60 protein-coding genes, 2 pseudogenes and 1 riboswitch (1 of these 63 only partly in view) are annotated in these 57,671 nt (G+C 46.9%); of the genes and pseudogenes, 47 read left to right on the top strand and 15 right to left on the bottom strand.

Translation table 11 applies throughout. The annotated features are described in order from the left end of the window. Both ACH59B_RS20350 and mqnE read right to left on the bottom strand, forming a co-directional pair. Window positions 1-580 carry the 5' portion of an NAD(P)/FAD-dependent oxidoreductase gene (locus ACH59B_RS20350; protein ID WP_016820011.1) on the bottom strand. It extends 488 nt beyond the left edge of the window, so the window shows 580 of its 1,068 coding nt (coding positions 1-580); it begins with the start codon at window positions 578-580; its stop codon lies off the left edge, out of view. A 202-nt stretch (window positions 581-782) separates the two neighbouring features. Further along, window positions 783-1,889, bottom strand: coding sequence for an aminofutalosine synthase MqnE (gene mqnE / locus ACH59B_RS20345; RefSeq protein ID WP_016820012.1), 1,107 nt, complete (start codon window positions 1,887-1,889; stop codon window positions 783-785). 371 nt (window positions 1,890-2,260) lie between these two features. Between mqnE and ACH59B_RS20340 the strand changes: the two genes are divergently transcribed. From ACH59B_RS20340 to ACH59B_RS20315, 6 genes are all read left to right on the top strand, one after another. After that, window positions 2,261-2,620: an iron-sulfur cluster assembly accessory protein gene (locus tag ACH59B_RS20340; RefSeq protein ID WP_016820013.1), complete on the top strand. Its 360-nt coding sequence runs from the start codon at window positions 2,261-2,263 to the stop codon at window positions 2,618-2,620. A 224-nt stretch (window positions 2,621-2,844) separates the two neighbouring features. Beyond that, window positions 2,845-3,879, top strand: a complete 1,035-nt coding sequence (locus tag ACH59B_RS20335; protein ID WP_404302505.1) for a tyrosine-type recombinase/integrase — start codon at window positions 2,845-2,847, stop codon at window positions 3,877-3,879. 135 nt (window positions 3,880-4,014) lie between these two features. Beyond that, on the top strand, window positions 4,015-4,086 hold the full coding sequence (locus ACH59B_RS20330; RefSeq protein WP_404304004.1) for a putative holin-like toxin: 72 nt from the start codon (window positions 4,015-4,017) through the stop codon (window positions 4,084-4,086). A 355-nt stretch (window positions 4,087-4,441) separates the two neighbouring features. Next, window positions 4,442-5,392, top strand: a complete 951-nt coding sequence (locus ACH59B_RS20325) for a tyrosine-type recombinase/integrase (protein ID WP_404302503.1) — start codon at window positions 4,442-4,444, stop codon at window positions 5,390-5,392. Window positions 5,393-5,407: 15 nt separating this feature from the next. After that, on the top strand, window positions 5,408-5,668 hold the full coding sequence (locus ACH59B_RS20320; RefSeq protein ID WP_404302501.1) for a type II toxin-antitoxin system HicB family antitoxin: 261 nt from the start codon (window positions 5,408-5,410) through the stop codon (window positions 5,666-5,668). A gap of 119 nt (window positions 5,669-5,787) precedes the next feature. Further along, the gene (locus ACH59B_RS20315; protein ID WP_404302499.1) at window positions 5,788-6,315 is read left to right on the top strand and encodes a DUF4352 domain-containing protein; all 528 of its coding nucleotides are present in this window, start codon (window positions 5,788-5,790) and stop codon (window positions 6,313-6,315) included. Window positions 6,316-6,436: 121 nt separating this feature from the next. Here ACH59B_RS20315 and ACH59B_RS20310 read toward each other — a convergent pair whose 3' ends face one another. Together ACH59B_RS20310 and ACH59B_RS20305 are read right to left on the bottom strand one after the other, a co-directional pair. Continuing rightward, a complete protein-coding gene (locus tag ACH59B_RS20310; RefSeq protein WP_149034894.1) occupies window positions 6,437-6,646 on the bottom strand; it encodes a hypothetical protein in 210 nt (69 codons plus the stop codon). Window positions 6,647-6,811: 165 nt separating this feature from the next. After that, window positions 6,812-7,093, bottom strand: a complete 282-nt coding sequence (locus ACH59B_RS20305) for a helix-turn-helix domain-containing protein (protein ID WP_404302497.1) — start codon at window positions 7,091-7,093, stop codon at window positions 6,812-6,814. 188 nt (window positions 7,094-7,281) lie between these two features. Here ACH59B_RS20305 and ACH59B_RS20300 point away from each other — a divergent pair, with 188 nt between their 5' ends. Then, window positions 7,282-7,770: a hypothetical protein gene (locus ACH59B_RS20300; protein ID WP_404302495.1), complete on the top strand. Its 489-nt coding sequence runs from the start codon at window positions 7,282-7,284 to the stop codon at window positions 7,768-7,770. 221 nt (window positions 7,771-7,991) lie between these two features. On the opposite strand, the gene ACH59B_RS20295 is transcribed toward ACH59B_RS20300, so the two are convergent. After that, on the bottom strand, window positions 7,992-8,165 hold the full coding sequence (locus tag ACH59B_RS20295) for a hypothetical protein (protein WP_404302493.1): 174 nt from the start codon (window positions 8,163-8,165) through the stop codon (window positions 7,992-7,994). A gap of 451 nt (window positions 8,166-8,616) precedes the next feature. Between ACH59B_RS20295 and ACH59B_RS20290 the strand changes: the two genes are divergently transcribed. From ACH59B_RS20290 to ACH59B_RS20220, 15 genes and pseudogenes are all read left to right on the top strand, one after another. Next, a complete protein-coding gene (locus ACH59B_RS20290) occupies window positions 8,617-9,027 on the top strand; it encodes a hypothetical protein (protein WP_404302491.1) in 411 nt (136 codons plus the stop codon). After that, window positions 9,002-9,436: a hypothetical protein gene (locus tag ACH59B_RS20285; RefSeq protein WP_149034889.1), complete on the top strand. Its 435-nt coding sequence runs from the start codon at window positions 9,002-9,004 to the stop codon at window positions 9,434-9,436. Before ACH59B_RS20290 ends, ACH59B_RS20285 begins: the two co-directional genes overlap by 26 nt. Window positions 9,437-9,719: 283 nt before the next feature. Further along, window positions 9,720-10,610, top strand: coding sequence for a hypothetical protein (locus ACH59B_RS20280; RefSeq protein ID WP_404302489.1), 891 nt, complete (start codon window positions 9,720-9,722; stop codon window positions 10,608-10,610). A gap of 194 nt (window positions 10,611-10,804) precedes the next feature. Next, complete coding sequence (locus ACH59B_RS20275) at window positions 10,805-11,056, top strand: hypothetical protein (protein WP_311079754.1); 252 nt, start codon at window positions 10,805-10,807, stop codon at window positions 11,054-11,056. Continuing rightward, complete coding sequence (locus tag ACH59B_RS20270; RefSeq protein ID WP_404302486.1) at window positions 11,053-11,412, top strand: hypothetical protein; 360 nt, start codon at window positions 11,053-11,055, stop codon at window positions 11,410-11,412. The genes ACH59B_RS20275 and ACH59B_RS20270 overlap by 4 nt, the downstream gene beginning before the upstream one ends. Before the next feature lie 110 nt (window positions 11,413-11,522). Further along, window positions 11,523-11,975 (top strand): hypothetical protein, encoded by a 453-nt coding sequence (locus ACH59B_RS20265; RefSeq protein WP_058830662.1) that lies wholly within the window; start codon window positions 11,523-11,525, stop codon window positions 11,973-11,975. 165 nt (window positions 11,976-12,140) lie between these two features. After that, the gene (locus ACH59B_RS20260; protein WP_149036161.1) at window positions 12,141-13,088 is read left to right on the top strand and encodes a DUF5309 family protein; all 948 of its coding nucleotides are present in this window, start codon (window positions 12,141-12,143) and stop codon (window positions 13,086-13,088) included. A 74-nt stretch (window positions 13,089-13,162) separates the two neighbouring features. Then, window positions 13,163-13,540 (top strand): hypothetical protein, encoded by a 378-nt coding sequence (locus ACH59B_RS20255; protein WP_404302484.1) that lies wholly within the window; start codon window positions 13,163-13,165, stop codon window positions 13,538-13,540. Between the two features lie 171 nt (window positions 13,541-13,711). Further along, the gene (locus ACH59B_RS20250; RefSeq protein ID WP_404302482.1) at window positions 13,712-14,056 is read left to right on the top strand and encodes a hypothetical protein; all 345 of its coding nucleotides are present in this window, start codon (window positions 13,712-13,714) and stop codon (window positions 14,054-14,056) included. A gap of 71 nt (window positions 14,057-14,127) precedes the next feature. Next, entirely contained in the window at window positions 14,128-15,918 is a 1,791-nt protein-coding gene (locus ACH59B_RS20245) for a phage tail tape measure protein (RefSeq protein ID WP_404302480.1), read from the top strand. 205 nt (window positions 15,919-16,123) lie between these two features. Then, window positions 16,124-16,247: pseudogene (locus ACH59B_RS20240) on the top strand (tail fiber protein); the annotation flags it as partial. An 866-nt stretch (window positions 16,248-17,113) separates the two neighbouring features. Further along, a complete protein-coding gene (locus ACH59B_RS20235) occupies window positions 17,114-17,383 on the top strand; it encodes a hypothetical protein (RefSeq protein ID WP_149034881.1) in 270 nt (89 codons plus the stop codon). 94 nt (window positions 17,384-17,477) lie between these two features. After that, entirely contained in the window at window positions 17,478-17,780 is a 303-nt protein-coding gene (locus tag ACH59B_RS20230) for a phBC6A51 family helix-turn-helix protein (protein WP_149034880.1), read from the top strand. A gap of 942 nt (window positions 17,781-18,722) precedes the next feature. Beyond that, window positions 18,723-18,821: pseudogene (locus ACH59B_RS20225) on the top strand (iron-sulfur cluster assembly accessory protein); the annotation flags it as partial. A gap of 249 nt (window positions 18,822-19,070) precedes the next feature. Next, window positions 19,071-19,847, top strand: coding sequence for an S-layer homology domain-containing protein (locus tag ACH59B_RS20220; protein WP_103042571.1), 777 nt, complete (start codon window positions 19,071-19,073; stop codon window positions 19,845-19,847). 347 nt (window positions 19,848-20,194) lie between these two features. On the opposite strand, the gene ACH59B_RS20215 is transcribed toward ACH59B_RS20220, so the two are convergent. Then, a complete protein-coding gene (locus ACH59B_RS20215) occupies window positions 20,195-21,073 on the bottom strand; it encodes a LysR family transcriptional regulator (RefSeq protein WP_017427288.1) in 879 nt (292 codons plus the stop codon). Between the two features lie 148 nt (window positions 21,074-21,221). Between ACH59B_RS20215 and ACH59B_RS20210 the strand changes: the two genes are divergently transcribed. The 5 genes from ACH59B_RS20210 to ACH59B_RS20190 all read left to right on the top strand — a co-directional run bounded on the left by ACH59B_RS20210 (window position 21,222) and on the right by ACH59B_RS20190 (window position 24,201). Further along, window positions 21,222-22,151 carry a DMT family transporter gene (locus ACH59B_RS20210; RefSeq protein ID WP_117289226.1) on the top strand — a complete coding sequence of 310 codons (930 nt, stop codon included), beginning with the start codon at window positions 21,222-21,224 and terminating at the stop codon, window positions 22,149-22,151. Between the two features lie 85 nt (window positions 22,152-22,236). After that, complete coding sequence (locus tag ACH59B_RS20205; protein WP_025365760.1) at window positions 22,237-22,851, top strand: hypothetical protein; 615 nt, start codon at window positions 22,237-22,239, stop codon at window positions 22,849-22,851. An 80-nt stretch (window positions 22,852-22,931) separates the two neighbouring features. Further along, complete coding sequence (locus ACH59B_RS20200) at window positions 22,932-23,258, top strand: hypothetical protein (RefSeq protein WP_242211298.1); 327 nt, start codon at window positions 22,932-22,934, stop codon at window positions 23,256-23,258. Window positions 23,259-23,276: 18 nt separating this feature from the next. Further along, window positions 23,277-23,567: a hypothetical protein gene (locus ACH59B_RS20195; protein WP_019688524.1), complete on the top strand. Its 291-nt coding sequence runs from the start codon at window positions 23,277-23,279 to the stop codon at window positions 23,565-23,567. 313 nt (window positions 23,568-23,880) lie between these two features. Then, window positions 23,881-24,201 carry a hypothetical protein gene (locus ACH59B_RS20190; RefSeq protein WP_013372898.1) on the top strand — a complete coding sequence of 107 codons (321 nt, stop codon included), beginning with the start codon at window positions 23,881-23,883 and terminating at the stop codon, window positions 24,199-24,201. A gap of 149 nt (window positions 24,202-24,350) precedes the next feature. Here the strand turns inward: ACH59B_RS20190 and ACH59B_RS20185 are convergent, their stop codons facing one another. From ACH59B_RS20185 to ACH59B_RS20175, 3 genes are all read right to left on the bottom strand, one after another. Next, on the bottom strand, window positions 24,351-25,208 hold the full coding sequence (locus ACH59B_RS20185; protein ID WP_242211297.1) for a 1,4-dihydroxy-6-naphthoate synthase: 858 nt from the start codon (window positions 25,206-25,208) through the stop codon (window positions 24,351-24,353). After that, on the bottom strand, window positions 25,209-25,868 hold the full coding sequence (locus ACH59B_RS20180; protein ID WP_242211470.1) for a futalosine hydrolase: 660 nt from the start codon (window positions 25,866-25,868) through the stop codon (window positions 25,209-25,211). A 202-nt stretch (window positions 25,869-26,070) separates the two neighbouring features. After that, window positions 26,071-26,316 carry a hypothetical protein gene (locus tag ACH59B_RS20175; RefSeq protein ID WP_016820022.1) on the bottom strand — a complete coding sequence of 82 codons (246 nt, stop codon included), beginning with the start codon at window positions 26,314-26,316 and terminating at the stop codon, window positions 26,071-26,073. 296 nt (window positions 26,317-26,612) lie between these two features. Between ACH59B_RS20175 and ppk1 the strand changes: the two genes are divergently transcribed. Continuing rightward, on the top strand, window positions 26,613-28,721 hold the full coding sequence (ppk1, locus tag ACH59B_RS20170; protein ID WP_016820023.1) for a polyphosphate kinase 1: 2,109 nt from the start codon (window positions 26,613-26,615) through the stop codon (window positions 28,719-28,721). On the opposite strand, the gene ACH59B_RS20165 is transcribed toward ppk1, so the two are convergent. Then, window positions 28,681-30,216 (bottom strand): Ppx/GppA phosphatase family protein, encoded by a 1,536-nt coding sequence (locus tag ACH59B_RS20165; RefSeq protein ID WP_025365758.1) that lies wholly within the window; start codon window positions 30,214-30,216, stop codon window positions 28,681-28,683. The two genes, ppk1 and ACH59B_RS20165, sit on opposite strands and share 41 nt — an antisense overlap. A 219-nt stretch (window positions 30,217-30,435) precedes the next feature. Here ACH59B_RS20165 and ACH59B_RS20160 point away from each other — a divergent pair, with 219 nt between their 5' ends. Beyond that, a complete protein-coding gene (locus tag ACH59B_RS20160) occupies window positions 30,436-31,092 on the top strand; it encodes a YheC/YheD family protein (RefSeq protein ID WP_017427293.1) in 657 nt (218 codons plus the stop codon). Window positions 31,093-31,374: 282 nt separating this feature from the next. Further along, window positions 31,375-31,518: a sporulation histidine kinase inhibitor Sda gene (locus ACH59B_RS20155; RefSeq protein WP_007431918.1), complete on the top strand. Its 144-nt coding sequence runs from the start codon at window positions 31,375-31,377 to the stop codon at window positions 31,516-31,518. 159 nt (window positions 31,519-31,677) lie between these two features. Here the strand turns inward: ACH59B_RS20155 and ACH59B_RS20150 are convergent, their stop codons facing one another. Next, window positions 31,678-32,682 (bottom strand): NAD(P)/FAD-dependent oxidoreductase, encoded by a 1,005-nt coding sequence (locus tag ACH59B_RS20150; protein ID WP_016820026.1) that lies wholly within the window; start codon window positions 32,680-32,682, stop codon window positions 31,678-31,680. 236 nt (window positions 32,683-32,918) lie between these two features. On the opposite strand from ACH59B_RS20150, the gene ACH59B_RS20145 reads away from it, so the two are divergent. From ACH59B_RS20145 to ACH59B_RS20130, 4 genes are all read left to right on the top strand, one after another. Next, window positions 32,919-34,109: an NAD(P)/FAD-dependent oxidoreductase gene (locus ACH59B_RS20145; protein WP_025365756.1), complete on the top strand. Its 1,191-nt coding sequence runs from the start codon at window positions 32,919-32,921 to the stop codon at window positions 34,107-34,109. Between the two features lie 136 nt (window positions 34,110-34,245). Further along, complete coding sequence (locus ACH59B_RS20140) at window positions 34,246-34,752, top strand: MarR family winged helix-turn-helix transcriptional regulator (protein WP_031462160.1); 507 nt, start codon at window positions 34,246-34,248, stop codon at window positions 34,750-34,752. Window positions 34,753-34,866: 114 nt separating this feature from the next. After that, entirely contained in the window at window positions 34,867-36,204 is a 1,338-nt protein-coding gene (locus tag ACH59B_RS20135; RefSeq protein ID WP_025365755.1) for an HlyD family secretion protein, read from the top strand. Beyond that, window positions 36,201-37,367 (top strand): ABC transporter permease, encoded by a 1,167-nt coding sequence (locus ACH59B_RS20130; RefSeq protein ID WP_031462159.1) that lies wholly within the window; start codon window positions 36,201-36,203, stop codon window positions 37,365-37,367. The genes ACH59B_RS20135 and ACH59B_RS20130 overlap by 4 nt, the downstream gene beginning before the upstream one ends. A gap of 189 nt (window positions 37,368-37,556) precedes the next feature. Here ACH59B_RS20130 and hemQ read toward each other — a convergent pair whose 3' ends face one another. After that, entirely contained in the window at window positions 37,557-38,336 is a 780-nt protein-coding gene (gene hemQ / locus ACH59B_RS20125) for a hydrogen peroxide-dependent heme synthase (RefSeq protein WP_025365753.1), read from the bottom strand. A 344-nt stretch (window positions 38,337-38,680) separates the two neighbouring features. Here hemQ and ACH59B_RS20120 point away from each other — a divergent pair, with 344 nt between their 5' ends. The 4 genes from ACH59B_RS20120 (at window position 38,681) to uvrC (ending at window position 43,949) form a co-directional block, all read left to right on the top strand. After that, window positions 38,681-40,198: a DnaD domain protein gene (locus ACH59B_RS20120; protein WP_013372881.1), complete on the top strand. Its 1,518-nt coding sequence runs from the start codon at window positions 38,681-38,683 to the stop codon at window positions 40,196-40,198. Window positions 40,199-40,296: 98 nt separating this feature from the next. Beyond that, a complete protein-coding gene (dnaI, locus tag ACH59B_RS20115; protein WP_242211296.1) occupies window positions 40,297-41,244 on the top strand; it encodes a primosomal protein DnaI in 948 nt (315 codons plus the stop codon). 125 nt (window positions 41,245-41,369) lie between these two features. Then, window positions 41,370-41,687: a thioredoxin gene (trxA, locus tag ACH59B_RS20110; RefSeq protein WP_010347861.1), complete on the top strand. Its 318-nt coding sequence runs from the start codon at window positions 41,370-41,372 to the stop codon at window positions 41,685-41,687. Between the two features lie 159 nt (window positions 41,688-41,846). Then, the gene (uvrC, locus tag ACH59B_RS20105; RefSeq protein WP_404302468.1) at window positions 41,847-43,949 is read left to right on the top strand and encodes an excinuclease ABC subunit UvrC; all 2,103 of its coding nucleotides are present in this window, start codon (window positions 41,847-41,849) and stop codon (window positions 43,947-43,949) included. On the opposite strand, the gene ACH59B_RS20100 is transcribed toward uvrC, so the two are convergent. After that, entirely contained in the window at window positions 43,918-45,648 is a 1,731-nt protein-coding gene (locus tag ACH59B_RS20100; protein WP_404302466.1) for a CPBP family intramembrane glutamic endopeptidase, read from the bottom strand. The two genes, uvrC and ACH59B_RS20100, sit on opposite strands and share 32 nt — an antisense overlap. Window positions 45,649-45,909: 261 nt before the next feature. Then, window positions 45,910-46,062: riboswitch (cyclic di-AMP (ydaO/yuaA leader) on the top strand. Between the two features lie 397 nt (window positions 46,063-46,459). Here ACH59B_RS20100 and ACH59B_RS20095 point away from each other — a divergent pair. Together ACH59B_RS20095 and ACH59B_RS20090 are read left to right on the top strand one after the other, a co-directional pair. Continuing rightward, entirely contained in the window at window positions 46,460-47,800 is a 1,341-nt protein-coding gene (locus tag ACH59B_RS20095; RefSeq protein WP_019688514.1) for a TrkH family potassium uptake protein, read from the top strand. Between the two features lie 18 nt (window positions 47,801-47,818). Beyond that, window positions 47,819-48,496 (top strand): TrkA family potassium uptake protein, encoded by a 678-nt coding sequence (locus tag ACH59B_RS20090; protein ID WP_013372875.1) that lies wholly within the window; start codon window positions 47,819-47,821, stop codon window positions 48,494-48,496. Between the two features lie 5 nt (window positions 48,497-48,501). On the opposite strand, the gene ACH59B_RS20085 is transcribed toward ACH59B_RS20090, so the two are convergent. Next, complete coding sequence (locus ACH59B_RS20085; protein WP_016820037.1) at window positions 48,502-49,407, bottom strand: LysR family transcriptional regulator; 906 nt, start codon at window positions 49,405-49,407, stop codon at window positions 48,502-48,504. A 226-nt stretch (window positions 49,408-49,633) separates the two neighbouring features. Between ACH59B_RS20085 and ACH59B_RS20080 the strand changes: the two genes are divergently transcribed. The 7 genes from ACH59B_RS20080 to ACH59B_RS20050 all read left to right on the top strand — a co-directional run bounded on the left by ACH59B_RS20080 (window position 49,634) and on the right by ACH59B_RS20050 (window position 56,435). Continuing rightward, on the top strand, window positions 49,634-50,308 hold the full coding sequence (locus ACH59B_RS20080) for a succinate dehydrogenase cytochrome b558 subunit (protein WP_016820038.1): 675 nt from the start codon (window positions 49,634-49,636) through the stop codon (window positions 50,306-50,308). Window positions 50,309-50,401: 93 nt separating this feature from the next. Next, window positions 50,402-52,147 carry a succinate dehydrogenase flavoprotein subunit gene (sdhA, locus tag ACH59B_RS20075; RefSeq protein ID WP_019688513.1) on the top strand — a complete coding sequence of 582 codons (1,746 nt, stop codon included), beginning with the start codon at window positions 50,402-50,404 and terminating at the stop codon, window positions 52,145-52,147. Window positions 52,148-52,166: 19 nt separating this feature from the next. Further along, window positions 52,167-52,934 (top strand): succinate dehydrogenase iron-sulfur subunit, encoded by a 768-nt coding sequence (sdhB, locus tag ACH59B_RS20070; RefSeq protein ID WP_013372870.1) that lies wholly within the window; start codon window positions 52,167-52,169, stop codon window positions 52,932-52,934. A gap of 170 nt (window positions 52,935-53,104) precedes the next feature. Continuing rightward, the gene (locus tag ACH59B_RS20065) at window positions 53,105-53,914 is read left to right on the top strand and encodes an aminoglycoside N(3)-acetyltransferase (RefSeq protein ID WP_257126261.1); all 810 of its coding nucleotides are present in this window, start codon (window positions 53,105-53,107) and stop codon (window positions 53,912-53,914) included. 67 nt (window positions 53,915-53,981) lie between these two features. Next, complete coding sequence (locus tag ACH59B_RS20060) at window positions 53,982-54,926, top strand: metallophosphoesterase (RefSeq protein WP_257126260.1); 945 nt, start codon at window positions 53,982-53,984, stop codon at window positions 54,924-54,926. 107 nt (window positions 54,927-55,033) lie between these two features. After that, window positions 55,034-55,774, top strand: a complete 741-nt coding sequence (locus ACH59B_RS20055; protein WP_257126259.1) for a metallophosphoesterase — start codon at window positions 55,034-55,036, stop codon at window positions 55,772-55,774. Window positions 55,775-55,826: 52 nt separating this feature from the next. Next, window positions 55,827-56,435, top strand: a complete 609-nt coding sequence (locus ACH59B_RS20050; RefSeq protein ID WP_404302461.1) for a GNAT family N-acetyltransferase — start codon at window positions 55,827-55,829, stop codon at window positions 56,433-56,435. A gap of 312 nt (window positions 56,436-56,747) precedes the next feature. On the opposite strand, the gene ACH59B_RS20045 is transcribed toward ACH59B_RS20050, so the two are convergent. Next, window positions 56,748-57,635, bottom strand: coding sequence for an NAD-dependent epimerase/dehydratase family protein (locus ACH59B_RS20045; protein WP_017427304.1), 888 nt, complete (start codon window positions 57,633-57,635; stop codon window positions 56,748-56,750). Window positions 57,636-57,671 lie beyond the last annotated feature (36 nt).

Here is a 57,671-nt window from a genome sequence, read left to right as displayed (position 1 = left end):
ACCAGGCATGTACATAAGCAGACAAACGTTGCGGAAATGCTGATAGCACCCGCTCGCCCCGATCCATAATCGTAATATTCAAATCCGCGCGGCTTTCACGTAACTCCGCAGCAATCTCGACCCCACTTAGACCGCCACCTACAATATGGACATGTCCATAAGGCTTGATTTCATTCAAGCGCAGATACGTTTGGCGGGTATGATTAAAGGATTGGATCGTACAGCTGTATTCTTCAGCTCCCGGTGTATTATGAAAACGGTCGGTACAACCTAGCGCGATGACAAGTTGGTCATAGGGCAAAGGATCACCATCTTGAAAATGAACCATTTTATTCTCAAGATCCATCGAAGTGACTTCTCCGTATTTGCGAATAAGGCGTTGTTCATCCGGAAAATGTACCCTCAAATCAAAATCAGATACGGTACCTGCCGCAAGGGCATAGTATTCTGTTTTCAGCCCCTGAAAGGGCATCCGATCCACTAAAATAACTTGAATATCGTCGGGAATGTGTTTATCCAGCAATTCTTTGGCAATGGTAAGGCCGCCATAGCCGCCCCCTAGAATAACGAAATTTTTCATCAAAATCCGCCGTCCTTTCGTTACCGTGTCCCCGGCAAATGGTCTGGTGTCTTGTCGATCTAGCACAAGTTTTGTTGTTGTAAAGCCCGGAAAGGGGCCTGCCTTTAGCAGACAGACCGACGTGTTCCGGGGCAGCTTGAGGCTGCTTGGTGTGAGTAATGGGGATAAAATGCACGCGGGAAATCTGAATCCGATGTTACACTTATTCGAAAACTTCGATTTCGTTATAGAAGGTGTCACGTTCTACAGGTATGCGTCCAGCACCTTTGACCAGCCAGATTAGCTCTTTGCGGGTCAATCCGGCAGGAGTCAACGCACCTGCGGCATGGCTGATCTGCTCGCGCACAATCGTGCCATGGACATCAGATGCGCCAAAGGTAAGAGCGACCTGCGTCAATTGCGGACCAATATTAATGAAGTAAGCTTTAACATGGTCGATATTGTCCAGCATCAAACGGCTGATCGCAATGGTTTTGAGATCCTCGTAAGCAGAGTTGCGGCGCATGATGTTGGCGTTTTTGCTTTTCGGCTGCATGGACAGTGGGATAAATACCATAAATCCATTTGTTTCATCCTGCAATTCACGAATTTGCAGCATGTGCTCAATACGATCCTGATAAGTTTCGACTGAACCGTACAGCATCGTCGTATGAGTTTTCATACCGAGATTGTGGGCCGTACGATGTACTTCAAGATAGCGGTCCACATTGGCTTTGGTAACACGCATCTTCTTCCGATATTCATCAGATAAGATTTCCGCGCCACCACCAGTCAGAGATTGAAGTCCTGCCTTTTGCAGCTCTTGAAGAACTTCTTTAACACTCAAACCGCTTATGCGTGTAAAAAAGTCAATTTCCGCTGCAGTGTATGCTTTCAGTGTAACGTTGGGATACTTTTCATTCAGTGCCTTCAATGAATCTACATAGTACTGGAAAGGCACATGATTATTATGACCGCCGACGATATGGAATTCTCTTACGCCTGGATGGATATGTTGCTCTACATAATCAATCATTTCCTGCCCAGACAACGTATAAGAGCCTTCCTCCCCCTGATCCTTGCGGAAATTGCAGAACGCGCAGCGCGCTTCGCATACATTGGTGAAGTACAGGCTCATGTTTTCGATAAAATAAACCTTTTTACCATTCTTGCGTAAATTAGCTTCGTTAGCCAACTGGCCCAGTGTGAGAATATCGTCAGTTTCATACAAATATATACCATCTTCGAGGTTCAAACGAATCCCGTTTTGTACCTTTTCTACAATTTCCGCCATTCTGCGGTCTGTAAAAGGTGTAACTAATGTGGACATGCCTATTCCTCCTTCAAGTTGCTCTGTGCGAGGCTGTCCGCCGAATTAGCGGCACAAGCGCTTGATGCGCACAGGATGTCCCGTTCCGTCGGTAAAATACGGCAGCGCGGATATACGATATGTGAAAAATGTTACAATGCCAGGCTACAATGATGGATGTCTCATAATTTCGCCTTTGAAATGACAAATTTCCGACAGTTTCTTTAACACACTCTTCACCTATTATAAACCTCACACCACTGGTGTTCAATACAAACGAGTAGAAAAAGAGGTGTTTAAGCCTGTAACGGAAGGACATTCCATGACTTGAGCACCTGCAAATAAGAGAGTATACTGAAGGGGAGCATGAAGTAAAAGAGGAGGATGGAGCTATGATTAACATCACCGATTCCGCTGCTGAACGCCTGAAAGAAATGCTGGAGCAGCAGGAAACGCCGAATATGTTTTTACGTCTGGGTGTTACGCCAGGTGGATGTACCGGATTTTCGTACGCCATGGGCTTTGACGACAACGAGACGGATCAGGATATATATATGAATGTACAGGATATGAAAGTAGTCGTGGAAAAGGATAGTATCCGCTATCTGGACGGTCTGGAAATCGACTTTGAAGAGTCTGGTATGTCCGGCGGTTTCACGATTCATAATCCGAATGCTGTAGCTACATGCGGCTGCGGTTCAAGCTTCCGTACAGCTACAGATGCAGGGAAACCAAGCGAAGAGCCTTGTTAAACCGCGCTATATCAACGTTTTGTCTTCCGATGATCTGTTCGGAGGCCGATGCGTTGGCCTAGCAGAATAGATGTTCGGGATTGCGGATTACGTCGGGAATTTGAGCGTTAACAATCCCGTATGATGAACGTTAACAACCCCAAAACATACGATTTAGGGTTGTGGATTACGACCTCTACAGCGGTATAGTTACGTACTATACTTATGTGGAGGTCTTCTTTATTATGGCGTTAAAGAAACGTGAAAGACGGGTGCCGGCTGGTGGAAGGTTAGCGCGCGAGTATCCGCAACTATCATTAGAGCAGGCGATCGACTTCGTTATAAGTACGAAGAAGTCAGAGGGCTTACGTGAACGCTCGCTCAAGGACTACGCGAAGCATTACGGATATTTTATCGCTTGGTTACGCGAGAAACATCCGGAAATTCAATATGTCGAGGATATCACGACGGAAATAATTCGGGACCATGTCGCGTATATGAAATTCGATAAGGTTCGTTATTCCGGCCACAAAAATATACCTACGGAGAACCAACCCGTTGGACTATCAGATACGACCGTTAATATCCGTCTGCGTACGTTGAAAGCGATATTTAATCAGTTGGAACGAGATGAGCTTATCGAGGTCAATCCGGTCGGTAAAGTGCGGTTATTGCGTCAGGACGTTGACCTCACGAATTGTCTGACTGACGACGAGGTAAAGACAATATTAGCGCAACCCAAACAGCGGGATTTCGTTGGGTATCGGGATTACGTGGCGATCACGCTATTACTTGACTCGGGTTGTCGCGTATCGGAAATGCTTAGTCTCCGTATATCTGACATAGACTTTCAAACACGATTTATTACGTTGAGCGGTGAAGTGAACAAGAACCGCAAGCCTCGGATGGTCCCTATATCCGCGCATGTGGCAAAATTGTTGTTACAGTTAATAGAGGAAAACCGCCAGTATTTCACAACGGATCGCATATTCATGTCTTGTTACGGCGATCCGGTAAGCGCGAACCACTTCAATAAACGACTGAAACATTATGGAGAAAAAGCGGGCATATCCGGTAAGAAGATGACAGCGCACGTTTATCGCCATACTTGGGCTCGTGCGATGATACTTAACGGGGCCGATCCATTCACCGTACAGAAGATGGGCGGATGGTCCGATATACGTACGATGCGCCGCTACATTCAGATGGATACGGGGGACATACGGCGAAGTCATGACGAGTATTCGCCAACATCACGGTTTATTAAGAAGCGAGTTTGATAACGACGCTCATCTCTTCGGAGGTGGGCGTTTTTGTTTGAGTTGTATAAAATGGTAGGCAGTAAGAGGGGAGGTGTTGTATACTTAGGCAAGCAAGGCACAGCAAAAAGCGGCCTACCATGGAGGTGACCGCTTATGACCGTATATGAAACACTGACGCTTATACTATCATTTGTATCTCTTGTCATTTTAATAATACGCAAATAATAGCCGGTATCTTTGAGCGGATCGTCGGCTATTATTCGTAGTGCTCTTTAGTTGAAACTGTAGGTCGCGCTGTGTCTTGCGGCCTTTTTCTTTTTGTAATGCGTTACATTTTTAGTTTACACAATCTCATCCCAATTGTCTAATCGATTAGATAATTAGAAAGTGCGGAGTAGACATCGTTTCGTATTCGTTGATCGGGACTGGCGTGTATTCAACGTTCAAGACGGAAGAGACAACGAAGTAAGACGAGTATATGCGGACCCATTTGCACGTTTTTTGCGTAGGGGGGTTCGCTTTTGTATCCGCTGAGTTAATGGTTTAAACTTTCTCTTAATAATAGGAGAGGAGTTTGAACATGGACTACAAAGAGAAAAGAAAGAAAATCATTGAACAAAAGCAGAACAAGGAGCTATTGGAGATGGACGAAGCTATAACTGGTTTCCTTCAGTCAAGGAAGCTCAAAAATCTGACCGAAAATACACATGATTTCTACTTTCAAACCTTGAGTAAGTTCAAAGAGTTTCTGGCCGATAACGACGTATCGCGCCCTATAGACGTAATTACGGAGGACGTATACGAATTTATACAACGTAGATTAGACATAGGTAATAAAGCGTCTACAGTCAACAAATATATAAGAGGTTTGCGCGCGTTCTTTAATCACTTGCATAGTTCGGGCTGCTTAAACGAAAATCCTATGGAACCAGTCGACAAGCTCGTTGAAGAAAAGCGCATTAACCGCACGCTAAGTCGCGAACAGGTTGTTGCGTTATTGGACGCGCCTGATAGAGGTACGATAGCCGGCTTCCGCGCCTACGTCTTCCTACTCGTTCTTTTGGATACGGGGATACGCCTGGAGGAGGCGCTGACCTTTCGTGTCCATGACGTTTACTGGCAGGAGCAGGTGATTCAAATTTACGGGAAGGGCCGCACGGAACGCGTTGTGCCATTCAGCGAAACTTTAGCGCTAAGATTACGTGAATATAAGGAGATGCGTGGGGAGCAGGAACACGATATTTTCTTCGTGAATGCGGAGGGTCAGCCGCTTAGACGACGCTATGTACAGGAGCAGATAAGCGATTACGGAAAACTGGCGAATATCAAGGGAGTTCGCGTATCATGCCACTCGCTGCGGTATACGTTTGCACGCAATTACTTAATGAACGGTGGTGATATTGTTTCGCTTATGTCGATCATGGGCCACAAGACGTTGGAGATGGTGAAACTCTACGCAGAGATGTATCAGCCGGATATCTCCGTACAGCATACGAAATATTCACCGGTAAACTCGATTCTTAACGATTAGTAGGAGGCGTCACTTATGAAAAACCGATACGTATACCCGGCCATTTTCGATTACGCGGACGACGGGATCTCCGTCAGCTTCCCGGACTTGCCAGGCGCCTACACATGCGGCGACACAGACGAAGAAGCGCTGTATATGGCGAAGGATTGCCTTGCGCTGCATCTCTACGGAATGGAAGCGGATGGTGACGATATTCCGCAAGCTTCACGCTTGGTAAGCGTCGTAACAGAGGCGAACCAGTTCGTCGTGTGGATTGACGTATGGATGCCGAAGTAATGGAGATAACAACGGACTCATTTATGCAGAGATGGGTCCGCTTTTTCGAATATCCGTAGTGACATGGGCCTAGTCCAATGGTATTATTTAGGTAAACGCGAGATGATGGAGGGGAAGATGTGGATTCGCCGACTAGAGAGGTTCCGAAGATAAAGCTACTATTGGTTCTCGGAGCGTTCATAGCATTTATAGCGCTACTGGTAGTCATTACGAAGATGAACGATTCGGGCGTAAGTAGCTCGGGTGTTGCACAGGTTGAACAACAGGAGAATAACGTGTATAAATTAGGAGAAACGGCTGAGTTGCAGAATTTTGCTATATCAATCGACCACATTACATATAAAACAGAGGGAAGTAACCATTTTTTAGAACTTAATGCTTCAGTAAAGAACACAGGAGATAAGGCTCAAAGGGTGTCTTCAAACATGTTTGCGCTTATAGATGAGATGGACAAAAACTATCAGGCGGATATAGGAAAAAGCGATATCTCAAAATTAACTGTTAATCCAGGTATTACGCAAAAGGGTAAAGTAGTATTCGAAATTCCAAAAGACGTATCCGGTTTCTTCGTTGCTGTAGGTACGGACTCGCTCGACTTAGGTGGGGCAGATTACGTATACTTCGACACACGTTCCGACCGCAAATAAGCGCCGTAACTCCGCTCTGAATACCCACGTAAGGGTAGCGTCATAAACGCCTAATTTCACGTTAAAAGCCCGTGTCCTCAACGCAGAGGATAGCGGGCTTTTTCGTTGTTATAAAGGCTTCTTATGGAGTAGTTAGAAAAACGTGATCCTTCATCTCGTAAACTGTCCCATTAACGACAATAAAGTTAGCATCTGCGTTTGGTTGTTCTATGAAACCCGAATCAATGGGATTTTGTAAATCTTCAAGTGAAAAAACATAAATAATGATATTAGCGGCATGACAGAAAGCAATGTCCTCTGGCTTTTGTAATTGCTCAGGTACTTGTTTCAAGACGGCACCTCCTATTCTTCTAACAAGAGTATACCACACTTAATGAATGTTCTGTCGCAATGTTTAACCGTATAATCACCGTGTATCAGGACGCTAAAGCCTGCGTTAAGGGGTACGTAAGGGAACGGAGGATAGGCGCTTATTTAACGCAAAAAGACCGCTAGATTAACGGTCTTCTTTTTTTGGTTCGGTACTTTCTTCGGCTCCTTGAGGTATGTATTCAAGAGATAGTAATTCAGAAATATCGTTGATTTCAAGGGCATCCGCAATTTTCACAAGTGTTTTAATATTTATTTGTTCGCGAATGTTACGTGACATTTCGGAAATAGCAGCTTGGCGGACGCCGGATAATTCTGCGAGCTGTGTTTGTGTTAACCCCCGTTGGGCCATGACCTCATTTAATCTCAAGCGGATAGTTCTCATATTTACCTCTTCCTCAAATTTCATTATCGGATATACGAATATTCGTAAATTAAGTGTTGACTCTATACTAAAAGCCGTATATACTCGAAAACAGATAAGCGAATATACGAATAATAGTATAAGAAAGTTTCATCTTTATCCCGAGCAACATCGTACTGTAACGAAGCATCAACGCAACTCATCCTATATATCCCGCTAGGAGGCGCAATCATATGTCAATAACGTTAGGTTTCATCCGTAATCGTCGCGAAAGTAACGTCATCATCACGGTCGGAAGCGGCCGCGCTCGTCAAGAACTCCGCGTTACATCGGAATTATTCTTTTCTATTATACCGCAAGCTAATCCGTATCTCTACGGTGACATTGTCCGAGCTACTCCGGCACAACTCGTTGAACTCGGCTTTGAATTAGACGCAGAAATGAAGCGCGAAGTCTTCCGTGTTGTACGCCTGCTAGTTACTCCGGCTCAAGTTCGCTACGTACTCGATCCGATCACGGGGAACTACATAGTTCGGTACGTCGGCACACGTCAGGAGCTCGTCATACAGCCGCGGGCATTCTGGAATACGACAGGGGTCAGTCGGCGATCTCCGCTCGGTAGTTTAACGTTGTCAATGGACGTTATGAAGGAACTCGGATTCATCGTCGGGAAGGGAGGCGTCCAGATTGAACGCAGTAAGCAGTTTATCAACTACGCGTAACATCGTATTATCACGTAAAAATCGCAAGCGTATCGTCGCAGTTCTTAAGTTTATATACGCGGTCGTTTTAATTGCGCGCGAGATATTGACGTAAAATACCTCCGATGAACCTAACGCTAATATGGGGAGGAGACGCGCGTGTATTATCCGGCTGTCTTTGCTGCGACATCGGCGGCTAAACGTTTCATGTCCGTACTTTCCGACGCCAATCGGAGGGATCGCTATGCGGACATCTGACCTGCGCTAACAGGTCGCTGCTTTAATGCTGAGTAGCGCCAAATGCTCGGTAAACTTCGGTCGGTAGCGAAAGGACGCGCCAACGTCCCGACTACCGGCCAGCTTCGACAATTCCTACGTCCGGATACGGCAATATCCGTCAGGCAGGCGTAGTTCACATAAATTTTTCATCCTCGGACGATCGGCCGGTAAATCCGGTTCAGGCACCGGTCGTCTGCTTGTTATATCGAGTAATACGAAGGATAAGAACATAGGTTCCGTTTTGTTGCGAAAAAAGTTATTTGTTCACGGTTTAGACACAACTTACGTGTGCGGCCGGTCCAGCTCTGGTGATTTCGCGTCCTTATATATTACGAGGAAAAGATTTCACGAGAATCTGTGCCGGAGTCAAAGTTCGCAGTAGACAATACAGTATCGGGTGTGCGAACGCTTATCGGCCAGCGTGTTATCTATACCGGAGAAAATAAATTTCCTCAAAAGTGTGTCACGAGCCGTTGAGCGTCGTTGTAGTAAGTACAAGGCGGAGAATTTTCAACGTGGGTTGCGATCCGAAAGGCAGCGGCTCCGTTGTGGGCTGCCGCTCAATTATTTTACGGAAGGAGAACGCTTATGACGATCGACACGGGGAAATTGCGGTCTCATGAACGGGACGACTGGTTCGTTAAAGTCCCGGCCATACTGTTCCGGCTGTATCCGCAACTCGAAGGTTTTAACGTGGAAACGGCGGGCTTTTACGGTTATTTACGTTCCTGGTGCCAAAACAAGCCGGACCACCGATTATACGGTAAAACGTGGCTAAATCAACGCGAAATAGAGGCGCAAACGGGGCTATCTCCGTACAAAATACGCCAGCACACGGCTACGCTTTGCCGTTACGGTTTGCTCAACGTCACAAAGTCCGATCGCATTCCGAACAAGCTCATATACGAACCGCTTGAGCCGCTGACGCACGCGGAATTTCACGAAAAATACGGTATAGGAGGAGGGACGGAGGATGAGCGACCTTCGGACGTTAGCTAAGATAGCAACTAAACAAAAAGAGACCGTCCTAGAGCGGGGACATGGCGGGTACTCGCCTTCACTCCATTCGCTCTTTCGCGTTCATTTAGTTGAAATGGGGGAGAAATACCGGAAGAACGACGCGAGAGACGCAATTCTGCTTTTGCTTTACCTTCACGCGTATGTGAACGGAACCGAGGCGAACGATTACTATATGTGGGCGTTCCCAACGGTAGAGCAAATACGTGAAGATACAGGGATACACGGTGACCGAATTAAACCGTTGTGCCTGATGCTAGAGGTAGAGGGCCTTTTGATCACGAAATTAATTCCCTGGCGTGGAAATGTTAAAAAGATTTATCTTCCGCTTTACTATCCGCGCTCAGAGGAGGCTGTAGGAGAAGCAATTCCTGTAGACGGAGTGGCTTAAATCCCGTTCATGGGAATCGTCGTACTCCGTTTATAGGAATGTAATAAGAACGAAGTAACAAGAACGAATAAATAAGAATAAACATTACGACATCATAACCTGTTTCGGGATAGAAGACCACTATCCCTCACGCGTCGTCATTCGCTTACGCTCATTCCTAGCGAAGTATCATACGCGCATTGAGATAGTCACATATAGATTTTTGCGTGAAAACTTCTACTAGGAAGAACAACAGATACGCGGACATCAAATTATTAAGTTTCCATTATAGGAGGGGGATTTATTGGAAGCAGCCAAAAAGTTAGTTGAACACAGACAAGGACCTATACTTGAGCTCATCGTCACGCCGCCATTATCGAAACTCACCGCCAAGGCAAAGGAGACCGTTCGGGCTGACGTTCTTGATGCCGTTCCGTTGATGCAGGAGTACGAAGAGGACATCGAAAATTATCTCGCCAGTATTGAGCGCCGCGAGCTCGTTGTAAGCGAGAGCAGCCTGGTTATGCGCGACGGTAGTAAGGCGGCGCGAGTCCGTTATTCTCCGTTTTGGGAAGCGCTGGATACGATGGGGCAACGGCTAGATTACGTCATTGAAAATAATAGCCGGATGTTAGAAAGAGAGGTGGCATCGGGGAGAACGCGGGCGGATTGGATCGAACTTGAGCGGGATTACGTCGGGTTTCCTCCGGTAGTTTATGAAGATGAAAGGGAACCTACATATTGCGCAGCATGGAATTGCCATAATGAGGTGCTACTGACTGGTAAACGGCCCTCAAAGTATTGTTCAGAGAAGTGCAGACACGAGCAAAAAGCCGCAGAAAGGAGGTTTAAGAGGACCGGCACATTCCTGCCGGTTAAGGCTTACGAAAAGCTGCGAATCGGATATGCACAGGCTAAGACGACGTACAAAGAGGTTTCTTGGGATGCGGTTCCTAAAACACTCGCGACGGATGGGAAGGACTACAGGGAACCGAAGAGGAGGAAACTCACCGTCGCGGAGATGACTGCGATGGAAATGCGCCGCAGATATCGAGAACATGGCGAGACTGAATACTACAATTTAAAGGATACTTGTTATTATATCGACGAGGAGGGCAACTATCATGTGGATAATCGGGAATGGCAAGAGGTAAAGAAGATACGGCGGCTATTTTCGTGGAATAATTTTATATAGGTTATGAGAGAGGTCTACGACTTCTCTCGCTGCGGCGTCCTCAACAGCGTCGCGGCCTCCTTAGATTTGGGGCAATCGGGCAGCTTCGGCAACTCGGTTGCTTTTCTTTTTAAACCAACTAAAAATTGATCATAAAGCGCAGGGCCGAGCGGCTGCTGCGCTATTTTTATGTCCGGAAGGAGGGGAGCGCAAGAGTGGACGTAATTCTACGGCACAAGTTGAGTAGGGGGTACGGAGGGGCCTGCGCCGCATTCTTTACCGTTGTTGATCCGGATACGGGCGAGATATTGGGCGAGTTTGTTCGCGATTGTTCCTATATGTCGGAAGCGGCCGCGGTCAATGAGTCGGTCGCGTTCGGAGTAAGAGAAGTGCATAAAAGATATGCAGGAATGGTATGGCTCGACGTTGAGCGGGCTGACCTACTTCGGGAGGGGTGGTTGGGGTGATATTAACGGTCTATCAGCAAGTTTTTGTTCAAGACGTAAGTACGCGGGCGCACATAACAATTATAGACGAATCCGGCGCAGTGCTTGAGCGTCGATTTGCGACATACGAAGCGTACCCGCTTTACACAATATCGCAGGAGCATCGTGAATTTGTGTTAAAGGCGCTTAGGCGCAGCTTCGATGTTGAGAAGATTGTCTATGACTGCAACGTTCAGGGCCGTAGTGAGTTTACGCCGGGTGGTCGCGGTTGGATCGTCGAGCATATCAGCCATCCTCGATTTGGTAAGTACACTCAGCCTCGCGTTATATGGCACGATCCACAACCAGACGATGAAGAAGTTGCAAGTGAAAAGTAGCGTGAAGGAGGTGAGACCGGTGATTACTCCGGCAGTAAAACGGTTGCTGATTCCTCGTGGGTTCACTTGGTTCAGACACATGAAATTTAAATGGTAAAGGAGCGGTATACGTGGAGGACGTAACAAATCCGGAGATTCCGGAAGAACAAACGCAAGAACCAACGTGGGAGGATGAACGCGCAGAGCTCACACAGCGGCTCGAAACGTTGACAACGGAGCTACACAGTCAACGTGTCAGTAACGCCTTCTATCGGAAGGCAAGAGCAGCAGGGATTGACGATCCGGACGCACTGGCGGGTATCGTAAATCTTTCCGCTGTAACGTTTGATGACGCAGGGCAAGCGCAGGGGATTGATGAAATCCTGACCGCGTTTACCTCCGCCGCTAAACCAAGGGAACCGCGTTCTATAGGAGGCCCGTTTGCACCCAATTATGGTGAGCGAGCCGAAAAGACGAGTGAACAGCGACTTGCGACAGCAGCGGAAAAGGCTAAGCGTACCGGGCGTCCAGAAGACATGGTTGAGTACATGGAACTCAAAAGTAAACTTAAATCACAAAATTAATAGGGGGAATTTATTATGACAATTTATACAACTGACTTGGTAGGTAAACGTGAATCTGTAACCGATGAAATTCTGCTACTTAACCCAACACAAACGCCGATGTTGAATTTACTCGGCTTCAGCCAGCCAGTTACATCAACTACGCACGTTTGGCTAGAAGATGCGATGTTTGCGACACGGACGACGGTCACTGCCGCCGCTACTGCGGACGCAACGGAGATCAAAGTAGCCAGCACCGAGCCATTCCGACCGCACACGATTGCGGAGGTGGGCGATGAGCTAGTACTGATCCAATCTGTGGATACCACCGCGAATAAGATTACGGTTGTCCGGGGGCATAGTGGCACAACGGCTGCTGCGATTACGAAGGACTCTCCGATTGAGTCTCTTTATGGAGACAGCCGAGAAGGTGCTGATGCACGCGACGCACGGTATAAGTCCAAAACAAAAGTAGACAACGTAACGCAGATTTTTGAGGACACGGTTAGTGTAACCGGTTCGGCGGAAGCAGTTGCGCAGTATGGCATAGGGTCAAGCGGCCTCTACGCATATGAGAAGGCGAAGAAGCAGCTTGAACTTGCGCTCCAACTTGAGAAAGCCATTATCGGCGGTCGCAAATTTGATAGCGGGGATATGCGCACAATGCGCGGCATCCGCAGCTTCATCGAGACTAACGTGACCACTGCGGGCGGACCAGTTACGAAAAAGTTGCTCGATGACGTGGCGCAACAAGTCTACAATGCGGGCGGCTTTGCGACAGGAAGCGCAGGCTATACGTTCGTTGTTCCAGCAGTCCAAAAGCGCGCAATTAGTGAACTAGCAAGTGCAAATATCAGACTGACTCAAGCGGAGAATAGTCGCGGCCAGAAGGTCGACCACCTCATCAATGACTTTGGTACGTTCCAAGTTGTGCTTAACGATAATCTGAAGCCGGACGAGATTCTGTTTATCGACGCCAATCGGATTAAGATTCGACCACTCGGCAACCGCTCCTTTGGTCATACGTATCTTGGCGTCAAAGGCGATTATCAGTCCGGTATCATCGTTGGCGAGTACACGCTAGAGTTCCAGCAAGAGAAGGCGCACGCCCGTATCAAAGGGCTGACCGCGTAAGTAAATAGCGATAACACGGGGGCCCTTCGGGGTCTCTTTTTGTTTTCCAAAAATACCATACGGAGGCTGATTATATGACAACAAGCAGACTTGAAGCGTTACTCGGAGCCACTACGGATTTACAGGAAGGCGTGTATATTCCGCGCTTGGGTACGGACTTCATCGTCAAAGCGCTGGATGAAGACACACTCGAAAAAGCTCGCGCACAGGCAACGACAGGCAAGGATGGCTCCGTCGACGAATCGCTATTTAACCGATTGCTTATCGCAAAAGCCGTAGCTGATCCGGACCTTAACGATAAGGGGTTGAGAGATCACTACGAGGCGTCCGATTCGGCTGACGTCGTTAAAAAGGCGCTACTGCCCGGTGAACAATCCCGCATCGTACAAGCGTTGTTGAAACTATCCGGATTCGTAGGAGACGCGGAGCTTATTCAAGACGCAAAAAACTAATTAAGTCAGGTGGAGAACCTGCGCTGCTGCACGAGATATTCCAGCGGCACGGTATTCCGCCTGACGAAGTCTACGCTAAAAACAGACGTCACCGGATGTTTATGTACGCGTCCATGATGCTTCAGCTCGAACGGGAAGCGAAGGCGGCGCAACAACGATAGGGGGAGTAGTATGTCGGATAATATTACAACGGGTTTTGAGCGCGTAGTCCCGATCACGGCGTTACTGGCGGAGATCATCACGTACACTCGACCAGGTAACTACGGATTCCGGACAAACCATACGGAGCAGTACGAAACGTGGACGGAGACAGCCGTACAGTTTGAGGATTCCGGGGTTCACTCGATTAAAACCGTGGGCTATCACATGCGTAGGCTTTCGGATGCGCTTGAGAAAGCGGATAACGCTGTAGATCGCGGTCGAAATGCAATGCGTCAAACGTTAACCGTACACGATGCGCTGCGAAAGTTGCTGCGTGCGATCGACCGTTATCGGGAGTGGGTGATCCGTAATTGAGCTTCGATTTAATCGGGCATTTACGCCTCAAGGACGATCTATCTAGCAAGCTTAATAGGGCAATGGGCGGCATGATGAAGTTTGGAGCCGTGGCTGCGGGATTAGGTACGGCTGTATCTGCGGTCGCAATTGCCGGGGATTCTTTGAAAAAAGCAATGGATTTTGAAAGCCAAATGTCCACGATTAAGGCGTTAACCGGTGCGACTGATACACAAATGAAGCAAATGCAGCAGCTTGCACTCCAGCAAGGGGCCGAAACTAAATATTCAGCACTGGAATCGGCAAAAGCGATCGAGGAGCTTTTGAAAGCGGGAATGACTACCGCTCAAGTACAAGCGGGTGGTCTCAACGCATCCCTTAACCTCGCAACGGCTGGCGGTCTTGAGCTTGCGGAAGCTGCGGAAACGATGGCAACGTCGATGAATGCGTTCAAGAAAGACGGACTATCTGCGGCGCAGACTGCAAACATACTCGCAGGCACCGCTAACGCTGCGGCCACCGGAGTTAGAGATATAGGGTACGGGATTGCGAGCGCTGGCGGAGTGGCGGACATGGTCGGTCTGTCATTTAAAGACTTGAATACAGCAATAGGCCTCATGTCCAATGACGGGTTGAAATCCGGGTCAGATGCAGGTACGTCTTTCAAGTCTATGCTGATGTACCTACAGCCACAGACGAAGAAGGCTACGCGCTTATTTGAAAAGCTCGGTATCGGCGTCGGCAAGGCAAATAAGTTCTTCGAAAAGGGTAAGATCAAGGACCTAGCGGGCGTTGCTGACGTTCTGCAAAAGACCCTCGGTAAAATGTCAAACCAGGACCGAACGGCTACGCTGCTTGATATGTTTGGCACTGATGGTGTGAAGGCCGCAACTACGTTGTATAAGGCGGGAGCCAAGGGCGTCAAAGAGTTTTACCGTCAAATGAGCAACGTTACCGCGCTTCAAGTAGCTAAGGAGAAAATGAATAATGCGGCGGGGAGCATCGAACAGTTCCAGGGCGCAATCGAGACGCTTCAGATATCTGCGCTGCTTCCGACGATGCCGATTATTGCTAAACTGGCAAATGCCGCATCTCAGTTTGTAACGAAGTATACTCCGCAGATTACAGCGGCGGTACAGAAGGCGGTAACGACTGCGCAATCCTATATTAAATCAAACTTCATCAACAATCCGAAGTTCAACAAGCTTCCGGACTTGGAGAGTAAAGTCACCTTTGTTTTTGATACGCTACTTGAGACGTTTAACGGATGGTGGGAAAAAAGCGGACGGGCAGGATTTGAGACAATCACGTCAAGCGTATTGGGCGTAATGATAGATGTTGTAGAAGCGTCAGCACCTCAAATCGCAAGCGCAGCATTAAGCGTAGGCCAAGCAATCGCGTACGGTGTCATGAAAGGGATTAAAGAGCACTTTAACCTCGTTCAAGCTTTGAATCCCAATAATGCTGCGAAAGAATTGATCGAACGTCAGTATTCCAGCTATGATTCCTTGAAAAACTCGGCCGTTGAGAATGCAAAGAACAATCCAGGCAAACCTCTCATTGAGGGAGGAGAGATAAAAGCACCTTCTCAAAAGACTTGGGGTCAAAAAGCATGGGATTCCGTTGCTAATGCTGGTTCCGCCATTCGTAACTTTGCGACCGGGTACGCCGGCGGACTCGACACCGTACCCTACAATAATATGCCCGCGCGTCTCCACAAGGACGAAGCGGTACTCACAAAGCACGAGGCGTCCGAATGGCGCGATCAACAACGCGGCAGGGGTGGCAACGCTCCGTCAATCGTTATCCAGAACGTCACGATCAATAGCGACATGGACGTTGAACGGTTCGCTGGTATGCTGGCGCGTAGATTAGCGACGTAATAACGGGCGGGCTGCGGCTCGCTCTTTTACTTACGAAGGGAGAAAACTTATGAAGACACCAAATCTCGGATTAAATCTAATTGATCGCACATCGCCAACAACAACGTATTTTGACTTAGAGAAATACCTGGACGCAAATTGGCGTGCTATAGACACGAAAGTAGGCGTAGCTGGCGGACTCGCGGTACTAGACGCTGACGGGAAAGTGCCTGCGGATCAGCTTAACGTAAAGGACCCGGCTGATGCAAGTACGACGGTTAAAGGTGTCGTACAACTCACGAACGCAACGAATAGTACGTCTGAAACGTTGGCGCCGACAGCCAAGGCGCTTACTACGCATGTTGCGGATGCTGTCAAACACACCACCGCTGCAGAACGAACTTTGTGGAATAGCGGAATAGTCGTTCGCGGAGCGGTTCCTGCTGATTTTAATAGCGCAACTGCAAACGGCATTTACTTGGTCAACGCTACAGATTGGTCAACGTTTATTAATTATCCTAAAAACGCGGACCAAGGAAGCGCATATACTTACGGTGTACTGGAGGTTATGACAGCCGGGAGTGGCGCGTTGAGCCAGACGTATAGGTCACACGGTCAAATGGAGGTATGGGTACGTTCAGCTTACAATAGCGGATCTGGATTTGCTTCTTGGCAGCCGTGGCAAAGGCTTCTCGGATTGTCCGATTTTAATAATTTAAAGCAATTATCCGTTGATGGAAAAGGTGTCGTTGCTGGCGCTATTAACGGAAAAGGTGGTAATGTCTCAGCCAGCAACACACACGCAGAGTTAGCTACAGCAATCACTAACCTACCCGTAAAAAGATGGGCACAAGGCACGTTTAACGGCCAATCGGTAACAGCTCCTAACTTTAGTAGTGGGGCTGTGATGACCTTAGGAGTGAACAACATGTCCTTTTCTCCAACAAGAGTGTTTATCCGCGTGAGGTTGAAAGATACTAGCAATGTCCTGTATATAGAAGGGTTTGCTACTGCCTCTATTCTGCAAACAGGGGATATATCTATGTATGGCAGATTTAACAACCGTCTTAGTCTAAGTAGTCTCACGCAACAGTCTGGAGGGTTTACATGTATGGTTGGAAGTAGCCGAATTAATGACTATGCCGGATCGACCTCTACAGCGGTAATAGAAGCTTTCGAATGGTTCGCATACGAATAAAAATATGGAGGGGTAAAGATGGATCAAATTGGATCAAGAGTGTTTTGGGACAAGGTATCGGGAAAAGTAGTTTTTGTAACACCGGAATCGGCTGGTGACGTAGCGGAAACAAGTATCGAGAATGATGTGGCTTTTTATCCGCAGTTGTGTGATTATGCTAATGATAAAATAGGCGTTATTCAACTCGAATATCAGCAGTATAAACAAGAGTTCGAGCAAGCGGTATCCTATTGGGTTAATCCGACAACACAGACGATCGAGTTTAAGCATCAAGAAGAGGACGTATGAATGTCAGAACAAAAATTAAATCTAGCACTCAAGGACGGTATCTTTGCCGTCCTTTTATTATGCTCTTTTTACATACGGAAGGAGTTGCGTTACAATGACGAATAAGAAGCGCAAAAGACGCGCACGGCCACCGCTTGACGAGCGTCATAGGCTTGCAATCGAAATGCTGGCGCGCAAGGGCGTGCATGACACAATGGATGAAATCGCGTCTCTATGTGGAGTGGATAGGCGGACATTGTACCGCTGGAGGCAGCGTGAGGATTTTAATAAAGAATACGAGAGGGTACACCGAGGGTTCATATCCGCAATACGTCGACGACATAGGAGTGCGGTAGATTGGCTCGCGCTTTCAGCGGATGAAATCACGGAGAGATGCCGAATGTTCGGCCTTATTTAAGCCGCGAGTCGGTTCGGATTCATAACGTATGCGAAATCGGGTGAAATGGCGTTATATCAGCGGTATATAAGGCTTTAGCGGCTATTTATCGTGTCCCAAAAGTGTACTTTATAGCGAATTTTCCTACACGAGCCTCCTGACGCGTGACCCCTTCGGAATTTTTCGGATACGAAAGCATTCTAATAGCTGAAGGGCCAGTTGGGGCGCGGAGTCTTGCAGTTTTATAGCTACGGAAACTTTCGGGTATAGCGTAAATCCGCCATACGTTTCGGCTGCATACGTAGTGTATAACGGACGAGAGAACCAGTGTATTTCACTGCATACGTTACCAGCGGGTAGACAGCCGTATAGGGCGCGAAGCTGCGTAGCTACGGGATTTATACGGATTATACGCTGGTAATGTATATACAGTGCATAAGGTACATTTATGCAGCGTAGTATCAACCGCGTAACGGTGCGGTCTACGGGCGCAGACATATTCGCATAATATGGATTTTGTGCATATGTACGTGAATATCCGCTGCATAAAAGGCGATCGGGTGGTACGTATGGCTGCGTGTGTCCGATCGGAATTAACGCTTATTTACGCTATCGAAAGCGAATGAATAAGCGTATTTTTGTGCGGAGATTGCGAGGGCCGTACCCCCAAGGCCCCTGCGCGCCGGCCCGGAATCTGGTGCGAAAACAATCCAGACAGTATTTTTTATCTCGGGGATAACCTAACATAACGATAAACTAAGCGCTTGTCTCTTCGGAGGCAGGCGCTTTTTCTTCGTTTATAGGCGTTGCGTTACGCCTTCCATTAGGGTAGAATACGATTAACGTGATTATACGCTGTAGAGGCGTGTGATTAACAAGTAGTCGTGCGTATCCACAATCCCGTTCAATGCTCAAAAACGTTGATCTGACGCGATTTTGGCCGAACGTGAGCCTAACGCCAGATTCACGATTCATAATCCGAATGCTGTAGCTACATGCGGCTGCGGTTCAAGCTTCCGTACAGCTACAGATGCAGGGAAACCAAGCGAAGAGCCTTGTTAATTTTTCGAGTGGTGGACTGAAATATTCCTAAAGATACACGTTTAGATTACGGATTACGGCCTTTGTGACGAATTTTACTCGTTGCGAAGGTCGTTTTTGTGTTGTTTAAAGAGGATAGTTAAGCCCGTTACAACCTGTTAAGCGATGCTCTTTTGTTTGTATTCATCTTTTGCATAGGAAATACCGATATAACTTTGAGTCTAGAGAACTATTTTCTACGTAAATTTACCTAAAGGAAGTGGAAAAAAGATGTTGAAAAAGAAATGGCTCATTACCCCTATGGTTGCGATGGTTCTGTTTTTTAGTCAATCCGTACTGGCGGCAAATACGTTTCCTGATGTGGACGGTACAAAATATGAATGGGCTGCCGAATCCATTCGTTCGATGGTCGACAAAGGTGTTGTCAGCGGCTATAAGGATGGGACATTCAAGCCAGGCAAAACCATAACAAAAGCGGAATTTGTCCATATGTTTCATAAACTTTTTCCAGAAATCAATTATTCAGCTGGTAAATCTTCAGAGTTTGTGGATGCGCGCAAGCACTGGGCGAATAAAGATTTTGCAGCCATATTCAATGGAGATTATGTTTGGCCGTTTGCTGAAAGTGTAGGGGCCGGGGCCGATTATCCAAACTATCAATTCTATGTCAAGCCCGACAAACCGCTGACCCGGTGGGATATGATGATGATTGCTTCAGTTCGAACAGACTATACTAATCAGACTCTTCATCCTGAGATTGCCGAAGTCATTTCCTCAGCTGCGCAGTACAACGATATCAAAGTTCGTAAGGCAAATTACAAAGACAATTTCTCTGCCTACTATCCGGTACTGTACATCGACCAAACGGGAGAAGAGTACTCCTATGATGGAGATTCCCAGGATCAAAAGGCAGAAGCATTCTACACCCTTACCAAGATGGGCGTCTTTACCGCTGACAATGGATACCTTCACCCAAGAACGCAGGTCACACGGGCCGAAGCTGTTACTGTTTTACAGCGTTTGTACGATGCCACAACCAAGAAGTGATTTAACAAGATTGTAAAAAGGAAGAGCGCTATCCCTAAAAAGGCTAGCGCTCTTTCACTTACGCCGTGTCACTTGATTTAATCACGAAGATTCTTGCCGTTGCAGTCTACCTGTCTTAGTCAGATTTGGTATCCAAGGCGGATTCGCGATTAATCTAATTTTACCGTGCTACAATGCCCTGAAATGATCTTCAATGCCCCATCTATATTGTTCAACACCTGTCCAAAGTGATTCACGAATATAAGCTTATTATGAATAAGCTCATCCAAGATCTTCACATCACTAGCTACATTGCTTTACGCAACTTTTCCTCTTGTTCGATGATTCGATAATTCTGCACATATGCCCTATTGCTTCAAATCAGTAAACAGCTCCTGCGCAGTACGCACAAATAACTGTACAGCAAGTGAAGCATTGTGTAGAGAGGGGATAGCGATACCGATTTGACGCGTGATCAGAGGCGTGGTTTCCTTGACGGTCAGATCATGGGGGAACGTGGATAAGGCGAGTGAAGAGACAATGCCCATACCTAGTCCTTGTCGGACCATGCTGACGAGGGTGCTGATATTGTGAGTAATGAATTGTGCCTGCAACTGACTCTGCTCACGTTCAAAACCTTCCATAATGGCGACCTCGTGTCCACCTTTACAAAAGATCATCTCCTGTTGATTCAAGTCTCGGATGGCGATTTTGTCGTGCGATTGAAAAGGGTGACCGTCAGGCAGGAGAATAACCATGTCATCCTGACATAAAGGAATTACATCTACCTCAGGGTCTGGCAACAGGATGATTCCCGCTTCAATTTCTCTGGTATGTACCCACTCCTTGACTTCATTCGTGGAACCTTCGTGTAAATCGAAAACAAGGTTCGGATAGTGCTGACGAATATGATCAATAATCGGGGGCAGAAAATAGGCCGAGGCAGAAGGAAAGGCACCAATCGTGATCGTACCCACATCTAAGCCTTTTTCAGCGGCCACCTGCTGCTGCACCTTTTCCATGCTTTGCAGCATCATGCGGAATTGCAGCAGCACCTTGTGTCCGATATCTGTCAGGAGCACGCCTTTTTTTCGATCGCGCAGCAATAGCTGGACATCGAGCTCGTTCTCGATACTGGCGATGGCATGGCTGACCGCAGGTTGCGTCATATGCAGCTCATGGGCAGTTTGGGTAAAGTTTAGTGTTTCCGCTACGCGAACAAAGATCATAATCTGAGTAATAGTCATAAGTGAAAAGTTATCTCCCTTATTGAAAACATTCATTTTATTTATTAGTGACCACAGTATAAGCTAGTAAAGCAAAACTTTGCAAACGGTGCTGTTCAGATTTTAGTCGTAAGCAATGCGCAATGAAATTCTAAGGAGAGAGACATCTATGAAAAAATTAACGCCTAAAGCTACGTTGTGGCTTGTCTTGATATTAGTGATGGTATGGGGGATCAACTGGCCGTTGACCAAGCTGGCCTTGCCAGATACGCCGCCGATATTTTTTTCGGGAATCCGCACGCTGCTGGGTGGTGTGATTCTGCTGTTGTTCGCTATGCGTAATCGGAAAACCTTACGCCTTAGACAAAATGCGTGGACATATCTTGTGCTGGCTATATTTAATATTGCAGGCTACTATGGCTTGCAGACGGTAGGACTGCGTTATTTGCCTGCAGGATTATTTTCCACTTTGGTATTCCTTCAACCGATCTTGTTGGGATTATTCTCCTGGCTGTGGTTGGGAGAGCGTATGTTTCCTCTGAAGGTCATTGGACTGGTACTCGGTTTTGGTGGAGTGATCGTGATTAGCTCAGGCGGAATGGCAGGTCATTTGTCTGTGCTGGGCATTGTGTTGGGGCTAGCCTCGGGACTGTGCTGGGCGCTCGGAACGATTTATATGAAGAAAAAAAGCAAACAACTGGACTCCATTTGGGCGGTGACGATGCAACTCATTTTGGGAGGGATCATACTCAACGGGATTGGGTTTACGACCGAGAAATGGAGCGATATCCACTGGACAGCCTCCTTTATCGCGATTCTATTGTTTATTTCAGTATTCGTGATTGCGATGGGCTGGATGATTTATTTTAAGCTAATCGACAATGGGGATGCAGGAACCGTCGGCTCATATACGTTTATGATTCCGGTGCTATCCACACTCTTTAGTATGGTCATGCTCAGAGAGTCCCTCACTTTGACATTTGTAGTGGGGTTGGTGCTGATTGCAGGTAGTGTGTATTTGGTAAATACATCTTCTCCCGGAAAGCGAGCGAACCAAAGCTCGAAGGCTAATGAAACGAATTCCTGTACAAATACTTAGAAAATATAGAATTAGGAAAAATATACTAGAATATCAGAGAGGGGAATAGTAAAATATGACTATATAAATAGAGAGGAAGTTTGGTATGGGAGAGTTAAGCGGTCATACTCAGTCTGTGGAGCCACAACCACAGCCTATTCGTAAGCTGGCAGTTGTAGCAACGGTCATTTCTGGAGTAGCTGTACTAGGCTGTATAGCCTTGGCGGTATGGAATTATAATCTGAATACGAAGGTTAGTTCTTTAACTATAGCGAATGCATCGCTAAAACAGACAACACAAGCCTTAACCAAGCAACAAAATGATACAGAGGCCCTACTTGGAAAAGTAAAATTAGCAGCCAACCTGTCATCCATAACACATGTGTTAGAGCAGACATCTGTCGTTACAGATGATTTTGTATTGGAAAAAGTGACTTTTGATGTGGCAGAGGATGGCAAGTTGAAGGGTGTGCTACTGAATGTGAACAACCAACCTAATCTCGGTTTTGGCGGTGCTTATCAAGGTTATGGCAAATATAATATGTCTTCTGCTGCATTGACGAAGAAGGCAGAGGAAGTCATCGACATAGCTATGAAAGAGTACAGTACATCTGACAAGCTTCCGGTATGGGATAAGAATACGAAGGTGGAAATGACGGTTCAAAATTATCCGCTTGGTAAGCGGGAAGGCGGCACTTTTAAGCTCACTGGTCAGCAATAGGAGGAACCTAACGTTAATCCGATGCTGGGCATTACAGATTTTTGTCTTATGGAATGTAAATTGAGCGGGGGAGCTAATAAATGGACAGATATACACCTACAGCGAGGGAACGCTGGCAGATGAAACAGAGTGAGCCGCAGCCGCAGGGCTGGGTGCTCGCTCTATTTGGTTGGATTTTTTCAAGTTTGGGGTTCGTATTTAGTTTTTTTGTCATTGGAGGCTTGTTTGGGCTTATAGGTCTTGTTTTCGGAATTTTGACTAGAAAGATGGAACAAAGAAACACGCAAGGCATCCTGATTATCGTCATCAGCTCCGTTGCCATTGGCATTGGCCTATTGATTTTTATGATTTTTTTCGCGCATGGTTTTGTAGAAGGTCTGAGAGAAGGTTATAATGAGCATTATTAGGTCAGGGAGGTAACACCATTGAGTGTCATTATTTCACAGCAAATCTCGGCAACGGGTGTGAAGGAATATACGAAGGTGATGAAAACATTTGATTCCCCTTTTACACCTTTGGTTGGACAGAAAATCAGGGATACGGCATTTGGCGATATGCAATATTATGATGTCGAGGACGTATTTATTGATCTAGCGGAGAATGAGTACTGGGTAATTCTACCTGCGATTTTGCTGCATACAGATGATATTGAGGATATACGAGATGCTGTGCGTGAGTATCGTTCACACGGTTGGGAATGTACGAAGCCTTTATAAATGCATACTGCTTAAGCATCTACACGGAGACGTCTTTCTTTTGCGAGATAGGCGTTTTCTTGTGTATTTGTGTACAAACTATTCCTAATGATTGGCATGAAAAGAAAGAAATTATGCTGAAAATGCGCAAAATGTATCATTTTTTATCATAAAACGACAAGTTGGGAAATGAAAACGGACTTAATGTGTTATACTTAGTATATCAAAGGACAAGAGTCTAAAACGACCGGTAAGGCCCTTTCTTTGAAGAGCCTCTGAATGGTTCAACGTTTATCCAAAATAAATGGTCAAAAGGAAAAGGGGAAATGCTAACGTGAGAGTGAATTTGAAATTTACGAACAAAGGGCAAGTTGCAGTTGAGAAGTTCAACAATGAGGAGCTTATCGAAATCTTTAGCCGCTACATTAAAACGTTATGCAAGAAGTATGATATCTCGGTTACGGTACCTGAGGATCTGAACGAGCAGATTTTGGAAGAGGGCACCGTGAAGGTCGTGCTGGATAAGATTAATTGTGACATGGACGCTTTTTTCAAAGAGCTGAGTCGGGATATCAAGGTGCCGCTGGTCAAACGATTGGGTACCAAACTGGATAACGTGTTTAAGACCGAGGTCGTGGAGCAAGAACAGAGCTAAGAATAAGCGAGACCCAATGAGAATTTGCATTATGAAATCATAAAACCTCCCGAATGGGGCGCATGGCTAGGCAATGTGCTCGTTCGGGAGGTTTTATATGCTTAAGCTGCTCTATTTAGGAGATAACATGCATGGCATGTCTGCACCTTTTAGCGTGTTGTTGTGGACGTAAGGCGCAGTTTGGCTAAATCAAACGGAGGCACCAGCCCTTCCTGCGCAGCGCGACCGAGTAAGGCTTCAATGGCGGCATAACCGCTGTCGCCCAAATTGGCGGTAAAATCGTTCACGTACAGGTCGATATGCGATTGGGCGACATCGGGTGATAGCTCTTGCGCATGAGACAATACATATTCACGCGAAGCTTCGGGATGTTTCCAAGCATATTCGACAGAGGCACGTATCCAGTTGGTGATCGCATCCAGATCCAGTGTACGACGGGCAATAATAGCTCCGAGCGGGATTGGCAGCCCTGTATCTTCTTCCCACCAGTTCCCTAGGTCAACTTGCTTGCTAAGTCCATAGGACGGATATGTGAAGCGTGCTTCATGAATCACCAATCCTGCATCTATCTCTCCGTCACGGACAGCAGGCATAATTTGGTCGAACGGCATCACGACGATCTCGCCGACACCTCCAGGCACATGCTTGGCCGCCCATAGACGGAACAGCAGATAAGCGGTGGAACGTTCACTTGGAACAGCTACACGCTTGCCGGATAGGGCTTCCGGACCTTCGACGGTGGAACCTTCCTTAGTCAGCACGAGCGGTCCACAGCCCCGGCCCAGTGCACCACCACAAGGCAGCAGGGCGTATTCATCCAGCACCCAAGGAAGTGCAGCGTACGAAATTTTCATGATATCAAGTCCGTCTGGTGTGATCGCCAGATTGTTGGTGATGTCGATATCGGCGAATGTAATGTCCAGCGCGGGTGCGCCCGAAATCAATCCATGCGCCAAGGCATGGAAGACAAAAGTGTCGTTAGGACAAGGTGAAAAAGCAATTTGCATCTATATAACCTCCGTTAATGTAGAAAATGCGGCTTCCAACGCTTGCAAAGCCTCTTTGATTCGCCAGGATGCACGGTCACGTGGACCAACAGCATTGGAAATCGTGCGAATCTCCATCATCGGCAGCTCGAACCTGTTGGCCGCCACGACTACTCCGTAACCCTCCATCGCTTCGGCAGCAGCGCCGGGAACGCGTTTGGCTAGGCGTTCCGCTGTAGCCGCTGTGCCGGTGGCCGTCGAGACGGTCAGGATCGGTCCGGCGACGGCCGTCTGGCCAGCGTCACGCAACGCCTGAACGAATCGCTGCGCGGTGGCAGCGTTCACGACAATGCGGCTGGAGCCAAAACCCAGCTCGTCCACGCTGCTGAAGCCCTCTGCCGTCTCTGCCCCTAAGTCGGCGGCAATAATCGCGTCAGCAACGACGACGCTCTCCAGTGCAGCGACCTTCACGAAGCCGCCTCCAATTCCAGCGCTAATGACCAGACGGTAGCCGCCAGTGGCCAGTGCCAGCGCGGTTGAAGCCGCTGCGGACGGAGCGCCTACACCGGCCAGCTCGACCACAAAGCGAGTGTCGCCTTTCAGGCCGCGCAGCACAGCCTCTCGTTCGCCTTCAACCGCGGTCATGACCAGGATGCGCCCATCTGATGTTGTATGCTCCATCGGTTGATTCCCCTTTAAATTTAGGTAATATGCTTTCTTATCATACTGCTTTTCCAAACGATGTTCAAAAAAAGTCGACAAAAAAAGCGCTCTATGGCGCTTTTTCGGAGAAAACTGCAAGATTCAACAGATATGAAAATTGGTAGATTAAACATATAACCATTCTAATCTGGAAGAACAGCGCAGACATAGCATATAATAATTATATCGGCTGATCCTTCGTGATTAGCTGAAACATGGTGATATTGCGGTCATAATGGCTTGGGGTCCCATCCTGATTGCGCACCCGAATCATCTCGCTACTGAACAATTCGATATAACCACAGCCTATCTCACAGTATACGCCCGCAGGGTCCTCTTGCCAGACCGAAACGAGGTGTTGAGACAGCGCCGCGGTAAAAAATTCGATGTTTTTTTGCAGTACGCGTGGCGTTTTCTTGGGTTCCATAATGTAAATCCTCCCTATATCATGCCATTTGAAAATCAGCAATTGAACGTGGCTACTACACATCTTAATGAACTTAATCAACTGAAAAAGGTACGGTTCGTCATTCTACTCTATGAAACAGACGTAAACACTGTACCGCTTAATGCTATTTTTGTAAAGCATCCGTTTGACCTTTTCAACATCCATTGTGTGTTTACACACATTTTACATTGCGTTTACACTTCTGTGATGCTAGTGCGTTTCATCTAATAGTACAATAAAGGGTAACTATACTGCATGAAATTGATGGAGGCCATATGTTGATAGAGAGTCAGAAGAAGGATAAAGCCGGGTCAGAACGTTACTTTAACCGAGATTTAAGCTGGATTGAATTTAATCGTCGTGTGCTCCAGGAGGCTCAGGATGCAGATACACCGTTGCTGGAGAGAGCCAAATTCTTAGCAATTGTGTCCAGCAATTTGGATGAGTTTATGGCTGTTCGTGTTGCAGAGACGCGCGAGAAGATCAAGGCGGGTTTTATGCAAAAGGATTTTACGGGTTATACCCCTTCCGGTTTGTACAAGCGCCTGATCAAGCGTACCGTCTCCATGGTATCCGAGCAATACCGGACCTATCGTGATATTTCTCGCCTATTGACGAAAAAAGGTCTTTTGCTGCTTGAATATAATGATTTAAATACGACACAGCGCAAGTCGCTGGATGCATATTTTCATGAAATTATATTTCCGGTGCTTACACCGATGGCGGTCGATCAAAGCCGTCCTTTTCCACTGGTTCATAATAAATACGTATATTTGGCAGTTGTCTTGAAACGTCCAGGAGATACGGAGGAGGATAAGCCGCTTTTTGCCATTGTGCAGGTGCCTTCCAATATTCCGCGTGTCGTTTCGGTGCCGTTACGTTCCAATAGCAAGAAGAAATCATTTATTTTAATTGAGGAACTGATTAAGCATCATATACAAACGTTGTTTTCTGGATATATCCCCGAGGCGGTTCATGCCTTTCGGGTTACGCGTAACTCTGATTTGTCCATTAATGAAGAAGAGATCGAAGATTTGCTCGAAGAGATTGAAAAAGAACTGCGTCGAAGACGGCGGGGAGCACCGGTCAGACTGGAAGTGGAAAAAGGGATTAATCCCTTTGCCCTGATGGAACTTCAACGCGAATTCAAGCTGTTCGATCATGTATTTGAGATCGACGGGCCGTTAGATCTGACGTTTTTGTCGTCTTTTGCCGATCATTTGGAGGGGTATTCGCATCTGAAATTTCCGGCAATCAAACCATTGTATCCGGAAGAACTGCCTCCGCAAGAGGATATCTTTAACGTACTTCGCAAACGGGACGTGCTCGTGTACCATCCGTATGAATCGTTCGATGCGGTAACTGATTTTATCATTGAGGCATCAGAGGACCCGGATGTAATGGCCATTAAGATGACCCTGTACCGTGTCAATGGAGAATCGAAGCTCATTCCGGCTCTGGCACGTGCAGCCGAATCGGGTAAGCAGGTGACCGTAGTGGTCGAACTGAAGGCGCGTTTTGACGAAGAACGTAATATTGCTTGGGCGCGTACGCTTGAAAAAGCTGGCTGTCATGTAGTATACGGGTTGGTCGGCTTGAAAACACACGCCAAAATTATTCTAATAGTACGTCATGAACGTAATGTGCTCAAACGGTACGTGCATGTGGGAACTGGCAACTATAATGAAAGTACGGCACGTGTATATACGGATATCGGGTTATTCACAGCGGATCCGGTGCTGGGTGAGGATGCCTCTGAGCTGTTTAATGAAATCACGGGCTTCTCGGCGCTCAAGACCCCGCAAGCTTTCACCGTAGCTCCGACGGGAATGAAAAATAAGCTGTTCGACCTGATCCGCAGGGAAGCGGAGCAAGCACTTGCAGGCAAGCCAGCCCGTATTATTGCTAAAATTAATTCTTTATCCAATCAGGAAATGATTGATGAACTATATGCGGCTTCTCAAGCAGGTGTGAAGATTGATTTAATCATTCGAGGGGTCTGCTGTTTACGCCCTGGAGTGGAGGGCTTTAGCGAGAACATTCGGGTTATCAGTATTGTCGACCGTTTCCTAGAGCATTCCAGACTGTTTTACTTTGAAAATGCAGGTCATTCGGAGCTATTCTTGTCCAGCGCGGATTGGATGACTCGCAATCTGACTCGCCGGATTGAGCTGATGTGCCCAATTTATGACGACCGAATCAAAGAAATGCTAGTGGATATTTTACGTTTATCCTTGAAGGATAATGTAAAAGCACGCCAGCTTCTGCCGAATGGCAGCTATCAATTTGTAGCCAGAAACAACGAAGAGGCTCCCATCAGGAGCCAATTCGAAGCAATGAAGGTTAAAAACTGGAAGAAGGAAGAATGGACCACGACAACGTAAGATTCCAGGCCTTTTGAAAATCTTTTGCGACAGCCACCAGCTCCCGTTGCTCCAGAATCGGTTCACTCTTGCTTTCCAGGCGAATATGCAGCGCATCGTCTCCTGTCGTGGGATGGATGCCGGAGATGATGCCGGATTCGCTACGATCCATACCGATTGCTAGCTGGAGCAGCGAGCCGAGCCGGTGTACACGTTCTTCGTCGGAAGGCTCCAAAATATCTGCATGTGTGCGCAGCAAGCGGGGGGTCCGGTTTTTGGGGTGGTAATCAGCGATCAGCGCGGCTAGCACTGTTTCCCGGTGAGATAAGCCGCCAATGCCTGCGTGCAAGATCCAGAACACGGAATGCTGGCGGAAGTGATAGTAATTCAAGGCTGCGCCTGTTTTGTAAAGAGTTGCTGCGGTCAGTAACAAGCGTTTGTCCATAGCGATTGAAGGTCCCTCAGCTAAAGTGTCATAGAGCCGGACGGCGTACTCGTTAACCCGCTTGACATGCGCTTCGCTAACCGGGACAGCAAACGACAAGATATTGCGAATGGACGCGATGAGCGGATTAGCCACCACAGGCTGTTCAGCGTTGACTAGCTCATGAAACAGGCCGTCTCGCAGACCCGCTCCACTGACCAAATACGCGGAGCCTTGAGCAGCTTCAAAAATCGTTTTCAATATAATGAGACCCGGTACGATAATGTCGGCTCTGTCTTTGGACAGGCCGGCTGTTTTTTTGCGTTTTTCATAGGGGAGATGAGGCAGACTGCTATAAAAATAATCGACATCTTCTATTGTCATTTCGTAATGGTGTGTCACAGGAAGCGAGTAATCCCGCCGTTTCTGATTGATTTTAGCCAAAGTACGGAGGGTTCCACCCAGCCCGATAAACGGCAGACCCGGATTGGAGAAGATCCAATCATGGTTTTGCAGTGAAGAACGGACAAAGCTCTCCATTTCTTCAATCTGTCCAGGAGACCATTCGCCATTCTTGACCTCACGTCCAAAGCGCCAATTCATATTGACTGCGCCAAAGGGAAATGAAACTGTATGCAGCCGTGTTCGATCCCTGAACAGCGTAATTTCGGTACTGCCGCCCCCGATGTCAATAATAATGCCGTCACTCACATTCATTGTATTCACTACGCCCAGAAAACCGGCATAGCCCTCTTGCTCCCCGCTCAGGATTTCCAATGTTAGATTTGTCTCTTCCGCAATCCATTGAACAATTTCGTCCGAATTGGCCGCATTGCGGATGGCCGCTGTTGCTGCTGCACGCATACGAACAACCCCGTGCATACGGCAAACTTCCATAAATTGGCGTAGCAATGGAGCGATGCTGCGGATTGCTTCTCGTTCCATACGGCCGTTGGCCCCAACCTTTTCGCTCAGTCGGGCAGCTTCTTTGCATTCCTGCACAATTCGATAAGCACCTGTCTCTGTCATTTCATAGATCACGAGACGTATGGAGTTTGAGCCAATGTCCATGATGCCAATTTTGCTATTCATGAGTTGACCTCCTTGTTGAAAGAAACAATTTGCAGCAAATTCAACTGCTCCGTTCTAAATGGTATTCAGATTATTGTCATTGTACCAGTGTTGTCCGGTGCATGCTACCGTTCGTCATGATCTTGTCGAAATAGACACATGATCCTGACAATCACCCAAGAATAGCACACCTCTATTGAGTATGTATAAGTATAGCTGACGGCGAAAGGAGAGAATTAGATGAGACAACTTGCAAGCAAATGGCTAAAGACGAAGGCGCTCCTCCATCATCCACATACCGCCGTTTATATACCGGAAACCTGTCTATATAGTGAAGAACAATTGCGCATAATGCTGCGGCGGCATGCTTTTGTATTTATAAAACCCGTAAGAGGAGGCGGAGGTGTCGGAGTCATGCGCGTGGCAAAGGAGGGGAACGGCTACACCTGTACGCGTATGGAACAAACATATCGGTTCAGCCATTTTAGAGCGCTTGTGGCCGGAATCAATAAGCTCCGAATCCAACGTCCGTATCTCATTCAGCAAGGTATTCAACTAGCAAGTATCCAAGGTAGACCTGTTGACTATCGAGTCAAAGTCGTAAAGGAAGGGGAAAAATGGGAGTTTCGTGCAGTGGTGGCGCGTCATGCTCGTCCCGGACTGGTCATAACGAATCTGTGCAAAGGAGGAACTTTGCTGAAGGGAACAGAGGCACTTCGAATGATATATCCGCGACGGCTAGCTAGACGAAAGCGGCGGGAGATCGTTGAACTTACACAGCACTGTATTCCTATACTTGAAAGAAGATTTCCAGGGATCGGACAACTGGGATTTGATTACGGGCTTGATTGGAATGGACGGGTATGGATTTTAGAGGTAAACACAAGACCTCAATAAATTCAGGTTTTCTTCAAAAAGTTTCCATTATAATCTATTAACAAGATGCTAAATATAATATATTTGTATAAACATAAAAAAAATTTTTTTTGCGTTTAATCGCCAAAATTCTGTGTATAAATATTGTCCACATTATCCCCTGTCACATATAAGGGTTAACGACACTTACCAACAATTTATACACAGGATTTCCACAATTGACTGTGGATAATAGAACGCTTGTTCCGTTTTTGGTATTTTGATAGAATAGATTTTGAAATAAAAGGAAAGGTTGTGTCGAGGATGGCTATGCTGACGGATGAAATGCTTTTGGATTCCTATCAGATGGCAATCGAGCTTAAACTTGAATGTGACTTCATTGCACTGTTGCTGGCTGAAATTCACAAAAGAAATCTAGAGATGAATACAGCCGTAGTCCTTCATTAGACCGGACAAGCTCTCGTACTGCGACTGTAAAGTCATTCAGGGTTCGGATGACTTTACGGACAATCACTGCAACGAATAGGCACACCGTGAAAAAGGGTATTTCACTCCAAAGGTTCAAATCTGGAGTAAAATACCCTTTTTTGTCATAGTCTAAATTAACTACAATTTCATGTTACTGCTGTGTCCGGGAGACAACTTGGCGTCTGGATCTACATAGACCTTGGCGTTGTTGACTGCTGTAGGAGCTTCACCAAAACCAACCGCGATCAGCTTAAGCTTGCCTGGATAGGTAGTGATGTCTCCTGCAGCGAAAATGCCAGGAATATTCGTCTCCTGACGAGAATCGACCACGATGGAGTTACTTTCGATTTCAATTCCCCATTCAGCAATTGGACCAAGTGTGGATACAAATCCAAAGTTAACGATGACATCGTCCACTTCGATTTCCTGAGTTTCTTTGGTTTTTACATGAGCAAGAGTGACCTTTGTAATCGTATCTTCCCCATGCAATTCTGCAATTTCCGTTGGTGTAATCACGTTTACTTTGGAAGCGAGGAGGTTCTCGACACTGTGTTCATGCGCGCGGAATTTGTCACGGCGGTGAATCAATGTAACCTGTTCTGCAATCGGTTCCAGCATAAGGGCCCAGTCTACAGCAGAGTCACCGCCGCCACTGATTAGCACCTTACGACCTGCAAATTTGCTCAGGTCGCTGACAAAGTAATGCAGGTTCGTTTTTTCAAAACGATCGGCACCTGGAAGCTCCAGTCTGCGTGGCTCGAAAGCACCCACGCCAGCGGTAATGATAACCGCTTTACCATGATACTCGCCACCTTTGTCTGTTTTGACGATGAAGTGGCGTTCTTCTTTCTTCTCTAACGATACGACTTTCTCTTCTAGCTGCACCTCTGGATTAAAATGGTTCATTTGTTGAACCAAATTGTTGACCAGTTCCTGTGCAGTCACTTTAGGAAAGCCAGCAACGTCATAAATATATTTTTCAGGATAAAGGGCTGCAAGCTGGCCGCCCAGTTGGGGCATACTTTCAATTAAGGTGACGGATGCCTGACGCATTCCTCCGTAAAAAGCGGCGAAAATACCGGCTGGACCGCCTCCAATTATGATCAGATCGCGGATCTCCGCACCTGTGGATTGAGCTGTCACTCTAAAAACACCTCCGAAAGGGATAGTATGAATTGTAGATATTGAATCAGCCGCATAGAGGTTCAGATAGCCGCCGAACGTATGATTCACTGCTTATCATTATAAACTGCTGGGTTCTTCTTGCAAAGTTAAAGCGATTAATATTTGATGAAGACTTTCCGGTGAGTATAAGTTAACCGTGTTAAGAGAAAAGCTGTGAATATTGAATGATTATGTATATCGGAAGGGGTAGAAGCATGAGCAGTATTCCCAAAATTGTCATTGTGGGCGCCGGATATGGCGGTATATTGACGGCTCAGCAATTGCAAAAGGAGCTCAAGCACAATGAGGCAACTGTCACGCTAATCAACCGTCATGATTACCACTATATTACGACACATCTTCACATGCCTGCGGCAGGCACGGATACGATTGAGCATTCGAGGATTCCGATTGCGCAGCTAATCGATGAGTTCAAGGTGGATTTAGTTAAAGGAACAGTGAAGGAAATCATACCAAATGAGAAAAAAGTCGTGCTGGAGGATGGCTCGCTATCCTACGATTATTTGGTCATCGGATTAGGTGGGGAGCCGGAAACATTCGGAATTCCAGGGATGGATCAATTCGCACTGACGATTCGCAGTATTAACTCTGTGCGCCTGATTCGAGAGCATATTGAATACCAGCTGGCCCTGTATAAAAATGACGGTAAGCCAGGTCGCCTAAATTTCGTCGTAGGGGGCGCTGGTTTTAGTGGCATTGAGTTTGTAGCGGAGTTGGCAGATCGACTGCCACAGCTGGCTAAAGCTTACGACATCGATTTTAACCGAATTCAAATCATTAACGTCGAGGCAGCTCCTACAGCATTACCAGGGTTTGATCCTGAGCTGGTGGAGTACGCGATGGATGTCCTCAAGCGTAAAGGGGTTAACTTCCGTATTGGAGTCCCGATTAAGGAATGCCAGCAGGATGGTGTAATTGTCGGTGAGGGTGAGAAAATTGAAGCCTGCACGGTCGTCTGGACAGGTGGAATCCGTGGAAACGGATTGATCGAGAAAGCCGGATTCGAAGTGATGCGCGGAAGGGTGAAAATCGACGATTTTCTGCGTGCACCGGGTCATGATGATATTTTCATTATCGGGGACAGTTCCCTGATGTTTAATCCGGAAGGCCGCCCTTATCCACCGACTGCCCAAATTGCAATGCAGCAAGGAGTACTTTGTGCCAAGAATCTGGCCGCTACGCTCCGCAAAAAGGAGCTTCACAAGTTCGTATTCTCCAACAAGGGTACGGTTGCATCCCTTGGAAAAGGCGAAGCTGTCGCCGTAGTAGGTAAACGAAAAATCAAAGGCTGGGTGGCTGCACAGTTGAAAAAAATTGTGGATCTACGCTATCTGTTCATCATTGGCGGCATTCCACTAGTACTGAAAAAAGGGCGGTTTTTCTAACGTCAGAAGGTTTCCATGACTCCTTGAATGGAGCTTGGAGACCTTTTTTATTTAGGTGAACGAAAAAAAAGGTATTGACTCATAACTATTCGACGACGTATAGTATGGTTACTAATTATAGAGGGGGAGCTTCACGTTGAATTCTGATTTTAAAATCAATGCCGATCCCAAGAGAATAAATTTATTGACTGAAAAGTTTCCAAATGTGGACTCCCAATCGTTGAATACGTTCGTACTTTTCGTGCAGGCAGCACATGAAGTGTACAATGGAGTGTCTTCCAGACTCTCGGAATATGGGTTATCTGTAGGCAACCTGAAAATTTTAGTGCCATTGTTTTTACATGAACGTGCATTGACTCCATCAGAGCTGGCTGAATATTCAGGGGTTACTCGTTCAACAGTAACCAGCGTAATTGATAAGCTGGAACGGGACGGCATCATCCGCAGAAGTACGCTGACGGATCGACGTATGACCGCGATCTCCTTGACTGATGAAGGAAAACAGTTAATGACGGAAAAAATTCCGATGTTCATCCAGCTTTTTTCGGATTTAATGAATGAATTTACAAAGGAAGATCATGTTCTATTTGCTACGTTATTAAATAAGCTTTCCTCAGGACTTGAACGGATAAAACGGGAATGATCAAATTTCCCGGCTTAAATAGTTAGACGTCGTATTATCAGGTTCCTTATTTGTTTTTGACTATTATTTTTTAACGATTATTGGTTAAATCATCATGAAGGAGAGTTTGTTGCAATGAATAAAAAGATCATTGTGTACGTGCTACTTGTTGTCGCATTAGGTACTGGAGGTACGCTGATGGCAATGAGCGGCAAGGATGCTGTGAGTATGGCAGCCCAACAAAAAAACACACTGCTTACGGCAGATACCGTGAATGTTGCTTTTCAGGGTGTAGGGGGAAGAGTAAACACGATTGAGGTGAAGGAAGAACAACAGGTGAAAAAAGGGGATGTAATCATGACTCTTGATCCTGTAGACCTTGATTTGCAAATCGAGAAATTAAAAACGGATATCGCACAGGTTGATGTGAAAATAAAACAGGCTAAAGACGGGCTGCAAAATCAGTCGGAGAAAATTTCAACTTCAGAAAAACAGGGACAATTGGACATTCAAGCCGCGCAAGCAGGAGAGTCCTTATTAAATCAAGGAACACGTGCGGAGGATATTCTAAGACAAAAGCTGGCTATTGAAGCAGCACAGCAATCGTTGGACGCAGCTCTGACAGGAGTAGAGACAGCCAAAAGGAATGCGGAAATCGCGCAAAAAACAGTATCATCCAGACAACAGGCTCTGGACTTGGCTAATGTGAATTACAAGCGTATCAAAGCGTTATATGATGCCGGAGCTGGAACCAAAGCAGAACTGGATAACGCCAAAAACCAACTGGATAATGCCCAAATCTTGTTGGATACAGCTAAGGATCAGGTTGAAATTTCTAATAACCAGATTACAGCGGCTAGCAAACAATCGGACATTGCTAGAAATGGGATCGCTCAGCAGCAAACCGCTTTGGATAAAATGGAGGCTGGCGCAACGGCTGAGGAACGCCAGCAGGCTCGTATCAAAACAGAAAAAGCCAAGGAAGCCTTGACTCAAACCTCGCAAACACGTAAAGATGTTAAGAATAGCGAATACAATGTGGATCTTCTGGCTCAACAAAAGCAGGCATTAAGTGTTCAACTCAAAACTTTGGAATTACAGCGGGGACGTATGGTGCTGAAGGCATCCACAGATGGTAAGGTGTCGCGTATTGTACCTAAAATGGGAGAGATCGTTTCTACGGGGGCAACGGGCGCCGTTATCGAAACCAGTCAGCTATACTACGATATTTATGTGGGTGAGGATTCCATGTCACAGTTTAAAGCTGGGGGAAATGTGACTTCGCACGTTGTAGCTTTAGATAAAGATGTCCAAGGCAAGGTGAGGTACATCACTTCTGCTCCTCAGTATACCAACATGAGAATGAGTCGGGACAAAGGTCTGTCGGATATAAGCTCCTTCCAAGTACGGGTGGATGTTCAGCGCACATCTGAATTATTACCTGGAATGACGGTAGAGGTTGTGACGAAATGAAGGCGTTTATAGAAGAATGGAAGCTGTTGATCAGCGGTAAGATGGTTTTTGTTATGCTGCTCGTTCCTATCATAGTAGCTCTAGCCTTTGGATTTGTTTTTAAAAATAATCAGCTTAACGATGCCTCTATAGCTGTAGTCGATTTAGATCATAGCAGTTATAGCCGACAGCTTATTAATAAATTAGATGCATCGCAGTATATTGATGTACGCCATGTGCAAGAGAATGAAGCCGATCCGAATTTACTCTTATATAATGAAAAGTTTTTTGCGGTGATTTACCTCCCAGCTGGGTTGGAGGAAAATAGGATCAAAGGAGTTCAGAGCAACATCGGTTTTTATGTGGATAATACGGTAGGTCAGGCTACTGGAAATCTACGCTCGGCAGTCACAGAGATTATGGCGACGGAAAATGCGATGCTGGCTGGGGGTGGATTAAAGGGCATGGGAATGAGTGACAGCCAGGTTACAGGGCTTACTTCTAATATGCTGCTTCAGCAGCGCCTGTTATATAATCCTACCAATGCTACTTTGATGACCTCGGTTATGGGATTCATTAATACGGTCATGATTTCATTGATTGGTGCTACTGTACTGACAATCGTTCCGCGATTGCGGGAGCAAGGAAGATTAAAAGAGGAGCTTCAGCATTCGTATAGCTTGATTCTTAGGGTGTTACCGTATGCGTTAGTAGGATGTGTGTCCTTTTACCTGTCCATTGGTTTACTTAAGCAAATTGGGGGATTACGCTTTGAAGCGAATGTATGGCAGCTCAGTATTCCATTTTTCCTATACACGATTACGTTGAGTTTGTTTGCGATGGTTTTAGGGTGGAATGCTGCGAATCCTGGAAAAGCTTCCTCACGCCTCATGCTAATTATACTGCCTTCGTTTTTACTGAGCGGTGCTCAATTGCCCGTGGCTATGCTGCCTCCATCGCTGCAATATGTAAGTAACATTCTCCCATTGACCTGGCATTTCAAGTTTTTGAGAGGTATGGGCTTCAAAGGTGGGAGCTTAAAATATTTTATTCCCGAGTTGGGAGGCTTTTTGGTCTTACTAAGTGGTTTGCTGCTTATTATCTTTATTTTGATTGCTCTGGAGAAAAGAAAGCTGGCGAAAAGTGAGAATACATCCGTAGTGGTGGAGCCGGTGATGCAATAATCTGTGCTATTATTCCTTGGTTTATTACCTGGGCAATCATAAAAAAAATACATTTTATCAGGCGCCCGTGCGGGGGCCTTTTCTCTTCTATTATAGTTTTAGATCTTATAAAAAAAGGATTCCGTCGTCCCGAAAGTGGGAGTTCACGAAATCCTCGGTTTTTTTCAGTAAAGAGTTGATGTCTGCGTCTTACAGCTTCAGCATGTCTTCAAATGTTTCTTCATTCAAAACGCTGCCGACATAGAAGGAACCGAATTCACCGTATCGGGCACTCACTTCATCAAAACGCATTTCGTAAATTAGCTTCTTGAATTGAAGTGCGTCGTCGGAGAACAGGGTCACGCCCCACTCCCAATCGTCGAAGCCGATGGAGCCTGAAATGATTTGCTTTACTTTGCCAGCATAGCTGCGTCCAATTAAACCGTGGCTGCGCATCAAGGTGCGACGCTCGTCCATCGAAAGCATGTACCAGTTGTCATCCAGATCACGTTTCTTGTTCATTGGATAGAAACAAATATAACGTGCCTTGTTTAATACAGGCTTCAGGCGCGCGACAATTTGTGGATTTTGCATTGGATCTTCTTCCTTGCTCAAATAATTACTCAGTTCCACCACACTTACATAAGAATAAGTTTTGGTCGTATATTTGGCGAAGGTTGTTTTGTTGAATTCATTTTCCAATTTATTGAGGTCTTCCAGCGTTTCACGCAGGTGCAGCATAACAAAATCAGCCTTTTGTCCGACTACAGTATAGACAGCTGAGCTGCCCAGACCTGCTTCCTCGGTAACGCTCCATTCCTTCATAAACTCTTGAAGCTCGTCCAGTGCTCCCGCGCGCTCTTCATCGTCTGCAGTTTTCCATGCCGTCCAGTTGATGGACCGGAAATCGTGAAGCGCGTACCAGCCTTCCAGTGTGGAGGTTACTTCGTTGGGTGTTGCTGGGGTTTGTTGAGGTTGATGTTGATTCACGATCTACACTCCTTTACGATCTGTAAATGTAATCGGCTTAGCCGAAATATGTGTACTTCCGTATATCGTTCCTGTATCCAATACGTGATGTTTAACCATTATATTGTAGCTCAATTTGGAGCTTTTCACCAATGAAAGAAGTGTGAAGAATATTATTTTTCCATGATGCAGGTCACAAAAGTCATAAAATAGTTAGTATTCTCGAAAAAAGAAGAACTCGGACGAATAAGGCTGCCAAAAAGGAGGACAATTGCCCTTATTTTGTTGGTCCCACCCGAGGGCAAGTATGATAGAATAGAAAAACATCTTGGAGAACGTTATGTCAGGAAAGGAAGAATGTCGGAATGCGGATGAAAAACCTGCTGCACTATACTGAGAACCACCGCTACTGCGTTTATCGGGAATTTGGCTTGAGCGCACTGGATGAATTGATGCTGGGAAGTGTCTATCAGCCGATGGTAGGCGCATTTGCGGTCAGTCTATATCGACTGTTGTTCCAGCATGTGCCAGTCGGACAGATTGGTTATTCGCCGTTGGAACAGCAACGTCGACTTTTTCTGACACTGGGACTGGAGCCAAGTGAGAAGGGACGCAAGTATTTGATTGAACAGACCTCCAAGCTGGAGGCTGTCGGTCTGTTGCAGACGTCCAGGTTGTATGCGCCCGAAACGGACGATTATATGTATGAATATGAGATGCAACCACCGCTCGCACCTGCTGAATTTTTCAGAACGCAGCACCTTACCCTTTTGTTGAGAGACAAAATCGGTAAGTTTGCAGTGCTTTCTCTGAGAGAATCGTTGTGGAGCAGGGAATCTAGCGAATGGTCGCAATCTTCCCATAATAAAGAGAATATATCGGTTCCGTTTTATGAGCTGTTTGAGCTGAACACCCATGTTATAGATTATGAGCTGGAACAAGCGCTGTCCGAAGTATCCACGAGCCGCCAGACTGGAGCATTAGCGTCCGAATCGGAGGAAGCTTTGAACTATGCAGATATTATTCTTCGTTTTCCGCGTGAATCCGCCAATCGCAAACACGTGGAGCGTCTTCGATTTGAACACGAGCAACTGGGTATGGTCAATTACGTGGTCCGTAAATTTGATCTCTCTGTACAGGATATCAGCCGCTTACTGGATGAGGACGGCATTTTTACCGAAGCAGGTGACTTATTGCTCGACGAGCTTCAGCTTCGGGCTAGCCAACACTCCAGGCAGGAACGGAAGCGTCAGGAGGAGCAGCAAGTGCAGGCCGCCAAAGTGGTTGCCTTGCGACAGAGGGAAACTTCCACACCTGAAGAGCCGCCTGCAGAGCAGGCTGTGGAAATGGAATTTTATGTAGAGGTTCCCCCACAATTCACAGCCAAGTGTGACATTCACCAATATAATATGATGCTGCGCAACGAGCCTTATCGCCGTTTGCTGCAAACCTTTTTCCCCGGCACGGTTCCCGGTAACCTGCTGGATATATTCGAGAAGATTGATATCAGCTATAAGCTGCCTGGCGAAGTCATCAATGTGCTGATCCATTATTTAATGTCACTGCTCGTATCGGGGAGCGATCAGCGGATTAACCGCAACTTTGTCGAGGCCGTTGCCTCCAACATGCTGCTGAAGCAGGTAAACACTTACGAAAAAGCTGTTCAATATATAAGGGATCAAGCCAAGGTAAAAGGAAAACAGTCTACTGCTTCTTCCTCCGGGGGCAGATCCCGCACGTATGCCAAAAACAATGGGCCTGCCAAGCCGTCTATTCCGATCGTACAAGATCAGCCTTCCGAGGAATCCGTATCCGAGGAGGAATTGGATGAACTGCTTCGCCTGGCTGAACGACTGCAATCCGGTAAACAGAAAAAGGTGTAATGTAAGCCAATTCAATAATGTGTCGACTTTATGGCGGTCGGCAGCGAAGCGTCAATCGCCCTCCATAACTCTGCACATTTTAGAAAGGAGGAGCATTCTTGGAATCACTCGGTGATTTGCTTCAGCAGATGCAGAACCCTTCGTTTCGCCAACGTACTCGTAGCGTAGCCGATCAGGTTCTAAATGATCCGCTGGTGAAGGAATTTTGTGCTGCACATCCTGATGTAGACGAAACGCAATTGCGACTTAATATGAGTATGCTCTTTCAGTATACCCGGGATCGTCGAAATTGCGACAACTGTCCGGGACTGGAACAGTGTCCTAACGATTTCCAGGGTCACTTTTGCAAGCTGGGCGTGGAGTATCCCAATGGAACAGCGGAAATGGTGGACATTCGGACCCCGTGCGCCAAGCTAGTTGCCTCCCAGCATGAACAACGAGTGCGTCAACGAATTAAAAGCTTTTATGTGGATGAGCGCGCGTTGTTGGAAGGATATAATGCCGTTGAGATTGCACGCAAGGATTTGCAACGCGTGCCCGCAGTAAATCAGGTATTCCGCTATATTGAGGAAACCAAAAGGCAGGGTTTATTAAAAAAGGGGCTGTACCTGGAAGGTACGTTTGGTACGGGAAAAACCTTTTTGATGGGCTATCTGTTGCACGAGTTGGCTCTGTCGGGTTTCAACGGTGTGATTGTGTACATGCCTGATTTTGTGGAGGACTTAAAATCCATGATTCAGGATGGACAGAAGCTCAAGGAAACGACTGAAATGCTTAAAAATTGTGATCTACTTGTATTTGACGATATTGGTGCTGAAAATTTGAGTCCATGGGTACGGGACCATGTAATGGGCTCCATTTTGAATTACCGAATGAACCGCAAACCGACCTTTTATACTTCCAATTACTCGCTGCAAGGGCTAGAGAAGCATCTTAGCTTTACAAGCAAAGACGGAGAGGAAATGTACAAGGGACAACGCTTGATGGACCGGATTCGTCCTTTTGTAGATGTCATTACCGTCAAGGGGAAAAATCAGCGAGGATAAGCGGTCATCTGCCTACTCTTTTGATATCTTACAATTAAAAGACTATTGTGATATAATTAATAGGTGTCGAAACAGACATTACAGGTTATAATAATCTTGACTTTTCTATAAAGGAGGAACATACAATGGCAATTGTTAACGTGTCCGATCAATCCTTCAACGCAGAAGTCGAAGGCACAGGAACCGTTTTGGTTGATTTTTGGGCGCCATGGTGCGGTCCTTGCAAAATGATCGCTCCAATTCTGGAGGATCTGTCTACAGAAGTTGGCGATAGTGTCAAAATCGCGAAGGTGAACGTGGATGAAAATCCAGAGTCTGCTTCTCGTTTCGGCGTGATGAGTATTCCTACCCTAATCGTCTTCAAAGACGGACAGCCTGTTGATAAAGTGGTAGGTTTGAACTCCAAAGAAGCATTGAAAAGCATGCTTACTAAACACCAATAATCATGGAATGTGACCCATGCTCCTGCGGGGGCTTGGTGGAGCGCCATGAACAGTCAATGCCTCCGGTTATATATACCGGGGGCGTTTTTGTGCATTATTCCTATATAATATAAGTAGTAAGTTGAGCAGTCATTAAGAATGGAAGGAGGAACCGGGCGAATGAAATCCTATGCGGAGGACTTGCAGAACCAGGAGAAGGCGCTGGAGAACATACGGCACAAATTAGCATTGTTGCCGGATGCATCAGGATGTTACCTGATGAAGAACAGCGAAGGCACCATCATTTATGTCGGCAAGGCCAAAGTGTTGAAAAACCGGGTCCGTTCCTATTTTACAGGTAGCCATAACGGCAAGACGCAGCGACTGGTTGCTGATATTCGTGATTTTGAATATATCGTTACAGGCAGCAATATGGAGGCGCTCATTCTGGAGTGCAACCTTATTAAAAAGCACCAACCACGTTATAACGTGCTGTTGAAGGATGATAAAACCTTTCCGTACTTGAAAATTACGAACGAGGCACACCCCAAGCTGGAGGTAACCCGTCGCGTTCTGAAAGATAAAGCGAAATATTTTGGACCGTACCCCAATTCCTACGCGGCACATCAGACGAAAAAGCTGCTGGATCGTATGTATCCGTTACGCAAGTGCGGTGTAATGCCAAAAGAAGTGTGTCTGTATTATCACATGCATCAGTGCTTGGGACCTTGTGTGAAAGAGGTCGAGAAGGAAACATATGATCAGATCAGTCAGGAGATCGGTTCCTTTTTGAGCGGGGGACATGAGGAAATTAAAAAGGACCTCCAGCGTAAAATGCAGGAGGCCGCAGAGGAATTGTACTTTGAGCGTGCCAAGGAGCTGCGCGATCAGATTATAAGCATCGACGCGATGATGGAAAAGCAGAAAATCACCACATCTGATGCGAAGGACCGAGATGTATTCGGCTTTTCGGTAGATAAGGGCTGGATGTGTGTACAGATTTTATATGTCCGCAAGGGTAAAATGATCGAGCGCCATATGTCGACTTTTCCTTTCTACGGTGAAGCTTACAGTGATTTTATGTCCTATGTGACGCAATATTACAGTGACAACCCGGCAGTGCCGCAGGAGATATTGTTGCCGGACTCTCCTAAGCTGATGAAAGCAAAATCGACTGATGTCGATCAACCGATTGCAGCAGAAAGTGAACTTTACAGTGCGATCACAGCTGAGACTGCCAGCATTACAGATGAGGGAGCAGCACAAACAGAGTCAGACCGTTCTGCTGACCCACTGCGGGTAGCCGAAGCACGAGCGTTATATGCAGAAGGAACGATTCAAGACCCAGTTGGTGACCAAGCAGCCGGGGAAAAAGAACCCGAAACAGAAACAGAAACAGAAACTCAACTATCCGGTGGATTAGAGGACCCAACGGCGGCAGCTCTCGCTTTGGCTGAATGGCTGGATGTAAAGGTACTTGTGCCGCAGCGTGGGCTGAAAAAGCAAATGACGGGGATGGCGACGGAAAATGCACGTGTTGCTTTGGATGAGAAGTTTAAACTGATCGAGCGGGATGAGGAACGGACCTCCAAAGCTGCAAGCAATCTGGGACGTGCCATTGGGCTGGATAGTCTGCATCGGGTAGAGGCGTTCGATAATTCCAACATTCAGGGTTCCGATCCAGTGTCGGCCATGATCGTCTTTATTGACGGTAAGCCTGCCAAGAAAGAGTATCGAAAATACAAGATCCGTTCTGTGCAGGGACCAGATGATTATGAAACGATGCGTGAGGTTATTCGGCGCCGATATGAACGTGTACTGAAGGAAAATCTCGATCGTCCCGATTTGATCATTGTTGATGGTGGTCGTGGACAAATAAAAGCGGCAACCGATGTATTGGAAAATGAGCTGGGATTGTTTATTCCTGTGTGTGGTTTGGTGAAAGATGCCAAACACAGAACTTCCCAATTACTGATGGGGGATACATTTGAGGCCGTAACACTTGCACGCAACAGCGAGGAATTTTATCTGCTGCAACGGATTCAGGATGAGGTTCACCGTTTTGCCATTACATTTCACCGTGAGCAGCGCGGCAAATCGATGGTAACTTCCCAGTTGGACTCCATTCCGGGCATTGGAGAGAAACGACGTAAGTTGCTGCTCAAGCATTTTGGATCGCTCAAAAAAATAAGAGAGGCCAGCGTCGAAGACTTCCGGCCTCTCTCTATTGGGGATAAACTTGCTCGTCAGATTATAGCTGCCCTTCGGGAGGAGGAGTCGTAGAATACGGCTCCTCTTTTTTCACGGGTTCAAACATGATTCGATTAGGTCTTTTAGGACTAAACCAGTAAATGATGTAGCCTACAATAGCCGGAAGTAAGATCCAGAATAGACCTGCGCTCACATTCACGGTGTCTCCCAAACTGATCACACTAAGCCCCATTAATATGCTGTCAAAAATAACGTGGCTGAACATGGCAGCGATAAAGCCGTAACGCAGGAACACGAAGCTAAACAGCAAACCAAGAAAAGTCAGCTCAATAGGTCTTGAAATCACTGGATAGATTGGATAAAGCGTATGTCCCAGTGCCCAAATAAGCGTAGTAATCAGACAAGCAACAAACGTATTTTTGACTATTTTTTTTACCATCGGAATACCAAATAGACGGTAAACAGTCTCTTCTCCAATACCTGCCATCCAGGCCATAATCGGTAGTAGCCATGGATAAGCCATATTGTAAGGGGATTGCGTGGCGTCTGTAGTGGAGAACGTATTAAATGTACGCTCCAATACAAAGAACAAAATGGATTGTACGCCGAGTAAAATGAAGGCCCACAAGTAACCGACATACATACTGCGAAGCACATACAGCCCGTAGCCCGGCTCTTTGGCCCGTGGCCATGCATTGAGTCCAACCTGACGCATAAGCCCGTCACCACCAACCAAGGAGAAGTAGAGGGCTACAGCCATGAAGAAGGTAACACCGACCTGGAATACCATAAGAAATATAAGCATGCCCTTACTGCCTGCTTCAGCTTGTAATAAAGGCAGCATGTTCATGGTCCCAGCTATACTAGCAATAAAATAAACAATGGACAGAAAAATACCGCGTACAAATGAAGTATGTCGTCGGGTGAGTGACGCATACACAATGGCAAGTACACCCAGGACAAAGCTAAATAGGGCATAACCCGCATAAGTCATCCAATTCGCCCAGTATGTTTGATTTTTAACATAGTCGGTATAAGACGAAGGGGCTGAAAAGCTTTGGGTAAATGAGCGAACATCCCCATCTTCAAAGGTAAAAGCCAGCGTAAGTACCGAGGCGCCGATTTTCTTTTCGTCCACGGTATATTTTAATCCACCTTCCCCCTCAGTGGTCGCAAGCTTCAATTCCGATGGCTTAAAGCCAAAGCGTTTGATCCATTTTGCTGCAGCCTGTTCCTTGGCTTCAAGCGTCATGTCGCCCTCAGCTATACGTACAAGCTTGCTTCGTGCTTGTTCATCTGTAGAAACATCAGCCTGTGTGTAATTGGTGCTGGAGGTGATCCGCTTAAAGCTAACGACCTTCCCAGTGGATAAATCCACATGAATTTGCAGCTTGCCCTTCGCTGAGGAGTCAGGCAAATCAACCCGAAAGGTTTCATAAGGATAATTTTTTTTCCATGTACGATCGTACGCTTGAAGCAGTTTTTCTCTGGATAAATAACCGTACAAATCTGTTTCAGCCTGATAGGTCACGACAGGCTTCTCTGGCTGTGATTCCGTATAGCCCAGCTCGGAACGGGCAAAGTCCAGGGCGTGTACGATCGCTTCTTGTTTGCTGATGACCTTTGCATTCATCAATGATTCCGGACTTGGATTGCTAAGCGAGGGAATAAGCAATTGAAAGATAAAAAAGCAAATCAGGCCAACCCCGCCCAGCAAGCCTAATTTTTTGAAGTTGGCCGTGAGCACGACCGGTTTCCCGATAGGATTCATGAGTTTCCTCCTTAATCTGTAAATAAGAACATCCATTAAAGATATCATACTGCACAGGTTCCCGCCAACAGACCAGCGATATTCATGAAAACAGAGTGAAAGCACTTTAAAGTTTTAATAAAATTAGATAAGCTGTGATTAAGCGATGCCCAATCGCAAAATAAAGCCAATTTCACGTTTTTTCGGCGAAATCGGTTTTGTGATCTGAATAGAGAAGGATTATAATCTTGAGGCAATGCCTATGAACTATATGGGTAATGATATACATTTAAGCCGAATTTCTGTGAGAAAACGGGGGAACCATGTTACTGGGGTGAATTTTACAGTCGATCCTGATGGATCGGAAGTGTAAATAGGGCATACTGTGCTGCCCGAATCCGTCAGCTAACCTCGTAGGCTGTGGGCAGGAACCAAGTCAGGCACTCGGTTTTCCGGTGTCTTTTTTTGTGTGTATAAGTGTGAATAAAAGTTTGCTGAGTTAAGGACGCTGCGCGTTCCATTTGATCTTCCAATCGCTGTTGCCACTGAATTTTTTTGATTTTCTAGACCTTGATAAGGGTAAAATTCAGAGTCAAAGGCGAGCGCTATCGCTTCTCCAGATTCAAATGGACCGCTTCGCTGCTGCCCGCCTTAAAGTCATCAAACGTTCCATGAGGTAGTTACGTAAAGTGTAGTGAGTATTGAAAGGCAAAAGTATCCCGCTTTGCGGATACTTTTCTGATTTATAAAAGAAACTGAAAAGAATTGGTGATTTTATGAGCTGAGCGATCTCCATGCTCATAGTTCACCAAGGAGGAGAAGTGATGAATAAATGAATCCCAATGCAAGCTGGCTTCGGCTTTCTCCACCGCAAATATTCGTTGCAGGCTTTGCCATTATCATTCTAATAGGTAGTTTATTGTTAATGCTGCCCATCTCTAATACAACAGGAAAACCACTTGCGTTTATAGACGCTTTGTTTACTGCCGCTTCCGCGACCTGTGTAACTGGGCTTGTCGTTAAGGATACAGGGCTCTTTTTTACAACCTTTGGTCAAATTGTCATCGTTGCGCTGATTCAGATTGGCGGACTTGGCTTTATGACTATGGCTACCTTGATCGCGCTGGTGTTCAAGCGTCGGATTTCCTTGCGGGAGCGCCTTATTTTGCAAGAAGCGATGAATCAGACCTCTGTCGAAGGAATTGTCGGATTGATCCGCAAGGTGCTATGGTACTCGCTGATGATTGAGGGCGTATGTGCAATCATTTTTTCGATTCGCTGGTCGTTTGATATGCCTGTAGGCAGGGCGATTTATTTTGGAATCTGGCATGCTATTTCCATGTTTAATAACGCTGGTTTTGATTTGTTCGGTGAATTTCGCAGCCTGACAGGTTATGTATATGATCCGATTGTTAATTTTACAGCCATGTTTCTCATTATTTCGGGTGGTATTGGTTTTGTAGTGATGTCTGACCTGGCAGATTATCGCAAGCGTAAGAGACTATCCTTGCATACCAAGGTGGTACTCAGCATGACAGCTGCTCTGATTGTCGTCGGGACGCTTGTCATTTTTGTATTTGAGTTTACGAATCCGAAGACGCTTGGCTCGCTTGATTGGGGTGGTAAACTGCTGGGTTCTTTATTCCAGTCCGTTACCCCTCGCACCGCAGGTGCCAACACGCTGGACATTGCAGGCTTGCGGCAGGCTACGCAGTTTTTTATCATCATACTCATGTTTATTGGGGCTTCGCCTGGCTCCACTGGAGGCGGGATTAAGACCACTACATTTGCTCTGCTCATTGGAGCGGTGTTTTCGATGCTGCGGGGACGGGAAGACATTGTGCTGTTCCGGTACCGACTTGCGCAGGCACGCATTTATAAGGCTTTGACTATTACCTTGCTGGGGTTGCTGTTCGTGATTGGGGTGACGATGATTCTGTCCGCAACCGAAGATCATCATTTTCTGATGATCTTGTTCGAGACGGTGTCTGCCTTTGGTACGGTAGGACTGTCCATGGGGCTTACACCTGATTTGACAGTTGTAGGCAAGCTGGTGATTACTCTGACGATGTTTGCAGGCAGGCTGGGTCCACTCACGCTAGCTTATGCACTGGGACCGAAAAAGGGTAAGGAATTGTATCGTCATCCAGAAGGTAAAATAATTATAGGGTAAGGGAGTTTTCGAGTAGATATGAAAACGCAGCAGTTTGTAGTCATTGGCTTGGGACGGTTTGGCTCAAGCCTGGCTTTGCAATTGGTGGATATGGGGTGCGAGGTGCTGGGCATTGATCGGAATGAGGATGTTGTGGACAGTATGAGTGAGATTCTGACACATACTGTCGTGGCGGACGCTACAGATGAGGATGCGTTGCGGTCACTCGGCATACGTAATTTCGATTGCGGCATTGTTGCGATTGGTGATGATATTCAGGTAAGCATCCTGACCGCCATTTTGCTGAAGGAGCTGGGTGTGAGAAAAGTCGTAGCCAAAGCCATATCTGTGCTGCATGGGCGTGCGTTAGAGAAGCTTGGGGTGGACCGAGTCATTTATCCGGAACGGGATATGGGTATTCGAGTAGCGCATCAGCTGGTCACGCCTAATCTGCTCGATTATTTGGAGCTGTCCAAGGAATACAGCATTGTAGAACTTAATGTGCCTGCATGTCTGAATGGCAAAACGTTGGCAGAATTAAATGCTCGCACCCGCTTTGGTTGCAGCATCGTGGCGCTTCATACGGCGAATGGTATCTTGATCGCACCGACAGCTATGGATCGGCTGAAAGCAGACGATATTATGGTCATTATCGGCTCCAATGATAATATCGGCCGCTTTGAGGATGAGGTCGTTAATGTCAATGAAGAGGGTTAAATCCTCTATACCATACGGTAGCCTGCAAACGATGCGCGTGTCTCGCTAATCCAGCGTCGTGCTGTTGGGCCGAGATCGGCCGTTTCTGAGTAGATGAGGGAGGTCGTTCGGCGTGTCTCCTTCAAATCAGGCAAGTACAATGCAGTAAGTCCATTATCTCGCAGCAGTTCGCTGCGCAAATAGGATTTGGGCAGCAAAGCGGATGCCTTGCAGGTGGGAAGCAGACGTACAATCGCCTCGAAGGAGTCGATTTCCATGCGGATATCCGGCATAATGCCGCTGCGCTGGAACAAGTCATCCGTCAGGCTGCGGTACCAGGTTCCTTTGGAGAAAATGATCATCGGCAATCCTTGCAGGTCCTTCATTGAAGCCGTTCCTGTCTTGACAGTTAATTCATGCCCGATGGGGACGACTAGCTCCAAATGATCGTCAAATAACGGAATGCAGCGTAATCCAGCTTCATGAATGGCAGACCCGACAACGCCGGCGTCTGCTTTTTTGTCGCGTACAAAGGCAACGATTTCATGCGTCTTGCCGGTGAGCAGCTTTAGCTCAGTCTGAGGATGCTTGCTCATGAAAGCTTCGACGAGGGTAGGCAGCGTCGTTTGGAGTGTCGTGAGACTGGCGCCCAGTGTAAGCATGCTCTGAGCTTCATTTTTGTGCTGGGACAGCTTTTGTAAGAAGCGAAGCTGTCGTTGCCGTTGCTCCAGCGCGAAAGTATATACAAATCGGCCGGTCGATGTAATTTCGAGCCGTTTGCCCCGACGATCAAAGAGATGGACACCCAGCTCTTCCTCCAGCTTGGCAATTTTGCGAGACAGGGCGGGTTGGGACAAATTCAGCAGTTTGGAGGCTTTATTCAGGCTGGACTGCTCGACAATGACGGCAAAAGCGTTCAAATCCTCAAACAAATCTTCCACTTCCTCTCTATATGCAAAAAAGACATAATAATTAATACGTATATTGCAATTCCATTATAAGCCGAAAAGGAGTAACATGAAAGCGACACAAGATGTTCACACTTTTGTTTTTCCTTATAAGGGACACCTTGTTGAACATTCCCTGTCGGGAACTGTCATTTTATATGTTATATTACTATTGAAAACGCTATTATTGGGAGAAGGGAGCATGACCTAGATGAGAGGATTTTATTCCAGAAAGCTGCATTCGCTTCTTGGCGTCATTCCATTGGCTCTATTTTTTGTTGAGCATTTGGTGACGAACTTCACAGCGGTGGAGGGCGGCAAGGAAGGTTTTAATCGCAGCGTGGCCTTCCTGAATGGTTTGCCGCTGGTTATTGTGTTAGAAACGTTATTCATCTACTTGCCATTACTGTTCCACGGAATCTATGGCTTGTATATCGCTTATCAGGCTGACCCGAATGTCAAAAGGTTTGGCTACTCGCGTAACTGGCGCTTTTTGTTCCAGCGTATTTCCGGCGTCATTACGTTTGTATTTATTATCTGGCACGTATACGACACACGCTTTCAGGTGGCCCTGGGTAATGTAACTCATGAGGAGCTAGGCGGCGTAATGCATGGTATAGTGACGAACCCGGTCTATTTTATTTTGTATTTAATCAGTGTCGTTTCGGCATCATTTCACTTTGCTAATGGACTGTGGGCATTTATGGTCAGTTGGGGGATTACCGTGGGGCCACGTGCCCAAAAAGTATCTTCCTATATCTGTATGACCCTGTTCGTGGTGGTATCGATCGGCTTCGTTGCTTCCCTGCTTGCATTTCGCAGCGCGGAATTCCAGGAAACGGCAACAGCCTTGGTGCAATGCAGCGCTTTTAAACAGCTACTGTAAACGAGTTATTTTAATTATACATCGTGTTGAGATTCTATTCTGATTTGTAAAAGGGGATTTAGTACAAATCCTGAAAAGAAGGAGTGAGCAGAAATGGCAGCATCCAACATTATTGTCGTGGGCGGCGGTCTGGCTGGTCTAATGGCTACGATCAAGGCGGCAGAAGCGGGAGTCCACGTTCATCTATTTTCTTTGGTTCCGGTCAAAAGATCCCACTCCGTTTGTGCGCAGGGCGGCATCAACGGTGCGGTAAATACCAAAGGTGAGGGAGACTCACCCTGGATTCACTTTGATGATTCAGTCTATGGCGGTGACTTTCTGGCAAACCAGCCGCCGGTAAAAGCGATGTGCGAAGCGGCTCCGGGAATTATCCATCTCATGGACCGCATGGGTGTTATGTTCAATCGGACACCAGAAGGACTGCTAGATTTCCGCCGCTTTGGCGGTACCCAGCATCATCGGACAGCCTTCGCTGGCGCGACGACAGGACAGCAGCTCCTGTATGCTCTCGATGAGCAGGTACGGCGCTGGGAATCTGCTGGTTTGGTGACCAAGTATGAGAACTGGGAGTTTTTACAGGCTGTACTGGATGATGAAGGCATCTGCCGAGGGATTTGCGGGCAGGATTTGCGTACGATGGAAGTGAAGACTTTTGCAGCGGACGCCGTTATTTTGGCATCCGGTGGTCCCGGAATTATTTTCGGCAAAACCACAAATTCCGTTATTAATACCGGTACAGCTGCCGGTGCAGTGTATCAGCAAGGCGTTCGCTACGCGAACGGTGAATTTATACAGATTCATCCAACGGCTATACCCGGTGACGACAAGCTGCGTCTCATGTCCGAGTCGGCACGGGGAGAGGGCGGTCGCATTTGGACATATAAAGACGGGAAGCCATGGTATTTCCTTGAAGAAAAGTATCCGGCTTATGGAAATCTGGTCCCTCGCGACATTGCGACACGTGAAATATTCAGCGTATGTGTAGATGATGGACTGGGTATTAATGGCGAGAACATGGTCTATCTGGATTTGTCCCACAAGGACCCAAAAGAGCTGGATGTAAAGCTGGGCGGCATTATTGAAATTTATGAAAAATTCGTCGGCGACGATCCGCGTAAAATCCCAATGAAAATATTCCCGGCTGTTCATTATTCAATGGGCGGCATGTGGGTCGATTATAATCAGATGACAAATATACCGGGTCTGTTCGCAGCTGGTGAATGTGAATTCCAGTATCACGGAGCGAACCGCTTGGGTGCAAACTCGTTGCTGTCGGCCATTTATGGTGGAATGGTGGCTGGACCAAAGGCTGTGGAATATATCAAGGGCTTGAAAAAGTCTGCCCAGGATGTAGCTTCTTCGGTATTTGATGCGGCAGTCCATCAGCAGACTGAGAAGTACGAGCGTATTCTGCATATGGACGGAAAAGAAAATGCCTATGTTCTTCATAAAGAGCTGGGTGAGTGGATGACGAACAATATGACCGTGGTTCGTTATAATGACAAGCTGGAAGCTACGATTCACAAGATCAAGGAGCTGAAGGAGCGTTACTCGAACATTAACATTAATGACGCTTCGCGCTGGAATAATGCGGGTGCTGCGTTTACACGGCAGTTGTGGAACATGATGGAGCTGGCCGAAGCGATGACCAAAGGGGCGCTGCTGCGCAACGAAAGTCGCGGGGCCCATTACAAGCCGGACTTCCCGGACCGCAATGATGAAGATTATTTGAAAACGACGATTGCAGATTGGACACCGGAAGGACCACAAATTTCGTATGAAGAGGTCGACGTTTCACTGATCAAGCCGCGTGTTCGAGATTATTCCAAGAGCAAATAACAGAAGGGAGTGTATTTAAATGTCGGAGCAAGCAGTGAAGTCGAATAAAACAGTGAAGTTTGTGGTTACTCGTCAGGATGAGCCTAACGCTAGTTCCTATACGGAAGAATTCGAATTGGCCTACAGACCGGGAATGAACGTGATCAGCGCGCTGATGGAAATTCAGCGTAACCCGGTAGACAGCCAAGGTAAAGAGACGGCTCCGGTGTGCTGGGAGTCGAACTGCCTGGAGGAAGTATGTGGAGCTTGCTCCATGGTGATTAACGGCAAACCGCGTCAGGCGTGTGCGGCGCTTGTCGATAAGCTGGAGCAGCCGATTACGATTGCGCCGATGAGCACATTCCCGGTCGTACGGGATTTGGTCATTGACCGCAGCCGGATGTTTAACGCGCTCAAGAAGGTCAAAGCGTGGATTCCGATTGACGGTACCTACGATCTGGGGCCGGGTCCTAGAATGGCAGAGAAAAAGCGTCAGTGGGCGTATGAGCTGTCCAAGTGCATGACCTGTGGTGTCTGTCTGGAAGCATGCCCGAACGTCAATGAGAAGACGACGTTCATCGGACCTGCGGCGATATCTCAGGTTCGCTTGTTTAATAGCCATCCGACAGGGGAAATGAATCAGGAGGAGCGCCTGGATGCATTGATGACGGACGACGGGCTGGAGGGCTGTGGTAATTCGCAAAACTGTGTACGCTCTTGCCCGAAAGGCATTCCATTGACAACTTCCATTGCCGAAATGAACAAGCAAACGACCAAGCATATGTTCAAGCGCTGGCTGACTGTGTAGCAGAGCCAGCCCATAGGTTGTACTCAAACAGGCTTCTTCCCAAACCGGAGAAAGCCTGTTTTTTTGCGCTCAGGAATGATGGAGGGTAACATGGAGGAAGGAGCGAGGGACAGCACTTATGGTATAATTAGAGTATTGTGTATCGTTTTGGAGAAAAGGAGGCTGGACAGGTGACTGTGCAACCGATAACGAATCGACCTGTCACGCGGTCGGATGTAATGAAAGGATTAAGGGAACTGGGAGTTCGGAGCGGCATGACATTGCTTGTTCACTCGTCAATGCGCAGCTTTGGACGCTTTGTTCCAGGCGGAGCCTCCACCATTCTTGCCGCATTAACCGAAGCGATTGGCCGGGAAGGAACGCTGGTGATGCCAACACAGTCACATGACTTGACAGATCCGTCCACCTGGATGAACCCGCCTTTGGATGAGTCGTGGTGGGAACTGGTCCGCGAGGAAATGCCCGCTTATGATCCGGCCTGGACGCTGACTGGAGGGATGGGCGTCATCGTAGAAACGTTCCGTGGCCTGCCGGGAACAGTGCGCAGCGGGCATCCGCACGTTTCTCTGGCGGGGCGTGGATCTGCTGCTTTAGGCTTGCTGGAAGCGCATGAGCTTGATTTTGGGCTGGGTGAGCATTCGCCCTTGGCAAAGCTTTATGAGGCAGATGCCTATGTACTGTTGCTGGGCTGCGGACATGACAGCAACACCTCCTTACATTTGGCAGAATATCGAACAGCCTATAATGGACGTGAAGTTGTCACGCATCAAGCCCCTATGATGGTGGATGGGATCAAAGCGTGGGTGTCTTTTCAGGATTATAATATTACCTCGGATGATTTTGAGCAGTTGGGACTTGATTTTGAGCGGGAATGTCCCACATCCTTTACGCGGGTGAACATTGGAGAGGCTTCATGTTTTTTCGCAAGGCAACGGGATTTGGTTGACTATGCAGAGCAGTGGTTATCCACTCATCGCTAGAGCTTCTGGACAGTAGGGAAATCTGAGAAATGAGATAGAAAGGACAGAACGCAAGGGGGAACGCATAATGAAGAAGACGCCGCAAATCCGCCGCGAGAGTCAGGATGGCCTATATCAGGAGGCCGCTATCCCTCCCGGTTCTTCGCGGCGTTCCTTATCGAATGAGCCAGCTAATCCTTCTCGCCGCCGTTTTTTGAAAAAAGCGGCTTTGGCCACTGCAGGAACTGCACTTCTGGCTGGAGGATATGCTTCCTTATGGGAGCCTAATCATTTGGAGATTACACGCTTCAACTTGTCTCTCCCTCGTCTTCCGTCTGCATTTGACGGAATTAGGGTGGTGCATTTCAGTGATGTGCACCTAGGGTTTCACATGGATGAGCAGGATCTGAGCGAGCTTGCGGACCGGATAGCAGGCCTGGAGCCGGATTTGCTCTGTTTTACAGGAGATATTGTAGATGATTATTCCGTATCTATGAAGGCTGCTGTTCCAGTTATGGATTCCATGCACGCTACCCTCGGTAAGTTTGCTATTCTGGGCAATCATGATTATAGAGGCTTGCCAGCCGGCGTTCAGGAGCTATATCCCAAAACCGGGTTTACGCTGCTGAGAAACGAGCATGCGGTTATAGAGCGCGCGGGACAGCGTGTGGCCATTGTCGGTTTAGAGGATAACATCATGGGCAAGCCCAATCCGCAGCGTGCTATCCACGGACTGCCTGATGAGATGTGCAAGCTGCTGCTGATGCATGAGCCGGACTATGCAGATGTGGCGGCACAAATGTCCTTTGATCTTCAATTGTCAGGACATACACATGGGGGACAGGTACGTTTGCCGGTCATTGGAGCACCGATGCCGCCCCCAGGTGGACGCAAGTACATTCAGGGATTGTTTCATGTGGGAACGGATAGAATGCCACTGTATGTCAGCCGCGGCATTGGTATGACACATTTGCCGATACGGGTGCTGTGCAGACCGGAGCTTAGTGTCATTACGTTAAAATCTGGCCAATAGGCCATGATCTTTTTTTTCATCTTCATCATATATGTTGGAACTACATAATGTTGGCTTGAATGTAGTGTAGAGATGTAGTCGTTTCGGGACAAAGGAGTGAGATTCGAATGGATCGTGTTGCTGTCATTTCAGATATTCATGGCAATTGGCCTGCTTGTGAGGCGGTGCTGGAGGATATTGCTTCCCGAGGCATTAGCCGTGTGTTTTGTTTGGGGGATCTGATCGGCAAAGGGCCTAGCCCGTGCGAGGTGCTGAATGCTATCCGCCAACATTGTGAAGTCGTCGTTCGAGGCAATTGGGATGAGTTGGTTAGCATAACGGATGATCTCAATTTTAGCTGGCAAGCCGAACGTTTGGGTGCAGAGCGAGTACAGTATTTGGCACAGTTACCGTTTCATTATGATTTCAGAATGAGCGGACGCCGTATCCGCTTGGTGCATGCCTCGCCGCAAAGCGTGTATCACCGTGTGCAGCCATGGGATGAGCCGGCCAAAAGGCTTGCCATGTTCGATCCACTAGCAGAGGAAAGTGGAAAAGTACCTTTTGCTCCAGAGGTCGTGGGATATGGTGATGTGCATAATGCTTTTATCCAGCATTTTCAGGGAAAAACACTTTTTAACGTTGGGAGTGTCGGGAATCCGTTGGATATCACCCAGGCTTCCTACTGCATTTTAGAGGGGCAATGGGGAGAGGAGCAGCTCACGCCTTTTTCCATTCAGTTTGTACGTGTACCCTATGATATAGAATTGGCAGTAAAACAAGCAGAGGAGGCAGATGTGCCTTCTTTGGCATATTATATTCGAGAGCTGCGTACCGGAATTTACCGGGGAATTCAGGACCTGGATTAAGTATAGAAATATGCATGGCTAAAAGCAGAATCCAACCGCTGGAGGGAACATTGTGCTGACCAGAGAAATGCTTCGTCTCGGATTGCCGGAGCTTTACACTCGCCGAGTCCGATTGCGCCAGCTCAGAGCGGAGGATTATCCTGCGCTGGAGCGGATCTTATCCGATCCATTGGTAATCCAATATGTGAATCGAATTCGCAAGCCAGTCTATGCAAGAATGAGGCGCCTGGTTGCGCAAATTAAAATATCTGCTGACTCCCTGGATTCCCTGCATTTCGCAGTGGAATGGCATCGGAGAAATACAGGAGAAAGCAATCTGCATGAGGAATTCAACGAACGATCCTCCTCACCGTTGCTTGGTATCGTTTCTTTTCAGCAATGGAATGAAAGAAGGGGCGAGGCACAACTGGGCTATATTCTGGATCGGCCTTTTTGGGGACAGGGACTGGCTACAGAAGTTGTAGGAGAAATGCTGAAATTTGGTTTCGAATCTTTGAAGCTCCAGCGGATCGAAAGCCGTTGCCAAAAGAATAACCAGGCTTCTATGCGTGTGCTTATGAAAAATAAGATGCGCCTGCTGCGCACCATTGGTGCCTATGATCCCTCAGGAGAGGTGCCGAGTGTATTGGTATTTTCAATGACCCAAGGGGATTATGCCTAGAAATGACATTGGAATATTTTGTTACAAAGATGAAATATAACTGCAAAGCAACTCTAACACAGGACGGGTACAATACAGACATGACCCCCTTTTGAATAATATATGTTGCTGGGACCCGATCATTCGGGTCCTCTTTTTTTGGTTCTTTAACTCGGGATAATATGGATTGGATAGATCCTGTCTATGTTTCATTTTGTTACAAAAATGAAATATAACTGCAAAACTACTTTAATATAGACTGGGTACAACATAGACATGACCCCCTTTGAATCATATATATTGCTGGGACCCTAAGCTTCGGGTCCTCTTTTTTTATGATTCATAGGTACGGTTCAGGCTGATTACCAGCTCTGGTAACCATTCGTTTAGGGAGAGGAATGAGTATCCCTCTGACTGGGCATTGGATGTATCCATGTACCACGACTGTGTAATACCGAATGGAGACATATGCTCGTCTGCTGTTTTTTCTTGGATCACAGCTTGTTTTCCCGTGACCTGCTCGATAATGGAAATGATATCTCCAATCCTTACTGTACCGTCGGAGCAAGCATTTACAGGGCCTGTTAAATGAGCAGACCCAAGCCAAAGCAGAAAATCTGCAGCTTCATCGGAACGAATAAATGAGATATGAGCTGCGGGATTAGGTACTCCAATTTCTTGGCCTGCACGAACATGTTCAATATGAAAATGAAGTCTTTTCGTATAATCATCTGTTCCCAATACAATCGGAAAACGAACAGCCACTACAGGGAACGTAGCTTGCTGCGTAAAAACTGCTTCAGCCTGTCGTTTAGCCTCTTGATATGTAAAATCGTCCTTTCCGCCCTGGCGAACTGGATAAGCCTGAGGATCGAAGATATTCTCTGTCACCGCTTCCGGGCTTGGATCATAGACAGATAGGCTTGAGGTCATAATATACCTTTTGGCTTTAGCATCAAAAATACGACAGGCTTCGCTGGCTTCATCTGGGGAATAGCAAATATTATCATAAACAACGTCCCACACTTGCTCACCTACCGCCTCTGCGAGCGCTTGCGGGTCCGTACGGTCTGCACAGATCCGTTGAACACGGTCACCAAACGAATCGTTTGTGTGGCCCCGCGTGAGAATAGTAATGGAGTTCTCGGAACTGTCCAGCAGACGTTCCACCAGTCTCTTGCCGAAAAAGCGCGTTCCTCCCAAAACAAGTACCTTTTTCATACTTACATCACTCCTCATGGAATGGTTTTCATTTAT

The organism is Paenibacillus sp. DP01 (genome assembly GCF_044784315.1).
Taxonomy (GTDB): domain Bacteria; phylum Bacillota; class Bacilli; order Paenibacillales; family Paenibacillaceae; genus Paenibacillus; species Paenibacillus polymyxa.
Note: the sequence above shows the minus strand (reverse complement) of the source record. Positions and strands in the feature narration are given on the sequence as shown.

Bases quoted from the DNA above. Each gene is read 5' to 3' on its own strand.
- ACH59B_RS20305 (WP_404302497.1), bottom strand. From the start codon at position 7,093: ATGAAATTTGAGGAAGAGGTAAATATGAGAACTATCCGCTTGAGATTA.
- ACH59B_RS20100 (WP_404302466.1), bottom strand. From the start codon at position 45,648: ATGAATCCTATCGGGAAACCGGTCGTGCTCACGGCCAACTTCAAAAAA.
- ACH59B_RS20335 (WP_404302505.1), top strand. From the start codon at position 2,845: ATGGCGTTAAAGAAACGTGAAAGACGGGTGCCGGCTGGTGGAAGGTTA.
- ACH59B_RS20130 (WP_031462159.1), top strand. From the start codon at position 36,201: ATGAAGGCGTTTATAGAAGAATGGAAGCTGTTGATCAGCGGTAAGATG.
- ACH59B_RS20135 (WP_025365755.1), top strand. From the start codon at position 34,867: ATGAATAAAAAGATCATTGTGTACGTGCTACTTGTTGTCGCATTAGGT.
- ACH59B_RS20340 (WP_016820013.1), top strand. From the start codon at position 2,261: ATGATTAACATCACCGATTCCGCTGCTGAACGCCTGAAAGAAATGCTG.
- ACH59B_RS20145 (WP_025365756.1), top strand. From the start codon at position 32,919: ATGAGCAGTATTCCCAAAATTGTCATTGTGGGCGCCGGATATGGCGGT.
- ACH59B_RS20285 (WP_149034889.1), top strand. From the start codon at position 9,002: ATGAGCGACCTTCGGACGTTAGCTAAGATAGCAACTAAACAAAAAGAG.
- ACH59B_RS20055 (WP_257126259.1), top strand. From the start codon at position 55,034: ATGGATCGTGTTGCTGTCATTTCAGATATTCATGGCAATTGGCCTGCT.
- ppk1 (WP_016820023.1), top strand. From the start codon at position 26,613: ATGTTGATAGAGAGTCAGAAGAAGGATAAAGCCGGGTCAGAACGTTAC.
- ACH59B_RS20045 (WP_017427304.1), bottom strand. From the start codon at position 57,635: ATGAAAAAGGTACTTGTTTTGGGAGGAACGCGCTTTTTCGGCAAGAGA.
- ACH59B_RS20250 (WP_404302482.1), top strand. From the start codon at position 13,712: ATGTCGGATAATATTACAACGGGTTTTGAGCGCGTAGTCCCGATCACG.
- ACH59B_RS20090 (WP_013372875.1), top strand. From the start codon at position 47,819: ATGAAAACGCAGCAGTTTGTAGTCATTGGCTTGGGACGGTTTGGCTCA.
- ACH59B_RS20245 (WP_404302480.1), top strand. From the start codon at position 14,128: ATGATGAAGTTTGGAGCCGTGGCTGCGGGATTAGGTACGGCTGTATCT.
- ACH59B_RS20230 (WP_149034880.1), top strand. From the start codon at position 17,478: ATGACGAATAAGAAGCGCAAAAGACGCGCACGGCCACCGCTTGACGAG.
- ACH59B_RS20325 (WP_404302503.1), top strand. From the start codon at position 4,442: ATGGACTACAAAGAGAAAAGAAAGAAAATCATTGAACAAAAGCAGAAC.
- ACH59B_RS20180 (WP_242211470.1), bottom strand. From the start codon at position 25,868: ATGGAGCATACAACATCAGATGGGCGCATCCTGGTCATGACCGCGGTT.
- ACH59B_RS20060 (WP_257126260.1), top strand. From the start codon at position 53,982: ATGAAGAAGACGCCGCAAATCCGCCGCGAGAGTCAGGATGGCCTATAT.
- sdhB (WP_013372870.1), top strand. From the start codon at position 52,167: ATGTCGGAGCAAGCAGTGAAGTCGAATAAAACAGTGAAGTTTGTGGTT.
- ACH59B_RS20290 (WP_404302491.1), top strand. From the start codon at position 8,617: ATGACGATCGACACGGGGAAATTGCGGTCTCATGAACGGGACGACTGG.
- ACH59B_RS20260 (WP_149036161.1), top strand. From the start codon at position 12,141: ATGTTTGCGACACGGACGACGGTCACTGCCGCCGCTACTGCGGACGCA.
- uvrC (WP_404302468.1), top strand. From the start codon at position 41,847: ATGAAATCCTATGCGGAGGACTTGCAGAACCAGGAGAAGGCGCTGGAG.
- ACH59B_RS20205 (WP_025365760.1), top strand. From the start codon at position 22,237: ATGGGAGAGTTAAGCGGTCATACTCAGTCTGTGGAGCCACAACCACAG.
- ACH59B_RS20185 (WP_242211297.1), bottom strand. From the start codon at position 25,208: ATGCAAATTGCTTTTTCACCTTGTCCTAACGACACTTTTGTCTTCCAT.
- ACH59B_RS20155 (WP_007431918.1), top strand. From the start codon at position 31,375: ATGGCTATGCTGACGGATGAAATGCTTTTGGATTCCTATCAGATGGCA.
- sdhA (WP_019688513.1), top strand. From the start codon at position 50,402: ATGGCAGCATCCAACATTATTGTCGTGGGCGGCGGTCTGGCTGGTCTA.
- trxA (WP_010347861.1), top strand. From the start codon at position 41,370: ATGGCAATTGTTAACGTGTCCGATCAATCCTTCAACGCAGAAGTCGAA.
- ACH59B_RS20200 (WP_242211298.1), top strand. From the start codon at position 22,932: ATGGACAGATATACACCTACAGCGAGGGAACGCTGGCAGATGAAACAG.
- ACH59B_RS20300 (WP_404302495.1), top strand. From the start codon at position 7,282: ATGTCAATAACGTTAGGTTTCATCCGTAATCGTCGCGAAAGTAACGTC.
- ACH59B_RS20095 (WP_019688514.1), top strand. From the start codon at position 46,460: ATGAATCCCAATGCAAGCTGGCTTCGGCTTTCTCCACCGCAAATATTC.
- ACH59B_RS20080 (WP_016820038.1), top strand. From the start codon at position 49,634: ATGAGAGGATTTTATTCCAGAAAGCTGCATTCGCTTCTTGGCGTCATT.
- ACH59B_RS20160 (WP_017427293.1), top strand. From the start codon at position 30,436: ATGAGACAACTTGCAAGCAAATGGCTAAAGACGAAGGCGCTCCTCCAT.
- ACH59B_RS20235 (WP_149034881.1), top strand. From the start codon at position 17,114: ATGGATCAAATTGGATCAAGAGTGTTTTGGGACAAGGTATCGGGAAAA.
- ACH59B_RS20255 (WP_404302484.1), top strand. From the start codon at position 13,163: ATGACAACAAGCAGACTTGAAGCGTTACTCGGAGCCACTACGGATTTA.
- ACH59B_RS20320 (WP_404302501.1), top strand. From the start codon at position 5,408: ATGAAAAACCGATACGTATACCCGGCCATTTTCGATTACGCGGACGAC.
- ACH59B_RS20165 (WP_025365758.1), bottom strand. From the start codon at position 30,216: ATGAATAGCAAAATTGGCATCATGGACATTGGCTCAAACTCCATACGT.
- ACH59B_RS20120 (WP_013372881.1), top strand. From the start codon at position 38,681: ATGCGGATGAAAAACCTGCTGCACTATACTGAGAACCACCGCTACTGC.
- ACH59B_RS20220 (WP_103042571.1), top strand. From the start codon at position 19,071: ATGTTGAAAAAGAAATGGCTCATTACCCCTATGGTTGCGATGGTTCTG.
- ACH59B_RS20215 (WP_017427288.1), bottom strand. From the start codon at position 21,073: ATGACTATTACTCAGATTATGATCTTTGTTCGCGTAGCGGAAACACTA.
- mqnE (WP_016820012.1), bottom strand. From the start codon at position 1,889: ATGTCCACATTAGTTACACCTTTTACAGACCGCAGAATGGCGGAAATT.
- ACH59B_RS20175 (WP_016820022.1), bottom strand. From the start codon at position 26,316: ATGGAACCCAAGAAAACGCCACGCGTACTGCAAAAAAACATCGAATTT.
- ACH59B_RS20210 (WP_117289226.1), top strand. From the start codon at position 21,222: ATGAAAAAATTAACGCCTAAAGCTACGTTGTGGCTTGTCTTGATATTA.